At 65.5% G+C, this 41656-nt stretch carries 45 protein-coding genes and 4 pseudogenes (1 of these 49 cut by a window edge); 26 read left to right on the top strand and 23 right to left on the bottom strand.

Going from position 1 to position 41656, the window contains the following annotated elements; translation table 11 throughout:
* Nucleotides 1–158: 158 nt before the first annotated feature.
* A protein-coding gene (locus QT386_RS15025) for an IS5 family transposase (protein ID WP_289274567.1) occupies nt 159–916 on the top strand; the annotation gives its coding sequence in 2 pieces (ribosomal slippage) (nt 159–477 and nt 477–916; 759 coding nt in all).
* A gap of 290 nt (nt 917–1206) precedes the next feature.
* Here QT386_RS15025 and QT386_RS15020 read toward each other — a convergent pair.
* The 9 genes from QT386_RS15020 to QT386_RS14980 all read right to left on the bottom strand — a co-directional run bounded on the left by QT386_RS15020 (nt 1207) and on the right by QT386_RS14980 (nt 8130).
* On the bottom strand, nt 1207–2442 hold the full coding sequence (locus QT386_RS15020) for a DUF445 family protein (RefSeq protein WP_289274566.1): 1236 nt from the start codon (nt 2440–2442) through the stop codon (nt 1207–1209).
* Complete coding sequence (locus QT386_RS15015) at nt 2439–3149, bottom strand: CoA transferase (RefSeq protein ID WP_289274565.1); 711 nt, start codon at nt 3147–3149, stop codon at nt 2439–2441. Before QT386_RS15015 ends, QT386_RS15020 begins: the two co-directional genes overlap by 4 nt.
* A gap of 124 nt (nt 3150–3273) precedes the next feature.
* Nucleotides 3274–4437: an acyl-CoA dehydrogenase family protein gene (locus QT386_RS15010; RefSeq protein WP_289274564.1), complete on the bottom strand. Its 1164-nt coding sequence runs from the start codon at nt 4435–4437 to the stop codon at nt 3274–3276.
* Nucleotides 4427–4741: a hypothetical protein gene (locus QT386_RS15005; protein ID WP_367401448.1), complete on the bottom strand. Its 315-nt coding sequence runs from the start codon at nt 4739–4741 to the stop codon at nt 4427–4429. The genes QT386_RS15010 and QT386_RS15005 overlap by 11 nt, the downstream gene beginning before the upstream one ends.
* A 154-nt stretch (nt 4742–4895) precedes the next feature.
* Nucleotides 4896–5483, bottom strand: coding sequence for an acyl-CoA dehydrogenase family protein (locus QT386_RS15000; RefSeq protein WP_289274562.1), 588 nt, complete (start codon nt 5481–5483; stop codon nt 4896–4898).
* Nucleotides 5484–5488: 5 nt separating this feature from the next.
* Nucleotides 5489–6289 (bottom strand): enoyl-CoA hydratase/isomerase family protein, encoded by an 801-nt coding sequence (locus tag QT386_RS14995; protein WP_289274561.1) that lies wholly within the window; start codon nt 6287–6289, stop codon nt 5489–5491.
* 29 nt (nt 6290–6318) lie between these two features.
* Nucleotides 6319–6747, bottom strand: a complete 429-nt coding sequence (locus tag QT386_RS14990) for a PaaI family thioesterase (RefSeq protein WP_289274560.1) — start codon at nt 6745–6747, stop codon at nt 6319–6321.
* Nucleotides 6748–6779: 32 nt separating this feature from the next.
* A complete protein-coding gene (locus tag QT386_RS14985) occupies nt 6780–7571 on the bottom strand; it encodes an acyl-CoA dehydrogenase family protein (RefSeq protein ID WP_289274559.1) in 792 nt (263 codons plus the stop codon).
* Nucleotides 7572–7986: 415 nt separating this feature from the next.
* Nucleotides 7987–8130, bottom strand: a complete 144-nt coding sequence (locus tag QT386_RS14980; RefSeq protein WP_289274558.1) for a hypothetical protein — start codon at nt 8128–8130, stop codon at nt 7987–7989.
* A gap of 381 nt (nt 8131–8511) precedes the next feature.
* On the opposite strand from QT386_RS14980, the gene QT386_RS14975 reads away from it, so the two are divergent.
* The 3 genes and pseudogenes from QT386_RS14975 to QT386_RS14965 form a co-directional block, all read left to right on the top strand.
* Entirely contained in the window at nt 8512–8838 is a 327-nt protein-coding gene (locus tag QT386_RS14975) for a hypothetical protein (RefSeq protein WP_289274557.1), read from the top strand.
* Between the two features lie 517 nt (nt 8839–9355).
* Nucleotides 9356–10249, top strand: coding sequence for a hypothetical protein (locus QT386_RS14970; protein WP_289274556.1), 894 nt, complete (start codon nt 9356–9358; stop codon nt 10247–10249).
* Between the two features lie 116 nt (nt 10250–10365).
* Nucleotides 10366–10521: pseudogene (locus tag QT386_RS14965) on the top strand (acyl-CoA dehydrogenase family protein); the annotation flags it as partial.
* A 55-nt stretch (nt 10522–10576) separates the two neighbouring features.
* Here the strand turns inward: QT386_RS14965 and QT386_RS14960 are convergent.
* From QT386_RS14960 to QT386_RS14930, 7 genes are all read right to left on the bottom strand, one after another.
* Nucleotides 10577–11059, bottom strand: a complete 483-nt coding sequence (locus QT386_RS14960) for a hypothetical protein (protein ID WP_289274555.1) — start codon at nt 11057–11059, stop codon at nt 10577–10579.
* A gap of 21 nt (nt 11060–11080) precedes the next feature.
* Nucleotides 11081–12973 (bottom strand): CopD family protein, encoded by a 1893-nt coding sequence (locus tag QT386_RS14955; protein WP_289274554.1) that lies wholly within the window; start codon nt 12971–12973, stop codon nt 11081–11083.
* A 78-nt stretch (nt 12974–13051) separates the two neighbouring features.
* Nucleotides 13052–13435 carry a copper resistance CopC family protein gene (locus QT386_RS14950; protein WP_289274553.1) on the bottom strand — a complete coding sequence of 128 codons (384 nt, stop codon included), beginning with the start codon at nt 13433–13435 and terminating at the stop codon, nt 13052–13054.
* A complete protein-coding gene (locus QT386_RS14945) occupies nt 13432–14043 on the bottom strand; it encodes a hypothetical protein (protein ID WP_289274552.1) in 612 nt (203 codons plus the stop codon). The genes QT386_RS14950 and QT386_RS14945 overlap by 4 nt, the downstream gene beginning before the upstream one ends.
* Entirely contained in the window at nt 14043–15290 is a 1248-nt protein-coding gene (gene amoB / locus QT386_RS14940; protein ID WP_289274551.1) for a bacterial ammonia monooxygenase, subunit AmoB, read from the bottom strand. Before amoB ends, QT386_RS14945 begins: the two co-directional genes overlap by 1 nt.
* A gap of 10 nt (nt 15291–15300) precedes the next feature.
* Nucleotides 15301–16089 carry a methane monooxygenase/ammonia monooxygenase subunit A gene (locus tag QT386_RS14935; protein WP_289274550.1) on the bottom strand — a complete coding sequence of 263 codons (789 nt, stop codon included), beginning with the start codon at nt 16087–16089 and terminating at the stop codon, nt 15301–15303.
* 186 nt (nt 16090–16275) lie between these two features.
* On the bottom strand, nt 16276–17118 hold the full coding sequence (locus tag QT386_RS14930; RefSeq protein ID WP_289274549.1) for a methane monooxygenase/ammonia monooxygenase subunit C: 843 nt from the start codon (nt 17116–17118) through the stop codon (nt 16276–16278).
* 309 nt (nt 17119–17427) lie between these two features.
* On the opposite strand from QT386_RS14930, the gene QT386_RS14925 reads away from it, so the two are divergent.
* From QT386_RS14925 to QT386_RS14915, 3 genes are all read left to right on the top strand, one after another.
* Complete coding sequence (locus QT386_RS14925; protein WP_289274548.1) at nt 17428–18186, top strand: MerR family transcriptional regulator; 759 nt, start codon at nt 17428–17430, stop codon at nt 18184–18186.
* Nucleotides 18187–18355: 169 nt separating this feature from the next.
* On the top strand, nt 18356–18784 hold the full coding sequence (locus QT386_RS14920) for a hypothetical protein (protein ID WP_289274547.1): 429 nt from the start codon (nt 18356–18358) through the stop codon (nt 18782–18784).
* Between the two features lie 54 nt (nt 18785–18838).
* The gene (locus tag QT386_RS14915) at nt 18839–19987 is read left to right on the top strand and encodes an IS630 family transposase (protein WP_289274546.1); all 1149 of its coding nucleotides are present in this window, start codon (nt 18839–18841) and stop codon (nt 19985–19987) included.
* A gap of 18 nt (nt 19988–20005) precedes the next feature.
* On the opposite strand, the gene QT386_RS14910 is transcribed toward QT386_RS14915, so the two are convergent.
* The 3 genes and pseudogenes from QT386_RS14910 to QT386_RS14900 all read right to left on the bottom strand — a co-directional run.
* Complete coding sequence (locus tag QT386_RS14910; protein WP_289274545.1) at nt 20006–20398, bottom strand: hypothetical protein; 393 nt, start codon at nt 20396–20398, stop codon at nt 20006–20008.
* Complete coding sequence (locus QT386_RS14905; RefSeq protein WP_289274544.1) at nt 20362–20637, bottom strand: hypothetical protein; 276 nt, start codon at nt 20635–20637, stop codon at nt 20362–20364. Before QT386_RS14905 ends, QT386_RS14910 begins: the two co-directional genes overlap by 37 nt.
* Nucleotides 20638–20654: 17 nt before the next feature.
* Nucleotides 20655–20915: pseudogene (locus tag QT386_RS14900) on the bottom strand (transposase domain-containing protein); the annotation flags it as partial.
* A gap of 582 nt (nt 20916–21497) precedes the next feature.
* Here QT386_RS14900 and QT386_RS14895 point away from each other — a divergent pair.
* From QT386_RS14895 to QT386_RS14865, 7 genes and pseudogenes are all read left to right on the top strand, one after another.
* Nucleotides 21498–22436, top strand: coding sequence for a tyrosine-type recombinase/integrase (locus QT386_RS14895; RefSeq protein ID WP_289274543.1), 939 nt, complete (start codon nt 21498–21500; stop codon nt 22434–22436).
* Complete coding sequence (locus QT386_RS14890; protein WP_289274542.1) at nt 22433–22957, top strand: hypothetical protein; 525 nt, start codon at nt 22433–22435, stop codon at nt 22955–22957. The genes QT386_RS14895 and QT386_RS14890 overlap by 4 nt, the downstream gene beginning before the upstream one ends.
* Before the next feature lie 143 nt (nt 22958–23100).
* A complete protein-coding gene (locus QT386_RS14885) occupies nt 23101–24048 on the top strand; it encodes an IS110 family transposase (RefSeq protein WP_289274541.1) in 948 nt (315 codons plus the stop codon).
* A 22-nt stretch (nt 24049–24070) separates the two neighbouring features.
* On the top strand, nt 24071–24583 hold the full coding sequence (locus QT386_RS14880; RefSeq protein WP_289274570.1) for a tyrosine-type recombinase/integrase: 513 nt from the start codon (nt 24071–24073) through the stop codon (nt 24581–24583).
* Nucleotides 24576–25580 (top strand): tyrosine-type recombinase/integrase, encoded by a 1005-nt coding sequence (locus QT386_RS14875; RefSeq protein WP_289274540.1) that lies wholly within the window; start codon nt 24576–24578, stop codon nt 25578–25580. The genes QT386_RS14880 and QT386_RS14875 overlap by 8 nt, the downstream gene beginning before the upstream one ends.
* Nucleotides 25581–25701: 121 nt before the next feature.
* Nucleotides 25702–25920, top strand: a pseudogene (locus QT386_RS14870) (transposase domain-containing protein); the annotation flags it as partial.
* Nucleotides 25896–26174: a hypothetical protein gene (locus QT386_RS14865; RefSeq protein WP_289274539.1), complete on the top strand. Its 279-nt coding sequence runs from the start codon at nt 25896–25898 to the stop codon at nt 26172–26174. The pseudogene QT386_RS14870 and the gene QT386_RS14865, both read left to right, overlap by 25 nt.
* Nucleotides 26175–26244: 70 nt before the next feature.
* Here the strand turns inward: QT386_RS14865 and QT386_RS14860 are convergent, their stop codons facing one another.
* The gene (locus tag QT386_RS14860; protein ID WP_289274538.1) at nt 26245–26394 is read right to left on the bottom strand and encodes a hypothetical protein; all 150 of its coding nucleotides are present in this window, start codon (nt 26392–26394) and stop codon (nt 26245–26247) included.
* A gap of 290 nt (nt 26395–26684) precedes the next feature.
* Between QT386_RS14860 and QT386_RS14855 the strand changes: the two genes are divergently transcribed.
* The 11 genes from QT386_RS14855 to QT386_RS14805 are packed head-to-tail and all read left to right on the top strand — an operon-like array spanning nt 26685 to nt 38113.
* Nucleotides 26685–28145: a hydroxymethylglutaryl-CoA synthase family protein gene (locus QT386_RS14855; RefSeq protein ID WP_289274537.1), complete on the top strand. Its 1461-nt coding sequence runs from the start codon at nt 26685–26687 to the stop codon at nt 28143–28145.
* Nucleotide 28146: 1 nt separating this feature from the next.
* A complete protein-coding gene (locus tag QT386_RS14850; protein WP_289274536.1) occupies nt 28147–29352 on the top strand; it encodes an acetyl-CoA acetyltransferase in 1206 nt (401 codons plus the stop codon).
* A 13-nt stretch (nt 29353–29365) separates the two neighbouring features.
* Complete coding sequence (locus QT386_RS14845; protein WP_289274535.1) at nt 29366–30535, top strand: hypothetical protein; 1170 nt, start codon at nt 29366–29368, stop codon at nt 30533–30535.
* The gene (locus QT386_RS14840) at nt 30532–30933 is read left to right on the top strand and encodes a Zn-ribbon domain-containing OB-fold protein (RefSeq protein WP_289274534.1); all 402 of its coding nucleotides are present in this window, start codon (nt 30532–30534) and stop codon (nt 30931–30933) included. Before QT386_RS14845 ends, QT386_RS14840 begins: the two co-directional genes overlap by 4 nt.
* A gap of 36 nt (nt 30934–30969) precedes the next feature.
* Nucleotides 30970–31551 carry an acyl-CoA dehydrogenase family protein gene (locus QT386_RS14835; protein WP_289274533.1) on the top strand — a complete coding sequence of 194 codons (582 nt, stop codon included), beginning with the start codon at nt 30970–30972 and terminating at the stop codon, nt 31549–31551.
* 41 nt (nt 31552–31592) lie between these two features.
* Nucleotides 31593–32066, top strand: a complete 474-nt coding sequence (locus QT386_RS14830) for a PaaI family thioesterase (protein WP_289274532.1) — start codon at nt 31593–31595, stop codon at nt 32064–32066.
* A 29-nt stretch (nt 32067–32095) separates the two neighbouring features.
* Nucleotides 32096–33880 (top strand): acyclic terpene utilization AtuA family protein, encoded by a 1785-nt coding sequence (locus QT386_RS14825; RefSeq protein ID WP_289274531.1) that lies wholly within the window; start codon nt 32096–32098, stop codon nt 33878–33880.
* A complete protein-coding gene (locus QT386_RS14820) occupies nt 33877–35358 on the top strand; it encodes an acetyl/propionyl/methylcrotonyl-CoA carboxylase subunit alpha (RefSeq protein WP_289274530.1) in 1482 nt (493 codons plus the stop codon). Before QT386_RS14825 ends, QT386_RS14820 begins: the two co-directional genes overlap by 4 nt.
* 16 nt (nt 35359–35374) lie before the next feature.
* Nucleotides 35375–35869: a biotin/lipoyl-containing protein gene (locus QT386_RS14815; RefSeq protein WP_289274529.1), complete on the top strand. Its 495-nt coding sequence runs from the start codon at nt 35375–35377 to the stop codon at nt 35867–35869.
* Nucleotides 35866–37461, top strand: coding sequence for an acyl-CoA carboxylase subunit beta (locus QT386_RS14810; protein WP_289274528.1), 1596 nt, complete (start codon nt 35866–35868; stop codon nt 37459–37461). Before QT386_RS14815 ends, QT386_RS14810 begins: the two co-directional genes overlap by 4 nt.
* Before the next feature lie 46 nt (nt 37462–37507).
* Nucleotides 37508–38113: an acyl-CoA dehydrogenase family protein gene (locus QT386_RS14805; protein ID WP_289274569.1), complete on the top strand. Its 606-nt coding sequence runs from the start codon at nt 37508–37510 to the stop codon at nt 38111–38113.
* Nucleotides 38114–38436: 323 nt separating this feature from the next.
* On the opposite strand, the pseudogene QT386_RS14800 reads toward QT386_RS14805, so the two are convergent.
* Nucleotides 38437–38709, bottom strand: a pseudogene (locus tag QT386_RS14800) (tyrosine-type recombinase/integrase); the annotation flags it as partial.
* Between the two features lie 210 nt (nt 38710–38919).
* Between QT386_RS14800 and QT386_RS14795 the strand changes: the two are divergent.
* Complete coding sequence (locus tag QT386_RS14795; RefSeq protein ID WP_367401445.1) at nt 38920–39432, top strand: transposase; 513 nt, start codon at nt 38920–38922, stop codon at nt 39430–39432.
* 7 nt (nt 39433–39439) lie between these two features.
* On the opposite strand, the gene QT386_RS14790 is transcribed toward QT386_RS14795, so the two are convergent.
* Complete coding sequence (locus tag QT386_RS14790; RefSeq protein WP_289274526.1) at nt 39440–40954, bottom strand: NAD(P)/FAD-dependent oxidoreductase; 1515 nt, start codon at nt 40952–40954, stop codon at nt 39440–39442.
* 91 nt (nt 40955–41045) lie between these two features.
* A protein-coding gene (locus QT386_RS14785) for an efflux RND transporter permease subunit (RefSeq protein WP_289274525.1) crosses the window boundary here: on the bottom strand, nt 41046–41656 show its end. It continues 2668 nt past the right edge of the window; 611 of the gene's 3279 nt are visible here — the last part of the coding sequence; the start codon falls outside the window, past its right edge; the stop codon is at nt 41046–41048.

Here is a 41656-nt window from a genome sequence, read left to right as displayed (position 1 = left end):
CTCCAGTGAAAACGCTACCAGCATCTCCACCTGCTTGATGTCCGCTCCGCGCATCCCATGCTCCACCCTCTGATGTACGCCCCTCAGACAACAGAATTCTTGCGGAGTTTTTCAGCAAACTCCTAGGGCCTGTTAACACTAACTGACATACTGCCGGCATGGAGATTTCCGCCGAGCAGTACAGTCGAACTGAGTCGTTCCTGCCCCTGCAGCGAGGCAATGTGCGCGTCAGCAACTTGCAGGTGGTGAACGCGATCCTTTACGTCGCCGAGCATGGCTGTAAATGGCGCGGGTTGCCGAAGCGATTTGGCAACTGGCATACGATCTACACGCGCATGAATCGCTGGGTAAAGGCTGGCGTACTGGATTGGCTGTTCGAGCAGATGCAGCATCAGCAGTTGATCCGGATCAAGATCGAGGCGGTCAGCTTGGACAGCACCATCGTCAAGGTGCATCCCGATGGTACTGGCGCTTTATAAAAAACGGACCCCAGGCCATTGGTCGGTCGCGCGGCGGATGGACCACCAAGATTCATATGGTTGCCGCGGATGCTCGATGCGCCATCGCGTTCTCCCTGATTGCCGGCCAGGCTGGTGACGCCCCAGCGGGGCGCGAACTTCTTCGCACGGTTCCAGCATTGCCGCAGCACTGTCGTTTGCTGATGGACCGCGCGTACGACGGCAATGAGACCCGCCAACTCGCTCTGGATCTCGGCCTGATCCCCATCGCGCCGCCACACCCACTGCGCGTTGAGCCTTGGACCTACAGCAAGACTTGGTATCGCCGTCGCAACGAAGTCGAGCGTCTATTCCGGCGGCTCAAGGGTTTTCGCCGCATCTTCAGTCGCTTCGACAAGCTCGACCTGATGTTCATGGCGTTTCTCTGCTTCGTGCTCGTCGTCGAGGCCCTGCGTTAGTGTTAACGTGCCCTAGGCCCTCGGCAGCGGTCGCATTCGGCACCAGGCCGAGCCGGGCCATCCCGGAGATGTCGCCGGCGCCCATGTCGGTGCGCACGATGCCCTGATGCACCGAGTTCACACGGACACAGAGTGGTCGCAAGGCGGGATGGGACAGACCGCGCCGCGCCCACGCCAGCCCGTGAAGTGGGACGTGCGGCTGATGTTCGCCGACGCGTTCATGGTGAATCTCCTCTTGTGCGACTGGCCGCGCGGGGCCCGGTTGAAGATCGCGCGCGGGGCCGCTTTCTTCAGTGTCCGCCGAGCATGAAAAATACCTGAAGTTCTCCGATCAGCGCCCCGAGGATGGCGCCGGCAATCACGACGACCATTTCGTTCTCCTTGAACGCCGGGCGCAGTACGGACTCGAACTCTTCCGGCGACAGCCGGCTCATGCGGGAGAGAATCGTCGAGTTGATGTCCAGCGCGTCCAGCGCGTAGCGCTCAACCGTCTGCGACGCCACCGGGATCAGGTCGATGAGACGCTGGGCCACCAGCTTGCGCATTTCCTCGTAGCGCTCGTGGCCCAGCGCCAGGACCACCACGGGTTGGGCCCAGCCCAGCCGCCTGTCGATCGCCTCGCGCACGCGCCGGTGGGCAAGCTCGACGATGCGGTCCAGAGCCGGCCCGCGCAGCAGTTCCTCGATCATGTGTGCCGGCGTCAGCAGCTCGTTGGCCATCAAGCTCGCATACTCGCGGGCCACTTCGTCCTGGCGCACGAGGAACTTGCCCTGCAGCGTGAACCCGAGAAACGTCTTGGGCCTCAGCGGCCGGAACAGCATCTGCAGGGCGATCCAGTCGCTGATGAAGCCGATCATGCCGCCGAAAAGCGGCATCAGCAGCGGCTCGTGCCAGGTGATCCAGCACGCCAGCTGCACCAGGCCGATGCCCAAGCCGAACCAGAAGCCGATGTTGCGGAAGAAGCGCAATTCCGGCCCGCCGACGCGCCAGAAAATCTCGTTCAGCTTGGCCTTGTCGCGAACCAGGTTCTCAGTCACCAGCCGGCGTATGTCGAAGTACTCGGTGACATTCCCGGAGGCCTGGTTCCAGAGCTCGGCCACCATGCCGGGAATCTCGCTCTGGAAACGTTCGATTACGCGGCGGCGCCACGACAGCGGCATGCGCGTCCAGATGCCGGGCGCATAGGTGTCGCCAATCTCGCGAATCAGGGACTCGGCCGCCGCCATCAGCGGCTTCTGCAGCTCCAGCATCATCCGGTCCGGGTCCAGCCGCTGGAACAGCTCGTTGGAATCGAGCAGGCGCGCGGCCATCAGGTCTGCCGAGTGCGCGGCAATCTTCTCCGCCTTGCGCGGCAGGATGCCCTGCCATCCCAGCCAGGGCGGGATACCGACGAATTTCAGCGGCCGGAAGATCATTTGCACGGCCAGCGCTTTGGTCACGTAACCCACCAGCCCGGCGACCAGCGGGATGGCAAGGTAGATCCACAGATTCGCCTGCAGCTCAGCCCACAGTGCAGCCAGATTCATGACCTCTCCCCAGGGTGGGCGCCCGCCGCGCGCACGGCGACGCCGGCCTCGACGAGCGCGTCGGTCTCCAGCACTTCGTAGTTGTGCTGCCCGATCGCCGGGGCAGGCGTATGCGCCTGCCTCGGCGTGCCTGACAATTTGACGGGAACGCCCAGACCCCGCTGGCCCGCACCGATCTCGACCAACATGCGGCGATGCTCGGTGTGCGGATGCTTCAGCACCTCGGACAGCGAGTGAATGAGGCCGGCCGGCACGCCGGCCTTGAGCAGCGCCTGACATAGCGTGGCGGCCTCGCGATCGGCCAGTAGCGCTTCGATGGACGCGCACAGGCTGTCGCGGTTGCGATGGCGCTCGCCATTGCTTGCGTAGCGGGGATCGGCCGCCAGCCCCGGGGCGCCGACGAACTCACAGAACTTGCGGAACTGCCCGTCGTTGCCAATGCCCAGGACGTCGGCCCCGGCCAGCACGCGCAGCACGATCTCGCGGCCCTCGGCGCTCGACAGATCGAGCGCGAGGCCGCGCTTGTTGCGGTTGACGCCGATGAAATACGAGGCGGTGCCCTCGACGAAGGGCGGTCGCCAGGTGCGCGTTTCGTCGCCGGTCGGCGGCTCGACCTTGATTACGTCGGCGCCATAATCGGACAGGATCTGCGTGCAGTACGGGGCACCCAGCACCCGCGGCTGATCGAGCACCTTGAGGTCGCGCAAGGCGTCCGAGCGCTCCGGCCTCTGCGGGCAGACCATCAGTAGATTTCCATCGGTCGTTCTCGACCCGGAGGGATAAAAGCGCCATACGCAAGCCTTTGAAATAGCGTCATCGCAAATGTGTTTCCTAGTAAGAGCGCGGAAGGCCCATGACCTTCTCGCCAATGTAGTTGAGCACCATTTCGCGGTTGAGCGGCGCGGTGCGCAGCAGGCGCACCATGGGGTACAGATCAAACATGCCGTACTCCTTGGTGAAGCCGTTGCCGCCGAAGCACTGGATCGCGACATCGACCGCGTGGATGCCGGCTTCGGCCGCTGCGTATTTGGCCATGTTGGCATACTCTCCAGCTGGAAGACGCCGGTCGAAGGCCCAGGCCGCCTTGTGCGTCATCAGCCCGGCCAGCTCGACCTCGGCATGTGCCGCAGCCAGCGGGTGCTGGAGGCCTTGGTAGGCGCCGATCGGCACCTTGTTGAAGACCTTCCGCTCGCTTGCATAGCCGACCGCGCGGCGCAGGGCATAGCGGCCGATGCCCACGCAGAGCGCGGAGAGAATGATGCGTTCCGGGTTGAGCGTGTCGAACAGGATACGGAAGCCGTCGTCGACGGTGCCCAGGGCATCGCCCTCCTCCAACTCGACATCGTCGAAAAACAACTGCCACTGCGACTCGGGCATCGGGATGCTCACCGGAATCGCCGTCTTGCTCACGCCTGGGCGCCGCATGTCGAGGATGAACAGGGTGAAGCCGTCTGTCTTGCGCGCCACCTCACTGTGCGGGCGCGAGCGGGCGACGACCAACGCGTAGTCGGCAGAGTCGGCGTCGGTGATGAAGGTCTTCTGACCCTTGAGCCGGAACCCGCGGCCTTCGCGCCGCGCCAGCGTGGTGATCTCGATCGTGTTGGACCCGGCGTCGGGCTCTGTGATGGCGAAGCAGAACTTGATCTCGCCGCGACAGGCCGCGGGCAGGTACTTCTGCTTCTGTTCCTCGGTCCCGTGCATCGCGATCAGCGCCAGTGACATCGTGGAATTGATCACCAGGCTCAACAGCGGAATGCCGTTGTTCGACAGCCCCTCCATGAACAAGGCCATTTCCAGCATGCCCTGCCCGCCGCCGCCATAGGCCTCCGGAACCATCAGCCCCAGAAATCCGTCCGCCGCAATCTGCTCGAACAACTCCTTCGGCGGCTCGTGCTTTTCCGCGTAGCCCATCCAGTAGCGGCGGTCGAACCGCTGGGCGATGCGGTCGCCGTACTCGAGAATCATCCGCTGCTCGCTGCTCAGTTCAAAATCCATGTCGTCCTTCCCTGCCAGATTCAAGAAAGCCCGGGATATCGAGCAGGCGCTCGAGCGGTCCCGGGCAATGGGGAACCGTGTTTTCAACCGCGTTGATTGAAGCGACGCCCGACCAGGGTCGAGGCGATGTTCGTCTTCTGGATATCGATGCGCCTCCGGGGATGCACAGCCCATCCATCCCGCAGGCGCTGCTCCAGCGGATACTGCCGGAATAGCCGTAGGCGCCCATGAGTTGCACGCCGTGGCCGCAGACCTCGCGCACCATCTGGTTGGCGAAGCACTTGGCGAGACTGGATTCCAGCATCGACGGCAAGCCCTGCTCGGCGTTCGGCGCGGCGCGGCGCGGCAGCCGCTGGCCGGCACGATGACATTGTCCAGCGGCACCCGCACCCGGTCTAGAAAGATGTCGGCGCTGGGAATGCCACGGAAGGCCCTCAACGTCTCGCCTGCGCCGAAGCTCACTCCGGCCATGGTTTTCTCGACGTAGACTGCGCCGATGCCCGCGGCACCGGGGGGCATCCGACAGGCGCGCGTAGACCACGTGGCCGCCGGAATGCCTGCCGCCGGAGTACCAGCGATTCAGTCCGTTGACGGACGAGAACGCTGTCGCCGTCGGCGCGCGCAGTGGTCCTGAGATCCGTCAGGGCCGAGCCGGCATCCGGCTCGCTCATCGCCACCGCCACCGCCAGCTCGCCCCGGCAGACCCGCGGAATGACCCGCTGGCGCAGGCTCTCCGGCGCGAAGTGCTCGATCGCGCGCACCGGCCCGGCACTGCTCTCGAACACCAGGAATGCGACCGTTGCCGAAACCTGGGCGAACTCCTCGATGACGATCAGCGCTTCCAGATTGCCCGGGCCCAGGTCGCTGTACTGCGTCGCGACGCTGATGTCCAGGAAATCCATTTCCGCATAGCGCCAGAGGCAGTCGTCTGGTACCGCCTCGTGACGCGCCTTCTGCTTCCGCGCCAGCGTCTCGAGTTCACCCCGGGCGAATCTGCGCGCTGCGTCCTGCAGTGCGCGTTGGTCTTCGGCCAGTCGGAAGTCCATGCGGTCTACTTCGCCGACGGGAACTGGGGCGCGCGCTTCTCGCGCATGGCCTTTACCCCTTCGGGCGCATCCGCACCCAGGAAGCAGAGCATCTCCATGGCCAGCGAACTCTCGAAGATCGGCCGTGCCATATTCATCCACCCGTTGAGCGAGCGCTTGGTCAGGCGGATCGCCGGCTGGCTGCCGGCCGCCAGCTTGTCGGCCACGGCCAGCGCCGTCTCCAAGAGGTGGGCGCGCGGTACGCTGCGGCTCACCAGGCCTATGCGTTCGGCTTCCTTGCCGTCGATAAATTCGGCGGTAAGCAGGTAGTACTTGGCCTTGGCCATGCCACAGAGCAGCGGCCAGATGATGGCGGCGTGGTCGCCGGCGCCGACGCCGAGCTTGACGTGGCCGTCGGTGATCTTGGCTTCTTCCGCCATGATGCTGATGTCGGCGAGCAAGGCCACGGCCAGTCCGGCGCCGACGGCCACGCCGTTGATCGCCGAGATGACGATCTTCTCGCAGTTCATGATGCTGTAGACGACATCCGCCGCTTCCTGCATCACCACCGAGAGTTCCCTGGGGTTGCCGACCATGTTGGTGATCCACTCCAGGTCGCCGCCGGCCGAGAAGGCGCGGTCGCCGGCGCCGGTGATTACGGCGACCTTGGTCTTCGGATCATCGTGGACGACAGCCCAGATCTTGGTCAGCTCCCAGTGCAGGCGCGCGTTGGTCGCGTTCATAACCTCAGGGCGGTTGATGATGATGATCAGCACTCCGTTGGGACGGCGCTCGAACTTCAGCGACTGAAAATCGCTGTAATTCATGTGCTGTGCTCCGGCTGAATGTTCGATGTTTAAACGATGCGGTAAACCATCGAGCCGGTGGCCACGAGGCGGGCGGCCGCGGTGTCCTCGACGATCTCCACGTCACAGAAAATCAGCTCCTTGCCACGCCGTCGGACGACGCCGGTGGCGCGGATCGGCGCGCCTAGCGCTGCGCTGATGTAGTTGACGGTGAGCGTGACCGTGGAGGCCTTCATGCCTCGGGTCGGATCGTGGCCACTCCAGGCGGCGAGCGCGCCGGTCAAGTCGATCAGGCTGGAGATCACACCTCCGTGCAGCGCGTTGCCGCCGCCGCAGAGCTCGGCGCGGTGCGCGAGCTGCACCACCGCGCGATCGGGCGCCGCTTCCACCACCTCGATGCCGAGCAGCTTCTGGAAGGCGATCTGCGGAAACATCTTGATTAGTGCCGCGATCTGCGCGGCGGGGTCGGCTGGGAACATGCGTGACTCCTAGGTCGATGAGAACAATGCGTTCAGACGGGCGCACCACGGCACGCCCGTTGCCGAGTACCAACGCATCGCGCGCGGGGACGCGGCTGCGGAAGGACCAGATCTCGCCGTCCTGCCAGATGTCGGTACTCAGCACATCGCCGGGATAGACCGGCGCGGTGAAGCGAACCTGCACCGAGGCGATCCGCTCCGCGGCGTAGCCTGCGGCCTTGAGCACCGCGGCGCTCCTCACCGTCGCGGCCCTCGTAGGGCACCGGCAGGCCGTCGATGGCGAGCTCGTTGGATTCCACGCACCTGCGGCCCATGTTGTCGATCTCGCGCACGTCCACGTAGCGGCGATCCAGCGGCGCGTAGAACAGGGTCATGCCCGGCGCGGGCGTGCTGCACTGCTCAATGGGCATGGTGTGCGTGAGAATCAGGACGCGGTCTGCGACCTGCGCGGCGGAGATCCAGACCTTTCGGCCGTGCAGCACGTAGTCGCCCCTGACCCGCTCCACGCGGACTTTCAGGTGGGTCCAATTGAACCCGACGTCCGGCTCGGGGACGCCGAAGCAGGCCTTTTCGCCGCCACGCACCAGCGACGGCGGAAAGCGCTGCTTCTGCGCCTCACTGCCGAAGAGCACGCCCGACTGCAGCCCGAAGACGCCGTCCTCAGTGATCCCGAGCCAGCCGGCCTTCGCCATCGCGAGGTGGAAATCGTGCGGAAAGCCGCCGTGCCAGTCTTTCTCCAGCCAGTACGCCACATCGAAGCGCGTGCACAGTGTGCACACCGCGTCCTCTATGCTGAGTCGCTGCTGGTCGGGCTGGAATTCCAAAGGTGCTCCTGGGTAGAAGGGGCCGTCCGATCTCTCGCCGGCCGCAGCGTTCATCTAACAAACGTTCGGGAGCTTATCCGCGAATCGCGGCCGATAGCAAATGGCGCGGGGCTTCAGAGCAGGGACGCGGGCCCGGTCGGCCGCTTGCCGCCGCGACAGCGAAGTCGCAGTCGCAGTCGCAATCGACGAGCCGGCCGTGGTGTCCGGATCCTCGTCCAGCGGAGTGCGTTGTGGCTGTCCTGACTCTCGCCCAGCGCGTGCAGCTCTCCACCCAGTAGCGCAATTGTGATGCTCGATCACCTGCAGCGTACGGGCTCGGCATGGTGGATGTGATCGAAGATGACGCCGTCGAGGCCCGTACTGCTGGCAGTCGCGCGCCCTCGAACTCCGAGACGAAGTTCACGGAGCGCTTGACCTAGTGTTTAGCATAGGTAGAGAACGGCCAGTACGGCATGCCGTAACGCTCGCGCACGAAATTGATCCAGCGGTTGGCGCGCATGAGGAACTGGTAGGCGCTGTCGCCGACAATCGCCAGCCGGCGGAAGTGGCGCATGATCATGTCGTACTCGTCGCCATGAGCACACGGCCGTCGACCGTGTGATGCATGGCTTCGGTCGCGATGCTGATTTTACCGAAGCCTCCGGCAAAGCGACGCGTCGGCGGCCGGGCCACTGGCCTCGAGACACGGGGTGTGCGCACACCCTCGACGACGAGGGACCGGCTGCGGGGAGTGGAAGCCGGCATGGCGGAAACCTCCCTATGTGCGCCTGTACAGAAACTGCGGTCGGCCCGACCGCATCGGCGGCATGGCCCGAACCGGCCTTCCAAGACTTTACCTAACTATCGTTCGATATTATTATGCAGAGCTTCGCGTATCAACCCGTCTTTGCACGCCTCTGCGCCGCCGGACCCGATCGACGCGGCCCGGAATTTTTTTGCCATGAATCCTTCCTCCGTTGCGAGCCTTGCAGCGCCCGGCTATCGAGGCGGCGTCGCCTTGGCCGCGCTTGGTACGGTGCTGCTGTCCGGCAAGATCGTGCTGGTCAAGCTGCCGTATCGGTACGGCGTCGATGCAATCGATGTGCTCACGCTGAGAATGCGCGCCGTGCTGCCGCTGCTCGCTGCGGTGGCCCTGTGGACTCGCAGCCATACGCCGCGCCCGAGTCACACGGACTGGCTGGGGATCGCCGGTCCGGGCCTTCTCGACTATTACGTCGCCAGAATGCTCGACCTGATCGGTCTGCAGTACGTCAGCGCCGGCCTGTAACGCATGTTCCTGTTCCTCACGCTGAGCTTCGTGCTGCTGATCGGCATCGTGCTTCAGTGCCGCCGCGTCTGCGCACAGTGGCTGGCATTGGCCTGCGGCGGCACTGTGCTGGCGTTTGCCCCACGACCTGCACGCCGTGGTCTGGGGTCGGAGCCAGGCTTTCGGCGCATCATTGATCGCACTGAGCGCGATGCTTTACGGCGCAAGTGCCGCGGTACAGGCCGGCATGATCGGTCCCCGGCCAGCACGCTCTGGCGCTGGCCGCCGTCGCGCTCGGCGAGGCCATCACGGCGGTGCAGGTGCTGGGCATGGCCCTGATGATCTGCGGCGTCATGATGCTCGGTTCAGTCCGGAGGGCGGCTTCGGCGCAAGCAGCCTCGTAGGACAGCGCCCGGCATGGACACCGGGCCCGTTTGCGACGGCGCGCTTCGTGCGCGACCCGCCACGGAGCAGGCGCGTGACTTACATCCCATTTTCCCCCGTCTCACTCACATGGAGTGTCTTTGTGAATTTTCAGATGTCCCGTAGCCCAAAAAAAACCGCATCACTCAAGCCCTTCCTCGGGAGCGTCATCCTGTCCTGCTGCGCAGCGCTTGCTGCCTGCGACGGAGCCTCTTCGTCCGACACGGAATCCCCGTCCTCCGAAACGCCGCTGTATTCCGCCGAGATCGGGTGCACCGGCGCGAGCGGACCATTGGACAACCTGCAGACCGGGCTCGCGGACCGCCTGAACAAGGAACTGGCCGATCAGCCGGGTGGCGCGGCTTATGCCGGGCAGCTGGCGTCGCTGGTGACCCAGGCCCTGGATCTGGTGGACGCGCTGGCCACCGGCGCAGGGTCGCTTGCGGCGCTGCGCAGCGGCGGCGACCCTAGCCTGCTCGCCCCGGTTTACCACGAGCTCCTGTGCGTCACCGCGGCGGTGGCCGAACTGGTGTTGTCGGCGAGCCTGGGCGCAACTACGCCGCTGGCCGAGCAGCAGGTCCTGCAAGGCCTGCTCGGCACCCTCGTCGAGCTCCAGAAAATTCTGCTGCTGGGCTCGCAGGCATTGCCGAGTGTGCTCGACCCGGGTCAGATTGCAGAAGACCTCGGCTACGTCACGCAAACGCTGGCCGGCGTGGTCGCTAGCCTGGCCAACACCCTTTCCGTTCTGCCCGGCGGTCTGGGCGATGCGGTGCTCATGCCGGTCGCAGGGCTGCTGCTCGATGTGACGGCCTCGCTCAATGCCCTGGGCAGCGGAGACACGCAGGCCTTCGCGCAGCTGCTGATCGATTCCGTCACCCATCTGCTCGAAGCACTGGCCGACGGCCTCGGCCCCCTGGGCATCTTTCTGGACGCTGTGATCGCCTTGCTCGCCCCGGTGCTCCGTGCCCTCGCCGCCCAGCTTGGCGGGCTGCTGGGCATTGTGCTCTGATGATCCGGGATGCACGTTCACTGGGCAGTTCGGGCATGTGAACGTGATCAGGCATCAGGCGCCCCCTTCGATCCGACTCTCCTTCTGCTGCGCCAACTTGGGAAATACTTCACCGCAAGGCAAAGGATATCGTGCGCCTCGTCCGCGACCTGCACGGCGGCAATGGCATCTCGGGCGGGTACCACGTCATCCGGCACATGCTCAACCTGGAAGCAATGAACACCTACGAAGGCACGCACTATATCCACGCGCTGATCCTGGGCCGTGCGTAAACCGGTATCGCAGCGTTCGGACCCTGAACGCCGCGATCGGGCCGTGGCCGTGGCCTCACTTCGGCCGCCCGTGCGCCGCCTCCACTGTCAGCTTGACCGTCTGCATGCTGGCATCGATGGTGCGGTGCATGCCGTCCGACCAATAGACCCGCAGCCTGCGCTCACCGGGCGCAACGGGCAGGTCAAAGACGAAGAGGTAGCGTCCGCCGCCCAGCGCAATCAGCTGGTCGGCCGTCGGCATCAGCGACACGCCCTCGGTTTCGATGTGCAGGTGCGTCCCGATCACAGGCGCGCTCATGGTGAGCCGGCCCAGATCACCCGGCGTCTCGAACACCACGGCAAGCTGCGTTCCGACCTTTGCGCCGTTTTCGGGCAAGATGATGCGCAGCGGCGGCACTTCGTCCGCCGCCACGGCAGCGCCTTCAGACGGCTGAGCGTGGTGGGCGTGGTGGGCGTGCGTTCCCTCTGCCGCCGCGTGCAGAACTAGGGGAAGACCGGCGGACAGTGTAGTCAGAAGCATTAGGGCGTGGGGTTTCATGATTCAGGACTCCGGTGGGGGTCAGTGGACGTGGTCGTCGGGCGGCGGTCGCAGCCGGGGTTCGGCGTTGAGCCGCTCCAGTTCGGGATAGAGGTGTTCGAGCTGCGCCCAGCCCGCCTCCGGACGTTCGTCGGCGATCCAGCGGGCACGGACGTAACCGAAGCGGTCGATGAGAAACTCCGCGTGGCTCCAGGCCATGCCCAGCCGGTCCGGCGCGCCGCGGTCGGAAACGGTGCGCGTCAGCAGCTCGTAGGCGGCCCACAGCTCCGCTGCGCCCGGTCTGAGCACGGGAAAGGGCAGATTGGCCGGCAGCTCCGTTGCGCCCAGCGGAATGGCCAGCACTTGGGTGCGGCGTGAGCGCAGCGCCGCGGAACCCGCCGCCAGCACCTGGGCCCGTTCCTGTGCCTGCGGGCCACCGAGAAAGGCGAGCAGCACGTTGTGGGTCTCGCGATAGGCCTTGAGCTCGGCCTTTCCCGGCACGCCGTGCAGGTAGAAATTGATGGCGCCCAGCCAGGCTTGTCCGGGCACGGTCTGCGGGCCCACCACCCGGCTCTGAAAGCCTTCCGAAAACGCGCGCAGGAAATTGATCAGGTCCCAGCGTTCGTCGTCGGACAACCGATCGCCCAAGGGCGGCATGCCGCTTTCCGGGATTCCATGCGTGAGCCACCAGTACATGTCGCCGGCCGTATGCAGCGCCGTATGGGGCTCGCTCAGATCGGCCGGCGGGCGCGGCAGGTTGGCGCCGGCAGGGCCGTCGCCGCGGCCGCCGGCCCCGTGGCAGGCGGCGCAATGTTCGCCGTACAAGGCGCGGCCGCTGGCGACGGAGACGGTGAGATAAGGCACCTGCGAGCGCTTGTAGGTGCTGGGATACGCCGGCACGGCCAGCGCCCAGCACAGTGTCCCGGCGCCGGCGACGAAGCCGGCTGCGCCCGGCCGTCTCCAACCCGGCCGGCGGCCCTGCAGCGCCGCTGCGGCGCCGAGGGCCATAACCAGCAGACCGCCGGTGATCCATGGGCGCAAACCGGGCTCGGCCCAGGTCGCTTCCAGCGACCAGCGGAACGGCAGCCACCAATAGGGATCAGGCTCGTGCAGCGCCGGCGTGGTCTGCGCCAGCCACGCCGCGCAGGCGAGCACCCCCGACGCCGCCGCCAGCTCGAGCGTGACCTGCCGCGCGGCCTCGCCTGCGCGCCGGCGCTGGTCGGCGATCTCGCCCGCTTCACGCAGCGCCGGCAGGAATCGGCTGCGCAGACGGTTGGCGAAGGCCAGTGCAAGCGCGAGCAGACCCAGCTTGCCGAGAACCAGATATCCGTAGCGCGTTCCCAGCAGGTCGCCCGCGTTTTCGATATAGCGGGTGCCGAGCCAGACGCCGCTGAGCACAATGACCAGCATCAGCACCATCGCCAGGCGCGAGAAGCGCGTCAGTATGCCTGCGAGCGCCTCCGTCGGCAGCGCGCTGTCTGGCTGGCTCGCATAGGCCCTCGCCGCCAGCAGCCATGAAGGCAGCGCGCCGAGCCAGGCCGCAACCGCAAGGATGTGGACCACATTGGGGACGAGGACCTGCCAAGGCACTTCTGCTGCCGCCGCATGACCGCCCCAGGGCGCGAGCGTCAGATAGCCTGCCGCCAGCGCAGCGCAGGCCACGTGGCCGCCCTCGCCCCCCCGTGCAGTGGCCAGTGCTGCAGCGGTGGCAAGCAGCAGGCCGCCCAGTGCGGCGCGCATCAACCAGACCATGCCGGCCCGCGTCCCGATGACGAAGTCGTGCGCTCCGCCAGTGCCCAGCTCCGCCAGCGCCAGCAGCTGCGCCGACAGCAGGCCGGCATGCCCCAGGACCACGGCCAGTGCAGCGGCAAGCGTCAGCTTCCAGGGCACCCGCTGCCGCCACTGAGCCTGCGCAATGCAGACGTGGCGAAACATGGCGGAGCCCACGATCCAAGTCGCTCCGCCCAGTGCGAACAGCCTCGAAACCGCCGACAGAAGCTCAATCACACTGCGCTACCAGGGCGCGTTCAGCCGAAAACCATATCCGTAGTCCACCACGTGTCCATCGACCGAAAGTACCCGATACCGGACCGTGTAGTTTCCATTCGTCAGCGGAGATTTGATCGGTACCTGCAGACAGTTGGCGGACCCCGTGTCGAGCGCGATGCGGCCGAGCGCAAGGCTGCCGTCCTCGCCGGCGCGCGACAGCGTCACCTGCGAGAACTTCGCCTCCACATTCTCGTTAAAGCACAGCCGTATCTGCGAAGGCGGCGTCGTAAGCACCGCGCGTCGCCCAGGCTCGGAGCTAACCAGCGCAGCGTGGGCGAACGCTAGCGGGGCGTGCAGCCACAGCGCGGCGAGCAGCAGCGCCCGCCGGCACCTCTCCATACACTTCATCCCAACCGCTCCGGAGCCATTTTATTCCGGCCTGTCAGCCAGTATGCGAGAGCCGCTGCGCCCACCAATAACAGGAACACGGGAGCGTAGCGCCACAAGCTCCGCATTCCCACGCGAAAGGGAAACACCGAGTGAAGCACCTGGCCGGTCGCTGGATCGGTGACCTCGATCATGCCGATGTACCAGCCGGGTTCGTCGAAACGGTGCTCGAAGTTCAGCGTGCCGCGCGGATAGACCTGCGCGGGAACGTGGACCACCGTGGCCGCTTCGATCTCTCGCGGGCTGCCCAGATCCTCGTAACGCCCTCGCGCCTGCAGGTTCTTGCTGTCCCTGAGCACGCGGAACTCGACGGTCTGGTTCCTCAGAACCGGACTCACGTAGTCGATCACGATGATGGCGCGCCCGGTTTCCGGGATGTCCTCACAGAATTCCTGCGTGGCCCGCTTTTCCGGCTGATACCCCGTGAAGTGCGCTCGCAACGGCCCGATCTTCATGATGCACCGGTCGTCTTCCATCGACACTCCGCCATGCGCCTGTGCCGATGCCGAGTGGACCAGCATCGAGAGCATCGTCACCAGCGCGCAAAGACGTCCACGCGTCGTTGCCATCACGTCTTGACCATGCCGAAGTCGGGAATCATCGGACCGCCGAACTCCACCATATACCGACGACCACGCCCGTCAAAGAAGAACAGCAATCCGGCAACGACCGCGTCAGGAGAAGCAATCATCGTCGTCATGCGTTCGGTCTCCCACATGGCATCGTCGGCATACAAGACCACCCGCCGTGTCTCGCCGGGTGCGACCGGCGCACCCTCCACGCGCAGGGCATCCGGTGCCACGAGGTCATGCTCATCCCGGGGCTGCACATTCAGTATCCGGGCATTGATGAAGCGCAGATTTCCGGCCGCGAACTCGCCGACGTTGACTGGGCTGTCGCCCTTGTTGCTGACCTCCAGTTCCAGGCGGAAGCTACGCCCGGGAATTCGATAGCGTGCCTCTATGAGGCGGACGCTTACCGGACTGGTGGGCTGCTCAAGCGGTGGCACATCAATCTTGCCGGTCTGCAGCGGCGTGGTAATCGGCCACTTCTCCTGCGCATACACGTAGCCGCCGGCGATCAGCGTCAGGGTCAGCGCCAGGAAGATGCCGCCCATGCGCCGATCCATCGGCGTAATCATCTGGTCGGCGTCAGGACCCAGTTCGGACGCGCGTTTGAAGCGCGGAATGGCAATCGGGCATTTGGTCAACCAGTACACGAACCAAGCCAATCCCATGGCAAACCATAGGGCGGACCACCACTTCACATTGCCGAATCCGTAGTTTTCCAGATCTATCGTCTGCCCCAGCAGCGTGGTGGCCGTGTTCTCGAAGGCCGCCGGGTCGCCTGTGACCTCTACCCAGGTTCCGGGACCTATGATCGGGCCGGTTCCTTCGACGTTGATGACCGTATGAACGTGGTACCGCCCTGGTCTGCGTGCTTTGAGCACGATCTCGAAATCATAAAGCTCGCCCCTGCGAAACGATGTCGAGCGGATCATGGGTACGCCGTTGACGCGCGAATCCAGCCTGACGAAGGACGGCCCCGGAACACCTATGTTGAGGTAGGCGGTGTCCTCGATCGAGTTGACGTGATGCGGCCAGTACTCAGAAGGCATGAATTTGCCGCTGATCTTGACGATGTCGTTGACGCCCAGCTTCGCCGTCGAAACCTGAACATCGATCCAGTGCACCGCGCGCATGCGCAGCTGCGGCATTTGCGCACGCTCGCCGTGCGCAAATGCGGCGGGTACGTGGCTCAGGAGAAGAGCGGTCAGGCCCAGCCAGACAACCAATAGCGTTTTTAATGTTCTCATCCGCGCGCCCTCAGACGATTTTCCGGATCCATATGGCCTTGGAACCGAGATAGCCGATCCACAGCCAGAACCAGTAGTTCATGATATTGAGGAAGCCCGCGAACACCGCCGTCAGCGGCGTCACGGCCTCGCCGAATGTGCGCAGCGTCGATTCCTCGATGATTCGCACATATTCAGGTATGGCTGTGCGGATGTACTCGTAGCCCATCAGATCGGCCACTGTCAGCATCGTTCCGTGCAACTCCACCGGAACCTGGAAAGGGGCGAGCAGCGGCCAGTTCAGCGGATAGACCAGCAGGCCGAACGCGAAACCGCCGAACAGCCCTGTCCAGAAGAAGCTGCGCGTCAGCAGCAACAAGCAGTCAATGATCAATCCCAGGCCTATGTAGGTTGAAGGCCAGACGAAGTTCATCGGAAAGTCTGCAAACAAATGGAAGTTGAGGTACCGGCTGATCCAGGCCGCCAGGGTCAGGCATAGGATTGTGAGTGAGGCGCCTAGCGGCAGTCTCAGTTTTTCCCAGAGCAAATAGCCGAAGACCCCCGGCAGCACCGTCAGCGCCAGCGGCGTGACCAAAGGCCACCAACGGCGGTCGCGCCAGTCAACCCAGTAATCCCAGTCTCCCACAAGCAGTGCGAAGTGGAAGCTGAAAATACCCATGAAGAGCATCACAATCAGCGGGATGATTAGCAGGTCCGCCTGCACGTAGGCCCTGTGCTGCTCGGCCGCGCTGGTCAGCCCCACCTCCGTAGCACGCAGTTCTGTCTGCGCCGGGGGTAGCGGCATTTTATCCACCTTCATTAATGTCTCCTCACACGTCGCCGTGTCTAATGAACGCCTCAGGCGACCAGTTTGATTTGCCACGGGGCCTGGCCGACTGGCTCCCCGCGTGTACTTTTGCTAGCGCTGTGCTGGCTTGAAGGAACCTAAATACGCCCGGACATCCGCTCCGGGCGTATTTGCGCGACTCTCGCCGCGTCCCTTCCATCAGGCCGCCACGGCGGGCTCTGCCTTGACCGACTCGTTGCGTCGGGTAACTTGCTTCCCTTCTGGGCCCTGCATCGCTTCAATCACGGGGTGCGATCCGGCCACTTTGGTCAGCTCGACGATCCGCGACAGGATTTGCACCAGCAGTCCGCCGGCCGCAAACGTAGCCCATCCGAGCAGCACGAATCCCCAGTGTATCGGCGCCGCGAACAGCTCCTCGGCATAGAAGAATGTGTGTCCCCACTCGTTGAAACCTACGTTCGGCATGATCATTACCGGCCCGGCCACAACCAGCGCGAACGGCAGCGACAGGCGCTTGGCAAACTGCGGTAGCCTCGTTCGTGCATATACGAAGGCCACCACCGCGCCCGTGATGAACACCGGTATCCCGAAGTAGAACAGCATGATGTGCGTCGGCGTGAAGTCGGTGTCGCGCACCGTGACCTGATGCCAGGCTGCATCAGCCTCGGTGACCGGCGATGCGGTGAGGTAGGCGATAATGCCGAACACCATCAGTTGCCCTAGGAGCACGAAGTAGCGACGCAGCTCCTCGGCGGGCGCCAGCCGGTCCAGATTGCGGTCTCGCGTATGCCAGATCCAGCCCACAATGCCCGCGCCCAGCGCAAACAGCACCGGCAACTGGATATACAGCAGCGTCATCCAGTACTTCTGGAAGTCCTCGGAGAAATAATCCAGCCCCACGGTGAATGCCGTGGTGTGCTGGTAGATCCGGTAGGCCGTGTAGACCGACAGCAGCCCCGAAAGGACCAGAAACATCCTGGCCCATGGCGCCCTGGGCGCCGCATACGCATTGCTCGAAGGCAGTGTATCGATGGTATTCATGTTCGGACTCCTCTTCCAATTCTGGAAACAAATCGCGATGGAACGCCGCGTCTCGTGAGTGCAGCCTCAACCTTGGGGCTGCAATGAACGAAACGTAGGCCATTCCACGTTCATAGTCAATAGTGAGTAGTCGTACTACTTATTCTTGCAGCTGCCTCGGACCAATCTGGGGCGTAATCCCTTCACTCGATGCGGCTTATACTTGGCTCGCGACGGTGGCACGCCCGCCGTCGTAGATGTTCAATCCAGCAGCGGCTTCCAGCCACAGCGGGCTGTCCTGTGCAGCACATCCCTTCCACACGCCCTAATATGGCTCGAAGAAAGACTCTCGCCCCAGCAAAAGCACCCTACAAGATCAAGGATCTGTCGAAGATTTCCGGCGTCAGCCGAGAAACCATCCGCTTTTATGTCGCTCAGGGGCTGCTGCCGCCGCCGGTCAAGACCTCGCGGAACGTAGGCTGGTACACGGAACGCCACGTCGAGATGCTCTCTCTGATCGGCAAGCTACAGAGCGAGCGGTTTCTACCACTCAAGGTCATCAAGAGCCTGGTGCAAGGCTCCGCTGAGGAAATCGGGTTTACCACGCAGCAGATGGAAGCGCTCGGGGAAATGCGGCGTCAGCTCGCCACCGAGCATCGGGATTTGGTGGTCAGTGAGGATGCGGGCCGGCTTGCGGCAGAAATCGGCATGACGCCAAAAGAGCTGAAGGACCTGCGCATGGTCAGCTTCGCCGGTTCCGGCGGCGCCACCATTTCGGACGTGGAAATTGCCCGTCTGTGGCTGCGGATGAAGGAGGCCGGCCTTTCGGAGCAGCGCGGGTTCGGTCCTGCGGACATGGCGTATATCGTAGACTTGGTCGATTCGGCGGTGAGCTGCGAGTTGGAACTTTTCCGGCGCCGGATCGATTACATGTCACCGCTGGAGATTCGCAAGCTCATCGAGGTGGTGATCCCCTCGATCAATTCGGTCTTCTCCATCCTGCACGAACGCCGACTGCACGCTCAAATACAGGCCTTCCTCGACGGCGGCCGCAAACAACGCCACGCCTCAATGGGGAAACGGCGGTGAAGTCGAAAAGCCCCCGCTACGCCGGCAGAATGCCGGACTCTGGTGGATGCCCCGCGGCAGCTTCCTATGACGGGCTATTCGCCGGCGCGGGATTGGCCCGCCGTGATCGCCGGCAAAAGGTAAACCGCCTGTAGTACGCATCGATGCCGCTTGTCGCGGCCCTGATCGGATGTACGGCACGAAGCTGGCGGCGATCTGCATGATGTTCGAGCCGATCCGTTTCGTCGGCATCCAATTGCCCTATCACGGCTGGCAGGGCGTGAATCCACGCAATGCCGAGCGCATGGCCATCATTTCCTGCGATACGCTCACCGCGCGCCGGCCCAAGCCCGAGGAGCTGTTCGCCCGCCTGGAGCCCTCGCGCGTCGCGCTGGAAGTGCACCAACCCTGGCGCTTCGGTGGAGACCATGATTCGCGAGGTCGCCCAACAGGCGCGCCGGAGCTGTGGCGACGCGCCCTGCAGTGGCTGCGCCAACGCCTTATGCGCCCGGCAGTGGACAGCAGGCGTCACCCGGTCCGGCAGATATCCGTGTTGCTCGTCCGGCAGGTCAGCTTTGCCGGCAACCGGGTAGTAGGGCTCGATCCGCGTAAGCGTTAGTGTAGTGTCCAGCAAATAGATGGTGTTATTCTCCGGGCCCCGGTATGCTTGCGCATGCCCCGGATCAGCCCCGTTGTATCTCTGGAAAAAGCGCAGCGCACACAGCTGGAGCAATGGGTTTCGGCGCATGGCACGCCGCAGCAGGTGGCGCTGCGCTGCCGGATTGTCCTGGCAGCCGCTGCCGGTGAAACGAATCTGCAGATCGCGGGGACGAGCCAGATCGACGTAAAGACCGTGTCGCTGTGGCGGAGCCGATTCATCGCGAAAGGGCCGGAGGGATTGTGGGAGATCGCCCCGGGACGTGGACGCAAAGCCACGTATTCGCCACGCAAGATCAAGGCGATCGTGCAGGCCACTACTTCGACGGTTCCGGACGGGATGACACAGTGGAGTTGCCGGACGATGGCAGAGGCCCAGGGCGTGAGCAAATCCACGGTGAGCACCATCTGGCGCAGTCACCAGCTCAAGCCTCACCGAATCAAGACCTTCAAGCTCTCGCGTGATCCCCGGTTTCTGGAGAAGCTCACGGATGTGGTGGGGCTGTATCTGAATCCGCCCGATCAGGCGTTGGTGCTGTGCGTGGACGAGAAAACCCAGATTCAGGCGCTGGACCGCACCCAGCCTGGCTTGCCGATGAAGAAAGGTCGGCTGGGGACGATGACCCATGACTACAAGCGCAACGGTACGACCTGCCTGTTTGCCGCTCTCGAAGTACTGCAGGGCAAGGTCGTGGGCGAGTGCTTTAGCCGGCATCGCCACCAAGAATTCCTGAAATTCCTTCGACGCATCGACTCGGAATTTCCCGGCGACGTTCCCTTGCATCTGGTGCTGGACAACTACGGCACGCACAAGCACCCCAGCGTGCAGGCCTGGATGAAGCGGCACCCGCGATTCGTCTGCCACTTCGTTCCGACCAGCTCCAGCTGGCTCAATCTGGTCGAGCGCTGGTTTGGCGAACTTACCTCCAAGGCCGTGCGACGCGGCTCTTTCAGCAGCGTCGCCGATTTGCAGATCGCTATCGCCCAGTTTCTCGAAGCCTGGAACGAAGACCCCAAGCCCTTCGTCTGGACCGCCACAGTCGAATCGATTCAGGCCAAACTATCCGGGTGCCGCCAGACGCTGGAACAGATCAAACCCGGCTGCACGGCGCCGAGAACGCGGAAAAAGATCAAATCTCCAGTTATTTCTCGGACACCACATTAGCTCGAGGCCGTCTTGACGTCAGTCGCCGAGGATCGTGCGGAGTTCATGCTGCTTGGACGGCGAGTCGCTCAAGTCCCAGAAGCATCCCTCCCAGTCGCGGATGAGGCCGTTCGATCCGCAGTGTTTGCACCACCAGACGATCTCGTGCCGGCCGTCGGTCTTGTCAGGTTGGAGCGGCAGGATGTCGGTCTGGATGTAACCAGGACACGGACGGCGCTGCGGCCGAGCGCGACACCGGACGCTCCCAGGCTCACCGTCTTGAGGGCTGCGGAAAGTGGCGGTCGCCAGCACGACGATGCCCCCGAGATGTTCCGCAAGCCGACGCGTCGCCGCATTGGGTGCTGCGATCCTTCCTCGCTCATCGAGGAAGTGCGTCACGCTTGCGACGATCGTGCCCCGCTTCCAGCGCATGGTTCGTAGCGTTCCTTGGCCGAAGCCTTGTTGATCTCGTCGACTCGTGCGCCGCCGGCCTGAAAGATCCCGATCGCGGCGTCGAGCCGCTCCAGCAGTTGCATCACGGTTTCGCCGGGACGTCGGCGCAGCATGGCAAGCGTGCTGTGTCCGTCGTGGGCGACGGCGACATCATCCACCGGCTTCATGCTGCCGAGCATGACCTGGCCGCCGCCGACCATCACAGCATCGATGTTCACAAGCGCAGGCGAGCTCGTCATGCTGCTTGGCGCAGAGGCGGATTGAGCTGGTCGGCGACGTGCCATGGCAGTAGCGCCTCGACGCGGTTGATTGGGTAATCGGCGATGCACTCGAGCACATGCCGCAGGTAAGCATAAGGCTCGATGCCGTTGAGCAGACAGGTTCCGATCAGGCTGTAGATGTTGGCGGCGCGCTCGCCGCCCGTGTCGGCCCCGGCGAAGAGATAGTTGCGCCGGCCGAGGACGATCGCGCGGATCGAGCGCTCGGCGCTGCTGTTGTGTGTGCCTTGAAAAGGCACGGTTGATCCGTCGGTGAAAGCCCGACCCGGGAAAGCTCCACCCGGAAGCACAGGGAGCGACTCAGGAGGTAACAAATGGGTTGAAGCACTGCCTGAAAAGGCCTCGTTAGGAGGCCAGCGGGCCATGCGGGCCGCAACGTGAGTGAACACCGAGCAGGCCTCGAAACGCCGTCGTGGATACCGACTAGCCATAATAACGAGGAAGGTCGACGGCGGTGCGCGAACGAGCAGGTTGTACGCGCACCGCATCCACCGGGGTAGTGGTGGCAGCACGCATGGCAATTGATCGATCGTGCAACAAGGGAAGTCCGTGGTGGTGCCCGGCCGGCAGTCTATTGTCAAAGGCTTCTCGACCAAGGGTATGCAGCGCGGACGGTGCGGGCCTACGTGGCTGGAGTCGCACACTTTGTGAGGTGGAATGGCCGGCGCCGACTCGCCAGGACCACGCTGTCGGCCGATGACATCCGTCTCTTCTTGGACGATTATCTCCCTCGATGCACTTGCCCGCCGCCGGTCCAGCGTTCCCGTCACGAAATTCGAGCAGCGCTTCGACACCTGATCGTGGTACTGCGCGACGCCGGTGTATTGGCGCCCATCGGCGTCGACGTGGTTGACGAAGAGCTACACCTTTTCGACGAGTACCTGTTGCAAGAGAAGGGGCTGGCGGCAAATACCCGAGTACAGCGTCTCCACATCCTCCGTCCATTCCTCGAGGAGCTCGCCGGCCCGGGGTGCACCGGATCGATGGAGGTTACGCCCGAAAAGGTTCGCGCGTTTTTCCATCGGAAGCTGCAGGCCTGGAACCCTGCCAGCGCCAAGGTTCTCGCCAGCACGCTTCGTAGCTACGTTCGATTTCGCGGCGCCTGCGGCGATCGGGTTGAGTACCTACTTCCAGTCATCGCCTCGCCGGCCAGTTGGCGCTTGGCCTCGCTGCCGGAAACGCTGTCACCGATCGAGGTCGCTCAGTTGACCCGGGCCACGCCGTCGGACATTTCGTCTGCCCTTCGTGCGCATGCGATGGTCCGATGCGTTGTCGATCTGGGTTTGAGGGCGAGCGAGGTTGTCGGGATCGGCCTGGAAGAAATCGATTGGGATGGCGGCACGATCCGAATCGGGCGCAGCAAGGCACGCCGCGTCGACGTCCTGCCGTTGCCTGCGCCCACCGGGCTCGCGATTGCCGCCTACCTGCATCGTGAGCGGCCTCAATGCGACAGCCGCCTTGTGTTCGTTCGGCACGTCGCGCCGGTCGAGAAGCCGATCGGCCCTGGCGTCGTTCGGCGTGCGGTTCGCGAAGCCTATCGGCGCTGCGGAATCCGACATACCCGAGTGCACATGCTTCGGCACACGCTGGCCAAGCGCCTCCTTGATGGCGGCGGCACGCTCAAGGAGGTGGCGGACATGCTTCGACACCGCGCGCTCGACACGTCGCTCATCTACGCCAAGGTCGATATACCGCGGCTATCGGCAGTTGCCTTGCCGTGGCCGGGGAGCGCCTCATGAGCACGAGCACTTCGATTCAGGCGGCCGTGCAGCGCTATCTCGACGAGCGGCGCAGCCTTGGCTTTGAGCTCGGCAGTGCAGGGGGACAGCTTCTGCGCTTCGGCCGATTCGCCGATGCACGAGCTCATCGCGGGCCGCTGACGCTGGACCTGCAATTCGCCTGGGCACGAGAGCACATGCGTCGCACGACTTCTATAACCGCGGCAAGGCGCCTGGAGGTCCTTCGTCCGTTCGTAAAACACTACCGGCAGTTCGAGCCTGACTCCGTCGTGCCGGACCAGTCCGCCTTGGGGCGTGGCCACCGCCGCCTCGCTCCACACATCTACACCGAGAAGGAGGTCATCGATCTCCTCCGAGCGGCCCGCGGCCTCGGTCCATCGGGTGGTCTGCGCCCGATTACCTACGAGGCATTATTCGGCCTGATCGCTTCGACTGGGCTTGTATGGTTCTTGAGGTGTCTTCGGCGCAATCTGAAGGCACCGGGGTGGAGGGACATCGACTGCGCATCTGCTGTTAGCTGACGGACAGACGGCCTGAGGAATCTCCCACCCGCACCTAAAGCGTCGATGAGGAATCGAGCGGCCTGGACCGCCGATGGTGTGCAAGCTAACGCAGGTGCGGTTCCACCCCGGTGATCTAGAACGCTACTCCCGGGAGGTGAGTCATGCAAACCCTGCATATCGGTGTGGATGTGGCCAAGGACACGGTGGTGGTGGCCTGTGAGGAAGCCGCTTTTCCGGTTCAGACCCTGCCTAACCAACGTGGCGCGTTGCGAGGCTGGTTGAAAACGCTGCCCCCTGGTAGTCGGCTCGGGCTGGAGGCTACGGGCCGCTATCACGGCCTGCTGGCTGATCTGGCCCATGCTCAAGGCCTGACGGTGTTCGTGCTCAACCCCAAGGACACGCACTGCTACGCCCAGGGTCTGGGTCGTCGGGCCAAGACCGATCGGGTGGATGCCGAAATGCTGGCCCGCTATGTGGCCAGAGAGCATGCTGAGCTGCATGCTTACATCCCTCCGACGCCGACGCAGCGACAGCTTGATCGCCTGTTGCTGCGTCGGTCCAAGCTGGTCGTGCTGCGGGGGGCTTTGCGGGCCACCGGAACCGATCTGCCGGTGGGCCGTGTCGAGCTGCGCGCAACTTTGCAGCGCCTGGATCAGTTGATCGCTGCGTTGGATGCCCATCGTGAGCATCTGATCGCGCAGTGTCCGGATCGCGCGCAAGCCTTGTCGAGACTCCAAACTATCGTCGGCGTCGGCCCGCTGGTGGGAGCCGGCCTGATGCAAGCGCTGTTACGGATACCGTTCAAGAACGCTGACGCCTTCGTCGCCTTCACAGGACTGGATCCACGCCCCCGTGATTCCGGCAAGAGAATCGGGCGCCGACGCTTGTCCAAGCGCGGCCCCGGTGAACTGCGACGTTTGCTGTTTACCGCAGCGATGTCCGGAGCGAAAACCAACACCTGGAAACCCTACTACGAGCGCTATCGCGCTCGCGGCCTGTCAACCACCGCAGCGCTGGTCATCATCGCCCGCAAAATCGCTCGCGCCGCTTGGTCCATGATCCACCACAACACCGTCTTCAGCCTGGATCGACTCGCCACTCAGAGTTGACACCAAACCATAGAATCTCAGGCTGTCGGAAGCGCTGAATCTGCGAAAGATGGACGTCGATCTCGATGAAGGTGCGCTGACGATCAGGCAGACCAAGTTCGCGAAGTCGCGGCGCTTGCCGCTCCACCCCAGCGTATTGCGAGAATTGCGTGCGTTCGACTCGGTGTGCAGGCGCAGCGCCATTCGGAATCCCGACTCGCCTTTCTTCACCTCGATGACCGGTCACGCTTTGCCCACGCGGACCGTTCATAGCGTTTTCGAGCGCCTGAGGACGCAATTGGGATGGGAAGCACGTGGTGGGCATCCTCGCCCCCGCATCCATGATCTTCGCCATACGTTCGCCGTGCGCCGGGTGAAGCAGTGGCATGAAGGCGGATCGCCGATCGACCAAGGGATGTTGCTGCTCTGCACCTACCTTGGCCACGCCAAGATCTCCGACACCTACTGGTACCTCTCGGGTGTGCCGGATCTCATGGAAGTGATCGGTGCCCGGTTCGAGCGCTTCGCCTCGGGCCAGGAGGTGGACCATGCGTAGGGAGACCGCGATATCGTTTGCCTCTCTGGTACAAGAGTTCTTCACGGACTACCTGACACAGCAGCGTGCCCTGAGTCCCCTTACGGTCGCGTCCTACCGCGATGCCATCACCTTGCTGCTTGATTTTGCCGAGCGGCGACTTGGCAAGGTGCCCACCGCACTGCAGCTCGCGGACGTGAATCGGCCATTCCTGGCTGAATTCCTCGACTCACTCGAAAGGGATCGCGGTAACTCTGTGAGAAGCCGCAATGCCCGACTGGCCGCGATCCGGTCCTTCATGAAATTCGTCGCCCGTCGGGATATCTCCAGCCTGCATCTTGCAGAGCAGGCGCTGTCGGTTCCGATGAAGCGCTTCGACCGACCCATGCTCGGCTTTCTGACGCGCGAGCAAATTCGCGCGGTCATCGACGTTCCGCCAGGGACTTGGTTGGGCCATCGCGATCGCCTGATGCTGACGCTGCTCTACAACACCGGCGCACGCGTCTCGGAAGTGATCGGCATCCGCGTCGGCCATGCGATCCTCGGTGCGGCCCCTTGTGTTCACCTGCACGGCAAGGGACGCAAGCAACGCTCTGTTCCCCTCTGGAAAGAAACTGCCCGGGAGCTGAAGGCGTGGCTGCACCTCAACGGTGATCCGCCGAAGGAATCGCCGTTGCTGCCCACCCGACAGGGCCATGCGATGACCCGGGCCAATGTGTCCCAGCGGCTGCACCTCGCCGTTGAAGCGGCGACCGCTCGCCGTCCGGAGCATTCCAAGCTGGCCATCTCGCCGCACACCATCCGACACACGACAGCGATGCACCTACTGCAGTCAGGCGTGGACGTGAGCGTGATCGCGCTCTGGCTTGGACACGAAAGCCCGGCAACGACGCACCTGTACGTGGAGGCAGATCTCGCAATGAAGGAACGTGCCCTGGCTCGCCTCGCGCCACTCAATGTGAAGTCGGCGAGGTATCAGCCTCCGGACGCGCTAAGGCGCTTTCTCCAGGCCCTGTAATTATGCGAAGCAACCTTGGCCCGCGCCGATCCTCGACCGAGAGCGGCGGGGACAGTGCCGGGCCGAACTTCGCATAATTCGGCGCTTCGCATAATTGCGCTTATGGAAAGCTTCCCATAACCGCAAGAACTATCTATTCTGCGGCGCCGACAGCGGCGGCGAGCGCGCCGCGGCGATCTACACGCTGATCGGGACGGCCAAGCTCAATGACCTCGACCCGGAAGCCTACCTGCGCCATGTCCTGGACCGTATCGCCGATCACCCAATCAACCGCGTCGAGGCGCTACTGCCGTGGAATGTCGCCGAGGCGTTGAAGTGCCAGCAAATAAGCGCAGCCTGAGCGAACCAGACGTCCTGCCTCACCTGAAGTACATCGAGGGGTTGGTCGGCACCGGCTATTGCGACATCACGCTGGGCCGCATCGAGAATCATCCCTGCGTCGCCACCGCCGCCGACGAGGATCAACAGCTCGCAATGCTGGTCCGGCGCAAGGGCGAATCCCTTGCTCAACTCCTCATCCGTCTCGACAAGGCGATCGAGGGTGCCTACGAGCATCAGATTTTCATCAACGAGGTCTACGACGGGCCGACTTGAGTCAAGGCGGTGGAGACCGGACGCTTACAGAATTATTGCGATTCAGAAGCAAAACGCGTGCAGAGCTTTTTTACCCCTTTGTCATCGGTGCCGTGGGCACGCGGCAGTTTCGGGCGGTGAAGCGGGCCGTCCCCGCCAAAGTAATCGAGACGATGCCCGCGATCTGCGGCACGCCCACCGCTACGTCGCCGAGGCGCTGGACCTCGAGAATAATGCTCACGCAGTAAATCGGCGGCTAACGGCGGACGAGTTCGAAACATTGCTGCGCCCCGTTTTCCAGCAGGAACTAGTGGATCCAGATTGCGGTCGGAGCCGTGTTTGGCTTCTTGGTCAGGTGCGGCAAACGCACATCATGCCGGCCTTCGCTAACGTGCCGCATTCGAAGCTCTCGGGCACAGGTCCCACAGCGGGGCTTGCGCGCCGCCGTCATAGCTGCAACACTAACAATTGTTAGTTAGACATTTCCGTCGCGATTCGAGCCCTCGCTCGAGGGCTCTTGCTGGAGACGCCATGATCGGGATCACTTCTTTCGGCGCCTACGTACCCCGTGGACGCCTCAACCGGGCGGTGGCTGCCAAGGCCAATGCCTGGGCCAATCCGGGGCTGGCGGCGCAGGCGCGTGGCGAGCGCGCGATGGCGGGCTGGGACGAGGACAGCCTGACTATGGCGGTGGAAGCCGCGCGCCACGCCCTGGCCGGCCGCCAGGTCGAGCTCGGCGCGGTCTACTTCGGCTCGACCACGCATCCGTTCGCCGACCGCCAGAACGCCGGCGTGGTGGCCGCGGCCCTGGACCTGCCGGAGGCGGTCGCCACGGCCGACTTCGCCGGCTCGCTCAAGGCCGGCACGGCAGCCCTGCTCGCCGGGCTGGACCGCGTCGCGGCCGTACGCGGCGGCGAGGTGCTCGCCGTCGCGGCGGAACACCGGCGCGCGCGCGCCGGCAGCGTGCAGGAGCTGATGTACGGCGACGCCGCGGCGGCCTTCACGCTCGGCAGCAGCGGCGTGATCGCCGAGCACCTGGGCAGCCACAGCGTCTCGACCGATTTCGTCGATCACTACCGCGCCGCCGGCCAGCTCTTCGACTACCACTGGGAGGAGCGATGGCTGCGCGACGAAGCCTTCCAGAAATGGTTGCCGGATGCGATCCGTGCCGGGCTGGCCAAGCTCGGCATCGCGGCCCGCGCCGTGGACCGGTTCGTGCTGGCCGAGCCGGCGCCCAAGCTTGCCGCCGAGCTCGCCAAGCGGCTCGGCATCGCTGACGCGGCGGTCGCCGACGGTCTGCACGCCACAGTGGGACAGTCCGGCGCCGCGCATGCGCCGCTGATGCTCGCCGCCGCGCTGGAGACAGCCAAGCCCGGCCAGACGCTGGTCGTGGTCAGTTTCGGCCAAGGCTGCGACCTGCTGGCCTTCCGCGTCACGCCGGCAATCGCGCAGCTTGCCCCGCGCAGCGCGCTTGCGGCCAGCCTGGCCCGGCGCAAGGAAGAGACGGATTACGCCAAGTTCCAGGCGTTCAACGAGGTCGTGACCCTGGAAAAAGGCCTGCGCGCCGAGGCCAATCCGCAGACCGCCCTGTCGGCGATGTACCGCAAGCGGCGCATGCTGCTGGGCCTGGTCGGCGGGCGGTGCCGCAAATGCGGCACGCCGCAGTTCCCGGCCGCGCTGCGCTGCGTCAATCCCAGCTGCCATCATGCCGGCGAGATGGCCCCCTATCGCTACGCCGACGAGCCGGCACGCATCAAGACCTGGGCCTCGGACTGGCTCACCTACACGCCGGAGCCGCCCGCCCACTACGGCATGATCGAATTCGAGCGCGGCGGCCGCTTCATGGCCGACATCACCGACTGGGACCTAGGGCAGGTCTCGGTCGGGCAGCCGGTGCGCATGGTGTTCCGCGTCCGCGGTCGCGACCCGCAGCGCGGCATGATCCGTTACTTCTGGAAAGCGGCGCCGCTGGCGACCGCCAAGGAGGCCTGAGATGGCCGAAGGCATTCGTGACAAGGTGGCGATTCTCGGCATGGGCTGCTCGCGTTTCGGCGAGCGCTGGGACATGGGCGCCGAGGAGCTGATGGAAGAGGCCTTCTCCGAGGCCCTGGCCGACGCCGGCATCGAACCGCGGCAGATCGGCGCGGCCTGGCTGGGCTCGTGCATGGACGAGGTCAATATCGGCAAGTCGGCCACCCCGGCCTCGCTGACCTTGCGGCTCGACAACATCCCGGTCACGCGCGTCGAGAACTACTGCGCCACCGGCACCGAGGCCTTCCGCGGCGCGGTCTACGCGGTCGCCGCCGGCGCCTGCGACATCGCGCTGGCGATTGGCGTCGAGAAGCTCAAGGACACCGGCTACGGCGGCCTGCCCGGGCTGGAGATCGGCTCGCTGCCGCCGCTGTGGTGGCCCAATCTGTCGGCGCCGGGCGTCTTCGCCCAGGTCGCCAGCGCCTACATGGCGCGCTACAACGTACCGCGCGACACGCTCAAGCGCGCGCTGGCCGAAATCTCGGCGAAAAGCCACGCCAACGGCGCCAAGAACCCCAAGGCGCATCTGCGCAAGCCGGTCAGCTGCGACGTGATCATGGGCGCGCCGATGATCGCCGAGCCGCTGGGCCTGTTCGACTGCTGCGGTGTTTCCGACGGCTCGGCCTGCGCCATCGTCACCACGCCGGAGATCGCGCGCTCGCTGGGCAAGCATGCGGACCAGATGGTCACGGTCAAAGCGCTGCAGCTGGCGCTGTCCAACGGCGCCGAAGGCGGCTACAACGACTGGGACGGCTCCTACATTCTGACGACGCGCAAGGCGGCGCAGCGCGCCTACGCCGAGGCCGGCATCAAGAAGCCGCGCGAAGAGCTGTCGATGTTCGAGGTCCACGACTGTTTCTCGATCACCGAGCTGGTGACGATGGAAGACCTGGGTCTGTCCGCGGACGGCGGCGCCATCAAGGACGTGATGGACGGCTTTTACAACGCCGACGGCAAGATTCCCTGCCAGATCGACGGCGGGCTCAAGTGCTTCGGCCATCCCATCGGCGCCTCCGGCATTCGCATGGTCTACGAGATGTACCTGCAGCTGCAGGGCCGCGCCGGCGAACGCCAGCTCAAGAACCCGCGCTACGGCCTGACGCATAATCTGGGCGGCTTTCCGCACCAGAACGTCGTCGGCATCTCCATCGTCGGCCGCTATCGCTAAAAGACCAGCCCAGATGAAACCGCTCGCCGCAATCGTCGCGGTCTCGGAGATGAAGCCGGGACGCTATCCCCAGTACGACGGCATGGAGATGTACCGCCAGGTGCTCGGCCAGTTCCTGCGCGAGTGGCAGATCCGGCCGCAGGACATCCAGGGCCTGCTGTCGGCGCCGGTCGGCATGGCGGCGACCCAGGTCGACGTGTTCGCGCACGAGAAGCTCGCCGAGGAACTGGGTCTGCAGCCGGTCTTCAGCGAAGCTATCAACGCCGGCGGCGGCACCTACGCATTGATGCTGATCCGCGCCGCGCTGGCGATCGGCCAGGGTCTGTGCGACTCGGTGCTGTGCCTGGGCGCGGGCCGCTTTCCCAACGTCGGCAGCGGCATTTCCGAGCTGATGAGCAAGCTCATCAGCCACCCGGAGTTCGAATACCCCTACGGCACCTACATCCCGCCGATCTTCGCGCTGGCCGCGGTGCGCCACATGCACGAGTTCGGCACCACGCGCGAACAGCTGGCCGAGGTCGCCGTGTCGCAGCGCGCCTGGGCACTCAAGCACCCGGATGCCCTGATGGCGCCGCAGGGCCCCTTGAGCATCGACAAGGTGCTGTCCTCGCGACCGATCGCCTACCCCTTCAACCTCTACGATTGCTCGGTGCCCAGCGAGGGCGGCTCGGCGGTGCTGGTGGTGGCGCCGCAGCTCGCGCGGCGCTATCACCCCAAGCCCTGCTATCTGATCGGCTTCGGTGAAAAGCACACCCATGCCAGCATCAGCCAGGCCTCGAGCCTGACCACGCTGGGCTCGCAGGACACCGCCGGCCGCGCCTACCGCATGGCGGGGCTGGGGCCGCAGGACATGGACTTCGCCCAGCTCTACGACTCCTTCAGCATCAATCCGATCATCTACGCCGAGGATCTGGGCCTCTGCCGCAAGGGCCAAGGCGGGCGCTTCTTCGCAGGCGGCCGCACCGCGCCCGGCGGCGATTTCCCGGTCAACACCTACGGCGGGCTGATGTCCTTCGGCCACGTCGGCGACGCCTCGGGGCAGACCATGATCGTCGAAGCCGCACGCCAGCTGATGGGCATGGCCGGGGAGCGCCAGCTGCCGCAAGCCCGTACCGGCATCGTCCACTGCTACGGCGGCATGATGTCCGAGCACGCCACCCTGATCCTCTCGAACCAGTCATGAACGGCAAACCCGTCCCGGAAATTTCCCCCGACAGCCGGCCCTACTGGGAAGCGGCGCAGCGCGGCGAGCTGCTGATCCAGCGCTGCCGCGGCACCGGCAAGGCCTTTCTGTATCCGCGCCGCTGGAGCCCGTTCGACTACTCCGCGGACCCGGTCTGGGAAAAGGCCAGCGGCCGCGGCACGGTGTACAGCTACAGCATCGTCTACCAGCCGCCTTACGCGGCGTTCAAGGACGACTGCCCCTACGTGCTCGCCATCGTCGAGCTGCAGGAAGGCCCGCGCATGATGGCCAACATCCTGCACTGCACACCGGAGTCGGTGCACATCGGCATGGCGGTGAAGCTCTGTTTCGAAACCCGCGCGGGCGGCTTTCGCATTCCGCAGTTCGAGCCGGCCTGAAAGCGCACACACCACAGCTTTTCTGGAGGAACCCCAATGAGCGAAGACAGCGTCACCGCCGTGCGCGAAGCCGCGGAAGGTCTTACCCGCCGCATCACCCGCGACTACTGGCTGCAGTGCGCCCGCGAGGGCCGCTTCCCCACCGAGCTGTGGGAGGCGATGGCCGAAACCGGCCTGCTCGGCGTCTCCGTTCCCGAGGAGTACGGCGGCAGCGGCGGCGGCCTCTCCGAGCTGATGGTGCTCAACGAGATCACCGCCCGCGCCGGCATCATCTCGCTGTTCTTCGTGCTCGGCAGTTCCGTGGGCCTGGGCAACCGCGCCCTGGACAAGGAGGTGTCCTATAGACGCGAACGCCCGCCGTTCGGACAGCCGATCGGCAGCTACCAGGACCTGCAGCACCCGATGGCGCGCGCCAAGACGCAGCTCGTGGCGGCACGGCTGATGGTGAACGAGGCCGCACGCAGGCCCTGCCGGCCCACGGCGGCATGGCTTCGACCAGGAATACGACGTGGTAACGCTCTGGCCCTTGGCCCGCCTGATGCGCGTGGCGCCGGTCAACAACGAGATGATCCTCACCTACATCGGCGAGTACGTCCTCGGTCTGCCGCGCTCCACTGAAGCCGCACAAGTACCCTATCCTCCTTCCACGACCCTACTTCATGGCCAACGATCTGCCGGTCACCATCGCGCCCTATCTGCTCAAGGAACGCTGGAACGAAAGCCCTTTCATGCAGGCCCAGGGCCTGACTGTCGAGGAGATCGCACCAGGCGAGGTGGCGCTTTACCTGAGATCGCCCACGTCGGCCCAGCGCGGCGCCGGCGGGCCGCCGGACGCGATCAACGGCGGGGTGATTTCCTATATGTTCGATGGCGCGCTGGGCTATGCCATCGTCTCGGCCCAGCTGCCGGTCCTGGAAGCCGCCGGTCTGTCCCTGGCAGCCTATTCGCAGGTGACGATGAATCTCGACATCACCTACCTCGCGCCCGCCCAGGGTAATTCGTTCAAGGCCATCGGCCGCGTGCTGCGCGCCGGCCGCGGCACCGCCTTCGCCGAAGGCGAGCTGCTCAACGAGCGCGGCGAGATCTGCGCCAGTGCCAAGGGCATCTGGCGCGTGTTCTGGCCGCGGCAATAGTCCCCGCTTTCTTTGTACCGGATCCGAACATGACACGAGCTTCCCTGCGTATCGGCTGCGCCTCCGGGTTCTGGGGCGACACCGAGTATGCCGCCGCCCAGCTGGTGCACGGCGGCAACATCGACGTCCTGGTGTTCGACTACCTGGCCGAGATCACCATGTCGCTGCTCACGCGTGCCAAGGCCAAGGACCCCCAGGCCGGCTACGCGCCCGACTTCGTCACGACGCTGCGGCCGCTGCTGCGCGAGCTCAAGTCGCGCGGCATCCGCGTGGTCAGCAATGCCGGCGGCGTGAATCCGGGCGCCTGCCGCGAAGCGCTGGCCAAGGCCGCCGAAGCCGAGGGCCTGAACCTCAAGATCGCCGCGGTCACCGGCGACGATCTGCTGCCGCAGATCGAGGCGATGCGCGAGGCCGGCGTGCGCGAGATGTTCAGCGGCGCGCCGCTGCCGGCGCGCCTGGCCAGCGCCAATGCCTATCTCGGGGCCTTTCCGATCGCCGCCGCGCTGGACGCCGGCGCCGACATCGTCGTCACCGGCCGCTGCGTGGACAGCGCCGTGGTGCTCGGCCCGCTGATCCAGGCCTTCGGCTGGAGCGCGACCGACTACGACCGCCTCGCCCAGGGCTCGCTGGCCGGCCACATCATCGAATGCGGCACCCAGTGCACCGGCGGCAACTACACCGACTGGCGCTCGGTGCAGGGTTGGGACCACATGGGCTTTCCCATCGCCGACTGCGCGCCCGACGGCAGCTTCGTCATCGAAAAGCCGCCCGGCACCGGCGGCCTGATCGTGCCTTCGACGGTCGGCGAGCAGGTGGTCTACGAGATCGGCGATCCGCGCAACTACCTGCTGCCGGACGTGAGCTGCGATTTCAGCCGCATTCGGCTGGAGGCGATCGGCGAGAACCGCGTGCGCGTGAGCGGTGCGCGCGGCCGGGCGCCCAGCGAGCACTGCAAGGTCAGCGCCACCTATGCCGACGGCTTTCGCGCGACCGCGCAGTTCATGATCGGCGGCATCGAGGCGCCGGCCAAGGCGCAGCGCACCGGCGAGGCCTTGCTGGCACGCTGCCGGCGCCTGTTCGCCGAGCGCGGACTGGGCGACTTCACGGAGACCAGCATCGAGGCCATCGGCGCCGAGGCGACCTACGGCCCGCATGCGCGAGTGCAAACGCGCGAAGTGTTCGTCAAGATCGCCGCCCGCCACCCGGACAAGAACGCGCTGGAGATCTTCTCGCGCGAAATGGCGCCGATGGCCCTGGCCAGCGCGCCGGCCATCACCGGCTTCTCCGGCGGCCGGCCCAAGGTCACGCCGGTGATCCGCCTGTACTCCCTGCTCTGGCCCAAGGCGCGCATTCCGGTCAGTGTCGAAGTCGACGGCCAGCCCATCGCCTGCCCGCAGATGAGCGGAACCGCGCTGCAGGCCCTGCCGCCGAAGGAGGTGCCCGCGCCGCCGCCAGCTGACGCGCTGGCCGCCGGCACGCGCAGCCTGCCGCTGCTGCGCCTGGCCTGGGGCCGCAGCGGCGACAAGGGCGACAGCGCCAACATCGGCATCCTGGCGCGCCGCCCCGAGTACCTGCCCTGGATTCGCGCGGCGCTGTCGGAAGAGGCCGTCGCCCGGTGGTTCGCCCATCTCGCCCAGGGGCCGGTGCACCGCTACGAGTGGCCGGGCCTGAACGGGCTCAATTTCCTGCTGGAACGCGCGCTCGGCGGCGGCGGCATCGCCTCGCTGCGCATGGACCCGCAGGGCAAGGCCTACGCGCAGATACTGCTCGACTTCCCGGTACCGGTGCCGGCGACCCTGGAAGTGCCGGAATGACTGCTGCTCCGATCCGCCGGCTGCTGGTGGCCAACCGCGGCGAGATCGCCGCGCGCATTCTGCGTACGGCCAAGGCCCAGGGCATCGAATGCGCCGTCGTGCGCCATGCGGCCGAGGACGGCGGCCTAGCACCGCAGCTGGCCGACGCCGTCGTCCCGATCGAAGGCGCAACCCCGGTCGCGGCCTATCTGGACGTGGCGCAGATCGTCGGCGCCGCGCGCCGCTGGGGCGCGGATGCGGTACACCCGGGCTATGGCTTTCTCTCCGAGAACCCGGCGCTGGCGCGCGCGCTGGATGCGGCCGGCATCAGCTTCGTCGGCCCGCCGCCCGAAGTCACCGAGCTCATGGGCGACAAGATCAGCGCGCGCCGTTTCGTCGCGGAGCGCGGCTTTCCGGTGGCGCCGAGCGCCATCGAGGCCGACGACCCGGGCAGTTTCGCGCGGCGCGCGCTGGCCGTGGGCCTGCCGATTCTGATCAAGCCGGCGGCCGGCGGCGGCGGCAAGGGCATGCGCATCGTGCGCAGCGCCGAGGTGCTGGAAGCCGAGCTCGCGGCCGCGCGGCGCGAGGGCGAGCGCTACTTCGGCGACGGCCGGTTGTTCGTCGAGCGCTACGTCGAACGGCCGCGCCATATCGAAGTGCAGGTGCTCGGCGACCAGCACGGCAGCGTCGTGCATTTCGGCGAGCGCGAGTGCTCGGTGCAGCGACGCTTCCAGAAGATCATCGAGGAGACGCCCTCGCCGGCCCTGGACGCCGGCACACGCGCGCGCATCTGCGAGGTCGCGGTCGGCATCGCTCGCGCGGCGGGCTACGTCGGCGCCGGCACCGTGGAGTTCATCTTCGGCGCCGACGGCCAGTTCTACTTCCTGGAGATGAACACACGCCTGCAGGTCGAGCATCCGGTGACTGAGTGCGTGACCGGCTTCGACCTGGTGGCCGAGCAGCTGCGCGTGGCCGCCGGCGAGCCCCTGGGCTACGCCCAGGCCGACATCGGCTTTCAGGGCCATGCCATCGAGCTGCGGCTGTGCGCCGAGGACCCGGCGCAGGGCTTCATGCCCGCCACCGGCAGCCTGCTGGTGCTACGCGAGCCGGCCGGGCCCGGCGTGCGCGTGGACAGCGGCGTGGTCGAAGGCCAGCGCGTCGGCAGCGACTTCGATTCCCTGCTCGCCAAGCTCATCGTCCACGGCCGCAGCCGCAGCCAGGCCCTGGCGCGCGCGCGCCAGGCACTCGCGGACACGGCCTGCCTGGGCGTGGCCACGAATCTCGATTATCTGGACCGCATCCTCGCGCATCCGCAGTTCGCGGCCGGCGACTACAGCACCGCCTTTCTCGAGGAGCAGGCCGCCGAACTCGGCGGCGCCGCTGAAACCCCGCCGATCGCGCTGCTGCTGGCCGCCGCCGCGCTGTCCGATGGCCACATGGTGGCCGCGGCCGCGGATATGCCACGCCTCTACGCGCAGATGGGCGCGTGGCGCAACTGAAAACCTTCTTCCGCCGATGAAAAAGATCTTCCGGCTTGGCGACACCGAGCACGCTTGCAGTCTCCTGCGCGGCGCCGAAGGCCTGATCCTGGAAACGCAGGGCGGGCCGCTACTCTGCGCGCTGCAGCCGCTGGGCGCGGCGCGCTATCGGCTCGGCGCCGGCGACGAGCAGGCGGAGGCCCTGATCGCGCGGCACGGCGATCGCATCTGGGTCCGCCTGCGCGGTCGCACCCACGTCCTCGATGCGGTGGACCCGCTGGACGCGCTGACTGCCGCCGGCCGTCATGGCGGCGACGGCGCGCAGGCGCCGATGCCCGGCACCATTGTCTCCGTGCTCGTGCAGCCCGGCGCCGAGGTCAAGGCCGGCCAGGATCTGGTGGTGATGGAGAGCATGAAGCTGGAGGTGACCATCCGCGCGCCGCATGACGGGCGCATCGCCGCCGTGCACTGCGCGCCGGGTGACCAAGTGACGCTCAAGTTCACGCTGGTGAGTTTCGAGGCCACGACATGAGACGCATCCAGACTGCGATCGACCCCAAGGCGCCGGCTTTTCGCGACAACGCCGCGCGCATGCAGGCCGTCGTCGCCGACTTCAAGGCGCTGCAGGAGCGCGTGCGCCACGAGCGGCCGCAACGCGACATCGAGCGCCTGCGGCGCCAGAACAAGCTGCTGGTGCGCGAGCGCCTGGACCTGCTGCTCGATCCCGGCGCGCCGTTTCTCGAACTGTCGAGCATCGCCGCCTACGATCAGTTCAACGGCGAGGCTCCGGGGGCCAACGTGATCAGCGGCATCGGCGTGGTCAGCGGCCGCGAGGTCATGATCCACGCCGACGATTCCAGCAACAAGGGCGGCGCCTGGTATCCGCTGTCGGCGCCCAAGATCGTGCGCGCGCTGGAAATCGCCATCGAGAACCGGCTGCCGGTGGTGCACCTCTGCGACAGCGCCGGCGGCTATCTGGAGGATCTCTCCGGCGTCTACGTCATGGGCGGCCGCGTGTTCCGCCACCAGTGCATCCTGTCCAAGCTGGGCGTGCCGCAGGTGGCCGTGGTGCTCGGGCATTGCACCGCCGGCGGCGCCTACGTGCCGGCGCTGTGCGAGCACACCATCATGGTCCGCGGCACCGGCGCGGTGTTCCTCGGCGGGCCGCCGCTGGTCAAGGCGGCCACCGGCGAGGAAGTCACGGTCGAGGCCCTGGGCGGCGCCGACATGCACACCACCGTCTCCGGCACCGCGGACTATGCGGTGGACAGCGAGGCAGAGGGCATCGCGCTGGCACGCGAGCTGGTCGCCGGCTTTTCGCAGCCGCGCAAGCACTTCGACTGGGCCGATGCGGAAGCGCCCTACTACGATCCGCGCGAGCTCTACGGCATTCTCCCGGTCGATTACAAGGTGCAGTTCGACATCCGCGAGGTCATCGCGCGCCTCGTCGACGGCAGCCGCTTCCAGGAGTACCAGCCAGGCTACGGCGTGACCCTGGTCTGCGGCTGGGCGCGGCTCTGGGGCTGCAAGGTCGGCATCCTCGGCAACAACGGCGTGCTGTTCTCGGACAGCTCGCTCAAGGCCGCGCACTTCATCCAGCTGTGCAACCAGATCGGCACGCCGATGATCTTCCTGCAGAACACCACCGGCTACATGATCGGCCGGACCTACGAAGAGCGCGGCATCACCAAGGACGGCGCCAAGATGCTGATGGCGCAGGCCGGCTCGGAGGTGCCCAAGTTCACCGTCGTCACCAGCGGCGCCTTCGGCGCCGGCTACTACGGCATGTGCGGGCGGTCCTGGGACCCGCGCCTGATCTTCTCCTGGCCGCAAGCGCGCATGGGCGTGATGGGCCCGGAGCAGGCCGGCAACACCCTGGCCGACGTCAAGCTCCGCCAGCTGCGCCGCGAGCGGCCGGATGCCAGCGACGAGGAAGTCGCCGAGCTGCGCCGGCGCACGCGCGAGAAATCCGAGCGCGAGACCAGCGCGCTGTGGTTCTCGGCGCGCGTGCAGGACGACGGCGTGCTCGACCCGCTGGACACGCGCAACGCGCTCGGCATCGCGCTGTCCTGCGCCGCCAACGTGCCGGTCGCGCAACCGCGCTACGGCGTCTACCGCATGTGAGGCGCGCGCGATGGGCTAGGCCGTCGATGCGAGCGAAGACCAGCCGCTGATCGACGCGGTCGAGCGCTTCCTGCGCGCCGAGGTGTGGCCGGTGGCGATCCGCCTGGAGCACGCCGACGAATACCCGGAAGCCCTCGTCGAGCAGATGCGCGAGATGGGGCGCGATCATCCCTCAGGACTACGGCGGGCTAGGAATGCCGGTGCGCAGCTACACGCGGCTGATCGAGGCATCGCCGCCGAATGGATGTTGCTAGTCGGCGCGGTCAATTCGCACCTGAGCATGGCCGCGGCGGTGCTGCGCCACGGCACGCCGGAACAGCGCGCCGAACTGCTGCCGCGCTTCGCCCGCGGCGAGCTGCGCGGCGGCATCGTGCTGACCGAGCCCGATTGCGGCCGCAACCTGCAGGCCATCCGCACCCTCGCACGCCGCAACGGCGAGCACTACGTCGTCAACAGCACCAAGACCTGGATCACCAACGGCGCGCGCGGCAACCGCTTCGCGTTGCTGGTCAAGACCGGCCCCAGGGCCGAGCCGCACCACCGCGGCAGGAGCCTGTTCATTGCCGAGAACGGACCGGGCTTCTCGGTGCCGCCTAAGCCGCCCAAGCAGGGCCCGACGCAGTGCATCCAGCCGCGAGTCTTGCTCCTATAGTCCCGATTACCCAAAACGATCTCTTCATCGCCGTGCAGCAGTTGGTCGATGACCTTGAGCGCCGCGCTGCGACACTGCTCGACAGCAGACATGACTTTGAGTTGCCCCAGGCTCAGGTGACCGCGTTGCGTCCGGCGCCACTGCGGCCCGTAGGTGAGGAAGATATCCGCGACCTCGCTCGGGACGCGCCACCGTTTACGCAGGCGGTAGGGAGCTCTCCAGTGGACTGATGACGGCGCGCAGCACTTCGGTCGATGTGCGTGTAACGTCTCCAGCGTTTTGTGGCCGAGCGCCACCTGGATCTTGCGGACATCCTCATCCGGCTCCAGCAGGTGGGTAGCGAAACTGTGTCGCAGTGTATGCATGGACACGCCCTTGTCGAGGCCAACTTCCATTACGGCGACGCACACCACGCGATTGAGTTGGCGGGGTGAAAGCGGATTGACCGGATTCATGCCGGGAAACAGCCGACCGCCGTCCCGCATCTTTTCTTGGCGCGGGCCGGCTTCCACCAAGCGCGCAGCCGCTCCAGCAGGATTGGCGACAGCATCGCGTAGCGATCCTTGTCCCTTACCTTGGTCGACACTCAGCAGCATGCGCTGGCTGTCGACGTCGGTGACTTGTGGGGGACCACGGCGGCCGCGCCTGTTTCTGGAGTCGTACCACGCGGCGCCGGATCGCATCGTGCTGGACTTGGACGCCACCTACGATCCGCTGCCTGGCGAGCGGGAAGGTCGCTTCTTTCGCGGCTAGTACGACAGCTACTGCTACCTGCCGCTGTAGATCTTCTGCGTCCGGCAGCTGCTGTGCGCCAAGCTGCGCACCGCCGATCAGGACGGCGCCGCGGGGACGCTGGAGGAAGCCGAGCGGATCGGCCAGATCCGCACGCCCTGATGCACTGGTGCGAGACCAACCGGGCGGACTACATCCTGGGTCTGGCGCGCAACGCGCGTCTGACGCGGGCGATCAGCGTGTCGATGCAGCAGGCCAACGAGCAACACCAGGCGACCGGCCGCTCGGCGCGGGTCTTCCAGGAACTGACTTACCGCACCCGCAAATCCTGGAGCGCCACGCGGAGCGTCGTGGCCAAGGCCGAAGTGCTGCCCGGCAAGACCAACCTGCGCTTCGTGGTGACCTCGCTCAGCCGCCAGGACTGGGTGGCCCGCGCACTCTACGAGGATCTTTACTGCGCGCGGGGCGAGATGGAAAACCGCATCAAGCAATGCCAACTCGATCTATTTGCCGACTGCACGTCCACTGCGACCTTGGAAAACAATACCGGACGGCGCGCACGGGCGGCCGTCCGGTCGGGCGTGTGACGGCGGCTTACGCGGCCAGCAGACAAGCCACGCGCTGGACCGCCGACGGCGACACGCGGCGGTTGCCGCGGTAGAAGCGCAGATAGCCGTCGTGCAGGTTGCCGTAGCGCAGGGCCGGCACGTCGAGCAGGTAGTTCTGCAGGTTCTGCCATGGCTGCTTGGTGCCCTGCCGCGGCAGCCGGTCGTTGGCGCGACGGATGTAGCCGGAGTTGAGGTTGAGGAAGTTCTCCTCGGCCACGCAGCCCTCATCGTCCTCGGGCACGACGCGCTCGGCGCCCAGCCGGCGCATCTCCCGAAGAACCCGCGAGACGAAGGCATTGGCGATGTTTGCCTTGAGGGTCCAGGACGCATTGGTATAGCCGAACACCAGCGCGAAGTTCGGCACGCCTTCAAGCATGATGCCCTTGTACATCAGGGTGTCGTGCAGGTTCAGCACCCGCCCGTCGATGTGGTACTCGGCCCCCCCCAGCAGCTGCAGGTCCAGACCGGTGGCGGTGATGACCAGGTCAGCCGCAAGCTCGCGCCCGGATTTCAGCCGGATGCCGGTTTCGGTGAAGCTGTCGATGTGATCGGTGACGACCGAGGCCTTGCCCTCGCGCAGCGCCTGGAAAAGGTCGCCCCGAGGCACGGCGCACATTCTTTCGTCCCAGGGGTTGTAGCGCGGCTCGAAATGGCTCATGTCGCCGTTGGGCCCCAGCTGCCTGCGCACGGCTGACAGCAGCACCCGACGCATGGCTTTGGGCGCCCGTCGGCAGACGTCGAACACGGCGCGCTGCAGCACCACATTGCGCACGCGGGCCAGCCGATAGGTCAGTGCCTCGGGCAGGACGCGGCGCAGGTTCTCTGTGATCAGGTCGCGCTCCGGAACCGAGACCACATAGGCGGGCGAGCGCTGCAGCATGGTCACGTGCGCCGCCTTGTCGGTCATCGCCGGAACCAGGGTCACGGCGGTAGCGCCGCTGCCGATGACGATCACGCGTTTGCCGCTGTAGTCGTAGTTCTCCGGCCAGTGCTGCGGATGAATGACGTCACCCTTGAACCGCTCAACGCCGTACAGCGGCGGCGTGTAGCCGGCCTCGTACTTGTAATACCCGGTGCAGCCGTAGACAAACCGCGCCGTGAAGCTGACTTCTTCGGACTGCGGCGAGTTCTCCTTGACCGCAGTCACGGTCCAGAAGTTGTCTTTGCTGGACCAGCTGGCCCGGGTGACCTTGTGCCCGAAGCGGATATCGCGACGCACGCCGTACTCGTCGGCGGTATCCTCAATGTACTGGCGGATCGAGGGGCCGTCGGCCAGCAGCCTGGTGTCGGTCCACGGGCGGAAATCGTAGCCCAAGGTGACCATGTCTGAATCGGAACGGATGCCGGGGTACTTGAACAGGTCCCAAGTACCCCCCACGCGTTCGCGGCGCTCGATAATGGCCAGCTCAATGCCGGGAATACTGGACTTAAGGTGACAGGCGGCGCCAATCCCGGACAGCCCTGCACCGAGAATGATGACGTCGAACTGGGCTTGAGACATCGGGCAACTCTCCATCGGAAACACGGTTTGATCTCGCAAGTATAGGATTATCCGTAGTGCGGAGTCCAACAACGCGCGCAGCCTGTTTTGTCTATCCGCCGGCTGAGGCGTCGGGTCCCCATTCCGGGTGCTTGAGCGCCATGCGGTAGTACAGCGGCGGCAGCAATAGCAGGGTCAGCACCGTCGAGGCGATCGTGCCGAAGATCAGCGAAGTGGCGAGGCCCGCGAACATCGGGTCCCGGTACAGCACCAGCGTACCGAGGATCACCGTCGAGGCGGTCAGCCCGATCGGCCGCAGGCGCACGCCGCCCGCCAGCTTCACCGCCTCCTCGAGAGTGTGCCCGCGGCGCTGGTAGTCGTGGACGAAGTCGATGATAAGCAGGGAGTTGCGGATCACCACGCCGGCAAGTGCGACGACCCCGATCATCGAGGCCATGCTGAAGGGAATCCCCAGCAGCCAGTGGCCGGGGAAGATGCCGATCAGGCCGAACGGAATCGCCATCATCGCCATCAGCGGCAGCGAGAAAGAACGATAGATGCCGACCATCAGCAAGTAGATCAGGATCAGTACCACGCCGGTGATTGCGCCCATCTCGCGCACCGTGTCTAGCGTCAGGCGCATCTCGCCATCCCAGAGCAACTCGTAGCCGTCGATCGTGTCCGGCACTTGGTCGAACAGCGTCAGATTACCGGTGCGCAGCC

The sequence above is a fragment of the Solimonas sp. SE-A11 genome, from assembly GCF_030345715.1.
GTDB lineage: Bacteria > Pseudomonadota > Gammaproteobacteria > Nevskiales > Nevskiaceae > Solimonas_A.
Note: the sequence above shows the minus strand (reverse complement) of the source record. Positions and strands in the feature narration are given on the sequence as shown.

Coding starts and splice junctions, on each gene's coding strand:
- QT386_RS15020 (WP_289274566.1), bottom strand. CDS start 2,442: ATGAATCTGGCTGCACTGTGGGCTGAGCTGCAGGCGAATCTGTGGATC.
- QT386_RS15010 (WP_289274564.1), bottom strand. CDS start 4,437: ATGGATTTTGAACTGAGCAGCGAGCAGCGGATGATTCTCGAGTACGGC.
- QT386_RS15005 (WP_367401448.1), bottom strand. CDS start 4,741: ATGCTGGAATCCAGTCTCGCCAAGTGCTTCGCCAACCAGATGGTGCGC.
- QT386_RS15000 (WP_289274562.1), bottom strand. CDS start 5,483: ATGGACTTCCGACTGGCCGAAGACCAACGCGCACTGCAGGACGCAGCG.
- QT386_RS14995 (WP_289274561.1), bottom strand. CDS start 6,289: ATGAATTACAGCGATTTTCAGTCGCTGAAGTTCGAGCGCCGTCCCAAC.
- QT386_RS14990 (WP_289274560.1), bottom strand. CDS start 6,747: ATGTTCCCAGCCGACCCCGCCGCGCAGATCGCGGCACTAATCAAGATG.
- QT386_RS14980 (WP_289274558.1), bottom strand. CDS start 8,130: ATGATCATGCGCCACTTCCGCCGGCTGGCGATTGTCGGCGACAGCGCC.
- QT386_RS14975 (WP_289274557.1), top strand. CDS start 8,512: ATGAATCCTTCCTCCGTTGCGAGCCTTGCAGCGCCCGGCTATCGAGGC.
- QT386_RS14970 (WP_289274556.1), top strand. CDS start 9,356: ATGTCCCGTAGCCCAAAAAAAACCGCATCACTCAAGCCCTTCCTCGGG.
- QT386_RS14960 (WP_289274555.1), bottom strand. CDS start 11,059: ATGAAACCCCACGCCCTAATGCTTCTGACTACACTGTCCGCCGGTCTT.
- QT386_RS14955 (WP_289274554.1), bottom strand. CDS start 12,973: ATGTTTCGCCACGTCTGCATTGCGCAGGCTCAGTGGCGGCAGCGGGTG.
- QT386_RS14950 (WP_289274553.1), bottom strand. CDS start 13,435: ATGAAGTGTATGGAGAGGTGCCGGCGGGCGCTGCTGCTCGCCGCGCTG.
- QT386_RS14945 (WP_289274552.1), bottom strand. CDS start 14,043: ATGGCAACGACGCGTGGACGTCTTTGCGCGCTGGTGACGATGCTCTCG.
- amoB (WP_289274551.1), bottom strand. CDS start 15,290: ATGAGAACATTAAAAACGCTATTGGTTGTCTGGCTGGGCCTGACCGCT.
- QT386_RS14935 (WP_289274550.1), bottom strand. CDS start 16,089: ATGAAGGTGGATAAAATGCCGCTACCCCCGGCGCAGACAGAACTGCGT.
- QT386_RS14930 (WP_289274549.1), bottom strand. CDS start 17,118: ATGAATACCATCGATACACTGCCTTCGAGCAATGCGTATGCGGCGCCC.
- QT386_RS14925 (WP_289274548.1), top strand. CDS start 17,428: ATGGCTCGAAGAAAGACTCTCGCCCCAGCAAAAGCACCCTACAAGATC.
- QT386_RS14920 (WP_289274547.1), top strand. CDS start 18,356: ATGTACGGCACGAAGCTGGCGGCGATCTGCATGATGTTCGAGCCGATC.
- QT386_RS14915 (WP_289274546.1), top strand. CDS start 18,839: ATGCCCCGGATCAGCCCCGTTGTATCTCTGGAAAAAGCGCAGCGCACA.
- QT386_RS14910 (WP_289274545.1), bottom strand. CDS start 20,398: ATGCGCTGGAAGCGGGGCACGATCGTCGCAAGCGTGACGCACTTCCTC.
- QT386_RS14890 (WP_289274542.1), top strand. CDS start 22,433: ATGAGCACGAGCACTTCGATTCAGGCGGCCGTGCAGCGCTATCTCGAC.
- QT386_RS14885 (WP_289274541.1), top strand. CDS start 23,101: ATGCAAACCCTGCATATCGGTGTGGATGTGGCCAAGGACACGGTGGTG.
- QT386_RS14875 (WP_289274540.1), top strand. CDS start 24,576: ATGCGTAGGGAGACCGCGATATCGTTTGCCTCTCTGGTACAAGAGTTC.
- QT386_RS14855 (WP_289274537.1), top strand. CDS start 26,685: ATGATCGGGATCACTTCTTTCGGCGCCTACGTACCCCGTGGACGCCTC.
- QT386_RS14850 (WP_289274536.1), top strand. CDS start 28,147: ATGGCCGAAGGCATTCGTGACAAGGTGGCGATTCTCGGCATGGGCTGC.
- QT386_RS14845 (WP_289274535.1), top strand. CDS start 29,366: ATGAAACCGCTCGCCGCAATCGTCGCGGTCTCGGAGATGAAGCCGGGA.
- QT386_RS14840 (WP_289274534.1), top strand. CDS start 30,532: ATGAACGGCAAACCCGTCCCGGAAATTTCCCCCGACAGCCGGCCCTAC.
- QT386_RS14835 (WP_289274533.1), top strand. CDS start 30,970: ATGAGCGAAGACAGCGTCACCGCCGTGCGCGAAGCCGCGGAAGGTCTT.
- QT386_RS14830 (WP_289274532.1), top strand. CDS start 31,593: ATGGCCAACGATCTGCCGGTCACCATCGCGCCCTATCTGCTCAAGGAA.
- QT386_RS14825 (WP_289274531.1), top strand. CDS start 32,096: ATGACACGAGCTTCCCTGCGTATCGGCTGCGCCTCCGGGTTCTGGGGC.
- QT386_RS14820 (WP_289274530.1), top strand. CDS start 33,877: ATGACTGCTGCTCCGATCCGCCGGCTGCTGGTGGCCAACCGCGGCGAG.
- QT386_RS14815 (WP_289274529.1), top strand. CDS start 35,375: ATGAAAAAGATCTTCCGGCTTGGCGACACCGAGCACGCTTGCAGTCTC.
- QT386_RS14810 (WP_289274528.1), top strand. CDS start 35,866: ATGAGACGCATCCAGACTGCGATCGACCCCAAGGCGCCGGCTTTTCGC.
- QT386_RS14790 (WP_289274526.1), bottom strand. CDS start 40,954: ATGTCTCAAGCCCAGTTCGACGTCATCATTCTCGGTGCAGGGCTGTCC.